Genomic DNA, 57,105 nt, shown 5'->3' with positions numbered 1-57,105 from the left:
CACCCCCGCCTCGACCAGGGGCCAGACGTGCTCGCGGACGGCCGCCACGATCGCCGCCTTCTCGGCCAGCGGGCGGCCGCGCAGGTTGGTCGCCGCCACGGCCGCGCGCTTGCGCAGCAGGGTGCCGAGGTCCAGCTCCGCCTTGACGCCGCCCTGGAGACCGATGATCACCAGACGGCCGTTGACGGCCAGGGCGTCCACGTTCCGCTGGAGGTACTTGGCACCCATGATGTCGAGGACGACATCCGCCCCGGCGCCCCCGGTGGCCTCCCGGACGGCCGCCACGAAGTCCTGCTCGCGGTAGTTGACCAGGACGTCGGCGCCCAGCTCCGCGCAGCGCGCCAGCTTCTCCGAACTGCCCGCCGTCACCACCACCCTGGCGCCCACCGCCTTGGCCAGCTGGATCGCCATCGTGCCGATGCCGCTGCCGCCACCGTGCAGCAGCACCGTCTCGGCGGGCCGCAGGTGGGCCACCATGAACACGTTCGACCAGACCGTCGCCGCGACCTCCGGCAGCGCGGCGGCCTGCTCCAGGGACAGCCCCTGCGGGACGGGCAGCAGCTGGCCGACCGGCACGGCGACCCGCTCGGCGTACCCGCCACCGGACAGCAGCGCACACACCTCGTCGCCGACGCCCCAGCCCGACACCCCGGGGCCGAGCGCGGCGATCCGCCCGGAACACTCCAGCCCCGGGTACGGGGACGAGCCCGGCGGCGGGTCGTAGAAGCCCTGCCGCTGCAGCAGGTCAGCCCGGTTGACGGCGGTCGCCGCCACCTCGACCAGCACCTCGCCCTCGCCGGGCACCGGCTCGGGCACCACGGCCCGGACGAGTGCTTCAGGGCCACCGGGCACGGGGATCGTCATCGCATACATGCCCCCGACGCTACTGCCAACGCCCCGCCGGGCGCGGGTCAACCCGCCTGGCGGCCGGCCGGGTCAGCCGCTGCGCGGCACCGCCCGCTGGATGGTGATCACCCGGTCGGTCAGCTGGAGCACGGCGGCCTCCGGCTCGGTGTACTTCAGCACCCGGTGCCCCCGGACCACCGCGACCACCAGGTCCTCGCACTCGCGCGGACTCCGCCCGGCCTCGTCCCGGGTGACCGGGCGCTCGACCACGTCCAGCCCCGTCCCGTACGTCAGCAGGTCCTCCATCACCGCACCCGCGTGCGGGCTGAGCATCGACATGCCGAGCAGCCGCCCGGCCGAGCTCGAACTCGTCACCACCACGTCCGCCCCGCTCTGCCGCAGCAGCGGCGCGTTCTCGTCCTCCCGGACGGCGGCGACGACGGTGGCCGACTTGTTCAGCTGGCGCGCCGTCAACGTCACCAGCACCGCCGTGTCGTCCCGCTCCGGGGCGACCACCACCCGTGCGGCGTTGGGGAGTTCGGCCCGCATCAGGGTGTCCGTCCGGGTCGCGTCGCCGAGCACCCCGACCAGGCCGTCCCGGGTCGCCTGGTCGATCACCTTGCGCTGCGGGTCGACCACCACGATCGACTCCTTCGGCACCCCCTGGCCGACCAGCGTGTCGACGGCGCTGCGCCCCTTGGTGCCGTACCCGACGACGACGGTGTGCTCCCGCACGGTGGACCTCCAGCGGTTGAGCCGCCACTGCTGGCGCGTGCGCTCGGTCAGCACCTCCAGGGTGGTGCCGACCAGGATGATCAGGAAGACCACGCGCAGCGGCGTGATCACCAGGATGTTGGTGAGCCGGGCACCGTCGCTGACCGGCGTGATGTCGCCGTAGCCGGTGGTGGAGAGCGTGACGGTCGCGTAGTACGCGGCGTCCAGGAAGCTCACCGAGTCGTCGGCGTTGTCGTGGTACCCGGCCCGGTCCAACCAGACGATCAGCGTCGTGACGGCCAGCACCAGCAGCGCCAGCGCCAACCGCAGCCCGACCTGCCGCAGCGGCGGGGCCGCCGGGCGGGCCGGCAGCAGCACGTCCGTCACGTCCGGCCCGGCCGGCGGGCGCAGCCGCAGCAGCGGGGGGCGGCCCCGGCCCGCGCTCACGGCACGGCCAGCAGCTCGACCGGCCCGCCCGCCGGTACGCCGCCGGGCGGCACCACGGCGAGGGTCTCGGCCAGCGCGAGACCGCGCAGCATCGCCGGGCCGTCGAAGGCGAGCGGCAGCACACCCCGCTCGGTCCGGACGGCCGGGAGCAGCCGGGTGTCGGTGGCGTGCCCGGGGAGGTCGGCGGCGGCCGTCGCGGGGCAGGCCGGTGTCGCGGGGCGGCCGGAGAGGCGGTGCAGCAGCGGCAGGGCGAGCGTGACGGTGCCCGCGACGGCCGCCAGCGGATTGCCCGGAAGGCCCACCAGATGCCGGCCCCCGGGCAGTTCGGCCAGCACCATCGGGTGCCCCGGCCGGACGGCCACGCCGTCGACCAGCAGCCGCCCACCGGCCGCCACCAGGGCGTCGTGCAGGAAGTCGACCGGCCCGGCCGCCGTACCGCCGGTGGTGAGCACCAGGTCGGCGGGCGAGTGCCGCACCGCGTCCCGGAGCATCCCGAAGTCGTCCCGGACGTACCGGCGGCCGATCACCTCGGCGCCCGCCGCGAGCAGCCACGGCGGCAGCATCGGGCCGAGCGCGTCCCGGACCAGGCCGGGCCCCGGCAGGCCCGCCGCGAGCAGCTCGTCGCCGAGCACCAGCAGCTCGACGGTCGGGCGGCGGTGCACGATGAGCCGGTCGTGCCCGCAGGCCGCCGCCAGGCCCAGCACCGCAGGGGTGACGGGCGTGCCCGCCGGGAGCAGCGGCTCCCCGAGGCGGCACTCCTGACCGCGCGGCCGCACGTCCTGCCCCGGCGGCACCGGCCCGCCGGCGTGCAGCAGGCCCTGCTCGGTGCGGCCGTGCTCGCGGCGCAGCACGCCCGTGGCGCCGGGCGGCAACTGCGCCCCGGTGGCGATCTCCACCGCCTCGCCGTCGGCCAGCGGCGGGGCCGCCTGCCCGGCCAGCACCCGGCCGGTGGTCCGCCAGGGCCCCGGCCCCGCGACCGCCCAGCCGTCCATCGCCGAGGTGTCGAAGGCGGGCAGGTCGGTGAGTGCGGCGAGCGGGGCGGCCAGCGTGTGGCCGAGCGCCGCCGCGAGCTCCAGCTCCGTCGCGGGCAGCGGTTGACGCACCGCCAGCCGCGCGGCCCGGCGGGCCTGCGGCCACGGGCAGCCGTTCAGCTGCCCGCCGAGCGGGCCGGTCTCCGTCACGTCTGCCGCTTTCCCCGTCAGGTCGGAGAGCACCGTCAGGGTGTCCGTCACGCCTCGGCCCAGCGCTCGGCGAGCCCCGCGGCCTTGGCCGAGGCGGCGGCGACGGCCTCCGCACCGCCGCCCTGCTGGGCCGCCGCGTAGCCGATCAGGAAGGTCGTGAGCGGCGCGGCCGGGCGGTCCACCCCGTGCGCAACCACCCGGGCGAGGTCGAGCAGCCCCCGGACATCGACGTCGAGGTCGATGCCCAGCTCGGTACAGGCCTCGGTGATCCAGTCATCCAGCGTGCGCTCCATGGCCCCATGCTGCCTGATCCGACGACCCCGGGACGGCTCCCACGGTGACGTTTCGCTCACCTGCCCGACGGCCCCCCGTGAGAACCCGCCGCAGTCGGCTTCAGCAGTGCTGTTCGGCCCGGTCGCGCTGTTCCGCCTGGGCGAGCTCCTCCCAGGTGTCGCAGTCGTACGCGACGCCTGCCGGGTCGGCGAGCCGGGTGGTGGTGAGTTGGGTGGTGAGGCGGCGGAGCGGGAGGCCGGCCGGCTCGCCGAGGGTGGCGAGGGCGGCGCGCAGGGGGGCCGTCCGGTAGGCGGCGGCGAGCGGCTGGTCGCGTCCGGCCGCGTCGACCAGCAGGGCGGCGTCCTGTTCCTCGTCGTCGAGGGCGGCGAGCAGGCGGGTGACGGTCGGCCGGTCCAGGAAGGGCAGGTCGGCCGCGAGCAGCAGCACCCGGTCGGCCGTCACCTGGGCGAGCCCGGCCGCGACGGCCGCGACCGGCCCGCCGCCGGGGGGCTCCTCGCGGGTCCACCGGACGCCGCCGTACGCGGTCTCCCGCTCGGGGCCGACCACCACCGTCCGGCCGGCGTCGGGGCAGACGGCGAGCACCCGGTCGAGCAGCCGCCGCCCACCGACCTGCAGCGCGGGCTTGTCCGCTCCGCCGAGCCTGCGGGCCCCGCCGCCCGCCAGCACCACCGCGTCGTACGTCATACCGCCAGTATCGGCCCGGCGGACGGGCTTCAGGGGTCCTCGACGATCTCCGCGTCGATGATCCCGTTCTCGTCCGGGACGGGGGAGCGGCGGGCGAGATCCTGCCGGGCGGCGTTCGCGGCGGTGTTGGCGGCCGCGCCGAGTTCGAGGATCGCCGGGAGGGTGAGACCGCCGTAGCGGCTGCCGAGGGCGGCGATCAGGGCCTCGGGGTCGTGCGGGTGGGCGGCGAGCGCGTGGTCGAAGTCCTGGAGGTACTCGCCGGTGAAGCCGAGGACGCGTACGGCGTCGTCGTCCGCCCCGGGTGCGCGGTGGCCCGCGATGACGCGGTCGACGTCGAGGTCGGCGATCCGGCCGAGGTTGTGGATCCACTGCTCGCGCTCGGCGGGGCCGGTGTCAGCCGTCCAGACGTGGGTGCCGTTGTAGGCGAAGTCCCCGGCGACGACGGTGCGGACGCTGGGGACGTGGACGAGCGTGGAGGAGGCGCAGTCGCCCTGGCCCAGGTACAGGACGCGGATCAGCTGGCGGTCGATCATCAGGGGCTGCGGCAGCAGCGCTGCGGGCAGCAGCGGCTGGTCGGGGATGTCGTCGCCGTAGACGGGCTTCCACTGGGCGACCTTGGCGGCGCCGGTGCGGGCGATCTCCGCGACGACCTGGGGTGCAGCCAGCAGCTGGGCCTTGGGGAAGAGCCGCAGCACCTCCTCCGCGCCGAAGTAGTGGTCGGGGTGCTGGTGGGTGACGACGATGGCCAGCAGGGTGCGGTCCTTGCCCGCGATCCACTCCGCGAGCTCGCGGCCCGCGCTGCGGGTGAGCTGGGCGTCGACCAGGATCGCGGTGCGCTCGCCCATGATCAGTGTGGAGGTGGCGAAGAACGCCGTCTCGGGGCCGGTGAACACCTCGACCCGCAGCGGCGCGGGGGCCGGGCCCGCCGCACCGCCCCCGGCCGGCTCCGCTCCGGCGGTCTGGTCGGGCGAGGACGGCGTCACATCGGCTCCCTGTTCGGCTGGACGGCTGGACGGGCCCGAGCGGGGTCCCGTACGGGACAAGCTTGGGAGCAGCGGCCCGGGATTGCCGGGTAGGCGCGCCCAGCCGGGTGAGTCGCGCCGGTCACCCGGAGGCGGGCGCGGCAGCCGCCCGCCGGGGGCCGACCCGCAGCAGGCCCTGGCCGATCGCCACCCCGAGCAGCACCACCAGCGCGCCCACGGGCTGGTTCCAGCTGAGGTGCTCACCGAGCAGCAGCACGCCCGCCGCGACGGAGACGATCGGCATCAGGTACGACACCATGGTGGCCGTGACGGCTCCGGCCCGGCGGATGACGCGGTAGTTGAGCAGGTAGGCGATCGCGGTGCAGAACACGCCGAGCGCCAGCACCGAGCCGGCCACCTGAGGGGTCCACCAGCGGCCGAGGCCGGTCGGCAGCCCGCCGGAGAGCAGCGGCGCGGCCACGGCGGCCTCGACGGTGGCGATCACGACCTGCACGGTGGAGAGTTCGAGCACCGTCTCCGGCCGCCCGACCAACGTCCGCTTCGCGTACGGGAAGCCGAGGGCGTAGCAGCCGGCCGCCGCCAGGCAGGCGAGCTGCCCGGCCAGGCTCTCGCCGTGGCCGCCGCGCCAGACGCCGAGCACCACCAGCACTCCGGCGAAGCCGATCGGCAGGCCGACCAGGCGGGCGCGGCCGGGCCGCTCCTCGGGCAGTGCGACGAGGGCGACGAGCATGGCCAGCACCGGGGTGGTGGCGTTGAAGATCCCCGCGAGGACGGAGGAGACGTGCTGCTCGCCCCAGGAGAAGAGCATGAACGGCGCGACGTTCACCAGCGCCGCCACCACCGCCGAGTGGCCCCAGACGGCGGGGTCGCGCGGCAGCCGCTGTCTCGTCACCGCCAGCACCACGAGCAGCGTGACCGCGCCGACGGCGATCCGTCCGAGGGCGACGTACGCGGGTGGTATCACCTGCACCGCGACCTTGACGAAGAGGAAGCTGCTGCCCCAGATCAGGGCCAGCAACAGCATCGCGTCCCACCAACGTGCCTTCGGTGCAGTCATACCGGCACCGTAGGGGTGGGACGCGACGAGGCCCAGCGAATATCGGGGCCGCGGTTGCCTGGTGCTGCTTGGTGCTACTTGGTGCCGAGTCGGCCGCCGGTGATCTTGTGGAGGCGGCTGGTGATGCCCCAGCCGGTGACGCGGAAGAGGGCTTCGACGAGGATGTTGCGGCTCATCTTGGAGGCGCCGAATTCGCGTTCGATGAAGGTGATGGGGACTTCGACGACCTTGTAGCCGGTCTTGACGGTGCGCCAGGCGAGGTCGACCTGGAAGCAGTAGCCGGCGGAGGCGACTTCGTCCATGCCGAGGCCGAGGAGGGTGTCCTTGCGGAAGGCGCGGTAGCCGCCGGTGACGTCCTTGATGGGGACGTTCAGCATGAGGCGGGAGTAGAGGGAGCCGCCGCGGGAGATGAGGAGGCGGGACTTGGGCCAGTTGACCACCTTGCCGCCGTCGACCCAGCGGGAGCCCTGGACGAGGTCGGCGGTGCGCAGGGCGGTGAGGAGGCGGTGGAGTTCCTCGGGCTGGTGGGAGCCGTCGGCGTCCATCTCGACGAGGACGTCGTAGCCGTTGTCGATGCCCCAGCGGAAACCCGCGAGGTAGGCGGCGCCGAGGCCTTCCTTGCCCTTGCGGTGCATGACCTGGACGTGATCGTCGTCGGCGGCGATCTTGTCGGCGAGGTCGCCGGTGCCGTCGGGGCTGTTGTCGTCGGCGACCAGGACGTGCACCTCGGGGACGGCCGCGCGCACCCGGGAGACGATCCGCTCGACGTTCTCCGCCTCGTTGTAGGTCGGGATGATCACCAGAACCTTGCCGAGATCGGCGAAGGTGGTCTCCTCAGGGGCAGTCACGTCTGAGCCTTTCGAAGCAGTCTGGGAAGAGGCACCGAGCCCACAGCCGAGGGTCAGGTCGGCGGTTCGCATCAGGCTGTACCCGCACAAGCCGGGCCCACGCGGTACGAAGATGTCAAGAATCCGCATGCTACAACGGGCGGACAGCCACGCCCGACCTGCCCCGGCCCACCAGGTAGTCTTCCTGCTCAACCTGAACACCAGCGGGTCGCGGAGCAGGGTCGCTCGCGTACCGGCCTCGCCACCAGCCGCGCCCTCGTACCCCATGAGGTCAGCCGGCCCGACGGACCCGGCGCCTCCCGCACCGGTGTCGACCGAGAGCGTGCGGCCCACCGGACCGCACCGAACAGGGTGGAGCTGGACAGTGCGGGACCTGAAGCAGTTGGTGAAGGCGTACGACGTCCGGGGTGTGGTGCCGGATCAGTGGGACGAGGGGTTGTCGCGGGCGTTCGGTGCGGCGTTCGTGCGGGTGGTGGGTGCGTCGTCGGTCGTGGTGGGGCATGACATGCGTCCGTCGTCGCCGTCGCTGTCGCGGGCGTTCGCCGAGGGTGCTGCGGCGTCGGGTGCGGATGTGGTGCTGATCGGGCTGTGCTCGACGGACCAGCTGTACTACGCGTCCGGTTCGCTGGATCTGCCGGGGGCGATGTTCACCGCCTCGCACAACCCCGCGCAGTACAACGGCATCAAGCTGTGCCGCTCGGGTGCCGCGCCCGTGGGTCAGGACACCGGCCTGGACGAGATCCGCGAACTCGTCGAATCCTGGACCGGCGCCGACGGCACCGTCACCGTCCCGCCGCTGGACGTGACGCCGGGGGCGCTGTCGGAGCAGGACACGCTGCGCGGCTACGCCGACCACCTGCTGGGGCTGGTCGACCTGACCGCGATCCGGCCGCTGAAGGTCGTCGTGGATGCGGGCAACGGGATGGGCGGCCACACCGTGCCGACCGTGCTGGCGGGGCTGCCGCTGGACGTCGACGCGCTGTACTTCGAACTCGACGGCACCTTCCCCAACCACGAGGCCAACCCCCTCGACCCGAAGAACCTCGTCGACCTGCAGGCGAGGGTCCGCGAGATTGGTGCGGACATCGGGCTGGCCTTCGACGGCGACGCCGACCGCTGCTTCGTCGTCGACGAGCGCGGCGAGCCCGTCTCCCCCTCCGCGATCACCGCCCTGGTCGCCGCCCGCGAGATCGCCCGCGCCCAAGCCGGCGGCGAGACCAACCCGGTGGTCATCCACAACCTGATCACCTCCTGGACCGTCCCCGAGGTCGTCCGCGAACTCGGCGCCACCCCCGTACGCACCCGCGTCGGCCACTCCTTCATCAAGCAGGAAATGGCCGAAACCGGCGCCGTCTTCGGCGGCGAACACTCCGCCCACTACTACTTCCGCGACTTCTGGCGCGCCGACACCGGCATGCTCGCCGCCCTCCACGTCCTCGCCGCCCTCGGCCACCAGGACGGCACCCTCTCCGCCCTCACCGCCGAATACGACCGCTACGCCGCCTCCGGCGAGATCAACTCCACCGTCACCGACCAGGCCGCCCGCCTCGCCGCCGTCCGCGCCGCCTACGACAACCGGCCCGACACCACCCTCGACACCCTCGACGGCCTCACCGTCACCGGCCCCGACTGGTGGTTCAACCTCCGCGCCTCCAACACCGAACCCCTGCTACGCCTCAACGTCGAAGCCAAGGACCCCGCAGTCATGACCGCCCTGCGCGACACCGTCCTCACCCTCGTCCGCACCTGACTGAGGCTGCCCCCCGACCGGGGCGGCCGACGTCGCACGGCCACCCCGGTGTCACTCGCCTGTTACGAACCGTCGGCTAGGGTCGTTCTCCTCCGCCGCACCAGCACCCCGCCCCGAAGGACCGCCCTCATGGACAGGCTCGCCAACACCGTCCGCCCCTACGCCTGGGGGTCGGCCACGGCCATTCCCGAGCTGCTGGGCCAGCAGGCGACCGGCGAGCCGCAGGCCGAGCTCTGGATGGGCGCCCACCCCGGCGCACCCTCCCGCGTCGACCGGGGCGACGGCCCGCAGTCGCTCGCCGAGCTGATCGCGGCGGACCCGCAGCGCGAGCTCGGCGCCGAAGCCGTCGGCAAGTTCGGCCCGGAGCTGCCCTTCCTGCTCAAGGTGCTCGCCGCCGGCAAGCCGCTCTCCATCCAGGCCCACCCCGACCTCGACCAGGCCCGCGCCGGCTACGCCGACGAGGAGGCCCGGGGCATCCCGGCCGACGCCCCGCACCGCAACTACAAGGACGCCAACCACAAGCCCGAACTCGTCTGCGCCCTGGACGAGTTCGAGGGCCTGTGCGGCTTCCGGCCGCCCGCCGAGTCGGCGGCCCTGCTGGAGTCGCTGGGCGTCCCCGCGCTCACCCCGCTGATCGAGCTGCTCCGCAACAAGCCCGAGGCGGAGGCCCTCGGCACGGCCCTCGCGACCGTGCTGTCGATGACCGGCGAGCAGGCCGCCGAGACCGTCGCCCGGACGGCCGCCGCCGTCGAACTGGCCGCCGCCGCCGACCCGGAGGGCCAGTTCGGCGGGTACGCCCGCGCAGCCCGCGAGTTCCCCGGCGACACCGGGCTGCTCGCCGCCCTGCTGCTCAACCACGTCCGGCTGCAGCCCGGCGAGGCGCTCTACCTGGGTGCGGGCGTGCCGCACGCCTATCTGCGCGGGGTCGGCATCGAGATCCTCGCCAACTCGGACAACGTGCTGCGCGGGGGCTTCACCCCCAAGCACGTGGACGTCCCCGAGCTGCTCCGGGTGGTCCGCCTCCAGGGCGGCCGTCCCGAGATCCTGCGCCCGCCGGTCTCCGACGACGGCGAGCAGCTCTACCCCGTCCCGATCGACGAGTTCCGCCTCTCCCGCTACCGCCTCGGCGCCGAGCCGCGCACCCTCGGCGGTGACGCCCCGCAGATCCTGCTCTGCACCGACGGCACCGCCGAGCTCACCGCCGCCGACGGCAGCACCCTCACCCTGGCTCGGGGTGAGTCCGCCTTCCTCCCCGCGACGGCCGGCCCGACCACCCTCACGGGTGACGGCGCGCTGCTCTTCCGAGCCACCGTCACGCTCTGAGCGACGTCGTACGAAGGACCCGACCGACGCATCGTCAGCCTTACTCCTCCTGCGCCAGACTGGGGATGTCGGCCCGGTAGAGGCTGATCAGCAGGCCGTACGCCTCCCCCCGGGAGCCGTCGGTGGGGGGCGGATCGGTGGCGAACACCTGCACCCGGGCGGTCAGCGCCTGCACCTCGTCGGGCGTGAGCCAGAGGTGGCGCAGCAGCGTCTCGGTGCCGCTCCGGTCGGGCAGCATCTCGCTCAGGGCCGCGTGGACCAGGAACTCCGGGCCCACCGCGGCGTCCCTGTGCAGCTTGAAACCCTTGCTGACCAGGGCGAAGTACTGCTCGGTGCCGCCGCGCACCTGCCGCGTCTCGGCGAGCTGCACGAGACCGGCCTCCCGGAGCACCCGTACGTGGTAACCGGCGGTTCCCTTGACCAGGCCCAGTGCGGTCGCCAGCTGGCGCAGCGTCGCGGGCCGCTGGCGCAGCACGTTGACCATGCGGTGGCGCACCGGGTGCCCGAGCGCCTTGAACTGCTCGGGTGACTGGAGCACCAGACCTTCGCCTTCGTCTTCCTCGTCCATGGCTTAAGTGTCCACTTCTCTCGACGCTTTGACAAACGTCGGCGTGGGACGGCAGACTCTGCCCCGTCGAAGTGTTCAATATTCTCGACGCTTGATTTTCCTACCTCTGGAGAACCCCGTGCCCGTCACCACCACCGAGCTCATCACCGACCGCCCCACCGCCTACATCGAGCAGCTCACCTCGCACCCCGCCCCCGACACAACCGCCGCAATGACCCTCGACGGTCGGGGCACCCTCACCTTCGACCGGGGCACCTGCGTGGTCCGGCGGGCCGGCCTGCGCCGACTGGAATTCGTCGTGTCGGCCGAGGACTTCGCCGCGCTGACCAGCATCCAGGACTCCGTCGCCCGCGAACTGCTGCGCCACGCCGACGACGAGGAGCTCGACCTCGCCTGGACGGAGCCCCTCACCGGCGACGACATCCAGACCCTCGACCCGGTCGTCAGCAACTACCTGCTCGCCCACTGCACGCCCGCCGACGAGCTGCTCCAGGAGCTGGTCGTCACGACCCGCGAGATCACCGGCCGGGCCGCCGGCATGCAGGTCTCGCACGACGAGGGCGTCTTCCTCTCCATGCTGACCAGCCTGGTCGGCGCCCGCTTCGCCGTCGAGGTCGGCGTCTTCACCGGGTACTCCTCGCTCTGCATCGCCCGCGCCCTCCCGGCCGACGGCCGCCTCCTCGCCCTCGACGTCAGCGAGGAGTGGACCTCCGTCGGCCAGGAGTTCTGGCAGCGTGCAGGCGTCGCCGACCGCATCGAGCTGAAGATCGGCCCCGCCCTCGACGCCCTCCGCGCGCTGCCCACCGACCAGACCATCGACATCGCCTTCATCGACGCCGACAAGACCGGCTACCCGGCCTACTACGAGGAGATCGTCACGCGCCTGCGCCCCGGCGGCCTCGTCGTCCTCGACAACGTCTTCCTCGGCGGCGGCACCCTCGACCCCGCCTGCCAGGAGAAGGAGTACGTCACCATGCGCGGCCTCAACGACCTCATCGCCGCCGACCCCCGGGTCGAATCCGTCATGCTCCCCGTCCGCGACGGCGTCACCCTCGCCCGCAAGCGCTGACCCTTCGCCCCGCCCCGAAAAACCCGAGGGAACCTCTGCCCCCCGCCGCCCCTCCTGACCGGACGACAGCACCACCGGCCGCCCGGCAGAGGAGCCCTCATGACCGTCAGCACCCGCCCCGTCCCACACCTCGAAGGCGCCGAACACCGCTGGATGACGGTCCGTGGAGCCCGGCTCCACCTGGCCGAGTTCGGCACCGGCGAACCCGTCCTGCTGCTGCACGGCTTCCCGCAGCACTGGTACGCCTGGCGACGGCTCGTCCCCCTGCTCGCCGCCGACCACCGGCTGATCTGCGTCGACCTGCGCGGCTTCGGCTGGTCCGAACAGACCCCGCGCGGCTACGACACCGAATCCCTCACCGCCGACGTGCTCGCGCTGCTGGACACCCTCGGGCTCGACCGGGTCACGCTGGTCACCCACAACTGGGCCGCCGGGGTGGGCTTCCGGCTCGGCCGCCAGGCCCCGGCCCGCATCCGGGCCTTCCTCGCCCTGAACGCCATGAACCCCTGGACACCGCACCGCCGCATCCTGCCGCAGCTGTGGCGGATGTGGTTCACGGCCTTCATCGAGTACCCCGTCGTCGGCCGGCTCGTACTCCGCCACTGGCCCGCCTTCACCCGGCACCTGCTGCGCCGGGCCGTCGCCGACCCGGCCGGGTGGCAGCCCGCCGAACTCACCGAGTTCACCGAGGCGACCCAGACCTCCGCCCACGCCGGCCAGGCGCTCATGTGGCAGTACGTGCTGCACGAGATCCCGGCGGGCCTTCGCGGCACCCACCGGCGCAGCCGCCTGACGGTGCCCACGCTCCTGCTCGGCGGCGAGCACGACCCGGTCTTCCCCCCGGCAGCCCCGACCGACACCGCCTCGTACGCCGACGACCTCACCGTCACGACGGTGCCGGGAGCCGGCCACCATCTGCATGAGGAACGCCCGGAGTTGGTCGCCGAGGCACTACGGAGCCTGCTCGCCCGGACGACCTGACTCAACGCAGCGCGGCCCGCCGCTCCACCTCCCGGAAGAACGCCCGGGTGCGGCGCTCCCCGAGCAGACGCCGGTAGGCGCTCTGCACCGGGCCGAGCACGGCGGGCCGCACCGCACCGCAGACCGCGAGCCGAGTCCCACCGCCCTCCGGGACGGCCGCCATGCCCATCGTCACCAGCCGGGACTGCATCAGACACCACCCCGGGCGCAGCCGCACCTCGAACGGACCGCGCAGGCCCAGCACGTCCACCGCACGGGCCTCCTTCCGCTCACTGTCCCCCGGCGCGACCCGGAACTCCCGGACGAACGAGATGAGATGGGGCAGCTCACCCTCCAGGTCGGCGACCACCGCCCACACCTGCTCGAACGGCAGACCGATCAACCGCTCCCCGTACAGCGGGTCGCGCAGCCCGGCCGCCAACACCCGCAGCCGACCCACCGGGTCCGGTGCACTCATCGCGTCCACGCCTTCCGGAAGGAGGAACGGGCCCTGCTCAGCCGTGACTTCACAGTCCCCTCCGGTATGTCGAGCACCTCGGCCGTCCCCCGCTCGTCCAACCCCTCCAACTCCCGCAGCACGAGCACCGCCCGGTGCCGCACCGGCATCCGCGCCAGCAGATCCCGTACCTCGGAGCCCAGTTCGGCACCCCCGACCGCCGCCATCCGGTCAGCCAGCCGGTCACCGATGCGGGCCATCTCCTCCGGGCCCGCCGCCACCTCCTGCGAAGTCCGCCGCGCCACCCGCACCGCCTCCCGCACCGTCACCGACCGCACCCACCCGTAGAACGCCACCGGCTCCCGCACGCCCTTCAGCCCACGGAAGACCGCCAACAGCGACTCCTGCACCGCATCAGCCGTGTCCCGAGGAGCAATCGGCGCACAGAGCCGCGTCACGTACGGAGTCACCAACCTCAACAGATCGTCCATCGCCAGCGCATCCCCCCGCTGCGCCGCCCGCACCAACGGCGCCGCCACCTCCCAGGGCCGCATCTCCTCACCCATCCGCCGCCACCCGGCCCTCCAGCACCAGCGCCCGGATGTGCGCCGCCTGCCCGCGCACGAACGACTCACCCACCGGCTCGCCGTGCCCCGGCACGAAGACCGCACCCGGCCCGGCGAAGGCCACCAACGCATCCAGCGTCGTCGCCCACTCCCCCGGGAAGCAGTCCGCCCCGAAGGCCGGAGGCCCCGACTCCTCGACCAGATCACCGACGAACACCACACCCGCGTCCGGCACCCGCACCACCAGATCACCGTCGGTGTGCCCACGCCCCAGATGACGCAGCTGGACCACCCGGCCGCCACCCAGATCGAGGGTGTGCTCCCGCTCGACCTCGCGATCGGGCGCCACCTCCACCAACTCGGCGATCCTGGCCGCCCACTCCGGCCCCCGCCCCGCCAGGTACGCCCGGAACTCCGCCGCCCTCGGGTCGTCCGCCGCCGCCCGCATCGCCGCGACCGCCGCCCGGTGCGCCCAGATCTCCGCCGCCGGCAGCTGCCTCGGCGCGGCGAACTCGGCGTTCCCCCAGACATGGTCGAAGTGCACATGCGTGTTGACCACCCACCGCACCGGTGCGCTCGACAACTCCCGCAGCTGCGCCCGCACCTCCCGCGCCTCGGCCAACCCGCACCGGGTGTCCACCAGCAGCAGCCCGCCCTCCCCTGCCACCACCCCCACCGTCACGTCACACGGCTCGTACCGCCGCCGGAACACCCCGTCCGCGACCTCGATCCACCCCATGGCCGCGATCCTCCCACGGCCCCCGGGGCGGGCTCCGTACAAAAGTGCTCCGCTGACGCGACATCCTGACGTCTCACGTAGTCATCAGGGGTATGCACGGGGATCACGTAACAAGGGAACAGGCGGGAACCGAGTGAAGTCAGCACAGGAGGATGAGTACCTGGAGTTCGTGGCCGCGAGGGGGAAGGCGCTGTACCGCTCGGCGTACGTCCTCGCGGTCGGCGACACGCATCTCGCCGAGGACCTGGTCCAGGAGACCCTCAGCCGGGTGTACGTGCACTGGAAGAAGGTGGCCCGTGCGGACAGCCCGGCGGCCTACGCCCAGACGGTCCTGGTCCGCACCTTCCTCAGCCTGCGGCGTCGGCGGAGCACCGGAGAACGCCCCACGGGGAGCCTGCCCGACGGTGCAGCAGCCGGCCCGGACACCGCGCTGCGGCTGACCCTGCTGGATGCGCTCGGCCAACTCCCGCCCCGCGACCGGGCGGTGCTCCTGCTGCGCTACTGGGAGGACCGCAGCATCGAGGAGACCGCCCAGATGCTCAAGCTGAGCAGCAGCGCGGTCCGCTCCCAGGGCACCCGTGCACTCGGCAGGGTGCGTGCACTGCTCGGCGACAGCCTGTCCGACCTGGTCCTGCACTGACACATCAGTGGGCCCAGGTCAGAACCGCCCCGAACACCCCATCAGTGACAGAAAAGGTGACACCAGCATGCCGTTCGAAGCAGACCTCGCACACGCCCTGGACCGCACGACCGACTCCATCGAACCCGATCTCACCCCGCTCCTGGGCGCAGCCGTCACGCAAGGGCGCAGCCGTCGGCGTCGGCGCAGCGCAGGCGTCGTCCTCGGGGTCAGCGCCTGCGCCGCACTCGCGGCAGCCGGCCTGGTGAGCCCCGGCGCACTCCCCGGGACACACTCCAGCTCCGAGTTCGAGACGGTCGCGCTGGCGATGCCCCGTTCGGCGATCAGCGGCAACCAGATGATCAAGACCCTGGAGACGACGTTCCCCGGCGGCCGGTTCACCCAGGAGACCGGGCAGAGCAACAACCCCTCGGACCCGAACAGCGGGTACGTCGCCAACGGTGGGCTGCTCCTCGACGACGGGCACGGCATCGCCTCGGTCGGCGTCTCGGCCGTCCGGCTCAAGCTGCCGCTCAAGGACGGCGACGGGCTGAGCTGCGAGCAGACCCCCGCGCGCCCCGCAGGTGACAGCTGCACCGTGACCGAGCTGCCGAGCAGCGCCACAGTTCCCGGCGGGGCCGTGGTGATGTCCGAGCAGGCCGCAGCCCGGCACCCAGCCGGCGTCGCCGACACCGGCACCCGCCGCTGGACGGTCACGGTGACCCTGAAGTCGACCGGCGCACAGGTCCAGCTGGTCCAGTGGAACAGCACCGGCGCCGGCACCGGCGCCGAGGTGCCGAAGCCGACCCGCACCGCACCCCCGCTCTCCGAGCAGCAGGCAATCGCCGTCCTCACCGGTCCCACCTGGGCCCCCATCCTCGGTGCCGTCGCCTGACCCGTTGAACCACCGATAGCGGGGGCAACCCCCCATGACCTGTTGCTCCGGCAGGTCCGAGAGAAGAAGAAACACAACCGGCCACCCCCGAGCCCGCCGGTCCCCGACCCCCGGAGCCTCTGCCCGTCGCGGGTCCCGAGCACACCCCCGGAAACGCCCACCTGGACCGCGCCGCCATTCAGCCGCCGCGCGCAGGTACGCAGCCACGCCTCGATCCGGGCCCGGCTCTGCTCGGCTTCCCCACTCAGCGCATCGTTTCTTCTTCTCCCGCGCCTGCCGGAGCAGCGGGCATCCCCCCTGAGACTGAATCAGCACTCAGTACCCGAGGCAGGGACTGCCACGGATCAGCGTCAGCTGTGCACCGGGTAGGACATCTGGAAGGCCAGCCGCTCATCGGATCCGTCCCCGACCCGGGTGAGGACCTCGTCCAGATTCATGAACTCCTCCCATGCAGCCCGGCCACTGCTCCGGGAGAGCTCAACCACCACGAGATCCTCCAGGTCGGGGACTCGCTTGTTCTTCCAAATCTTGTCGGCCAAGCTCACGAGCAGATCCTCGATCCCGACACCCTGGACGTCCCAGGAGGCATGGCTGCCGGCGAAGCGGGCCAGCTCGGCGCTAACCCCGTGCGCCAACAGGAGCTCTCGCCCGGCCTCTTCGTGTTCCGAACCAGGGCCGGACAGCTCAGCGGCATGCACGGTCTTGCCGATGTCGTGCGTCGCCGCCCCGAAGAGCACCGCCTCGCGGTCGAAGACCAGCGCAGGATACTGCGGCTCGACCCAGGCGATGAGTTGCGAGGCGACATCATGGACTGCTCGAAGGTGAGCAACGAGCCGAGGTGGGGCGTCAAGTCGCTGCAGCAGTTCGGCGATCCTCATCGGCAACGGCCGGAGCGGTGGCCCCTGAGTGTCGCCCACTGAAATCGACAGCACGGTAGTCGTCATCGCCTCAGGGTAATCACCGCGTTCCGAGGCATCAGAGTCTGCTGTTCCCTGCTGCGCTCACAGAGTTTCGAGGAACTTCCGCACGGTGGCTGCGAATCCCACGGGGTCGGGTCTCGTGGACGGTGTGGCCGGTCGGGAGCTCGACGAGCCGGGTGTTGGGGCGGCGGGCCGCCATGTCCTCCGCGTGCTTCGCTGCGAGAGTGTCGCTGAGGGTTCCGTGGATGAGCAAGGCAGGGCAGTCGCTGGCCAGCCGACCCAGCGGCGTTCAGCAGCCCCGGCCCAGCCGGGTCGAGGCTGCCCCAGCCACCCGCGTCACTCCCGCGTCATGTCGACGAAGCGGGAGTAGTGGCCCTGGAAGGCGACGGTGATGGTGGCGGTCGGGCCGTTACGGTGCTTGGCGACGATCAGGTCGGCCTCGCCGGCTCGGGGGGACTCCTTCTCGTAGGCGTCCTCGCGGTGGAGCAGGATGACCATGTCGGCGTCCTGCTCGATGGAGCCGGATTCGCGGAGGTCGGAGACCATCGGCTTCTTGTCGGTGCGCTGTTCAGGGCCACGGTTCAGCTGGGAGAGGGCGATGACCGGGACTTCCAGCTCCTTGGCCAGCAGCTTCAGGTTTCGCGACATGTCGGAGACCTCCTGCTGCCGGCTCTCGGCGCGCCGCGAGCCGCCGGACTGCATCAGCTGGAGGTAGTCGATGACCACCAGCTTGAGGTCGGCCCGCTGCTTCAGCCGCCGGCACTTGGCGCGGATCTCCATCATCGACAGGTTCGGCGAGTCGTCGATGTACAGCGGCGCCGCCGTGACGTCCGGCATCCGCCGGGCGACGCGCGTCCAGTCGTCGTCCGTCATGTTGCCCGAACGCATGTGGTGCAGCGCGACCCGGGCCTCGGCGGAGAGCAGACGCATGGCGATCTCGTTGCGCCCCATTTCGAGCGAGAAGATCACGCTCGGCAGGCCGTTGGTGATCGAGCAGGCCCGCGAGAAGTCCAGGGCGAGCGTGGAGTTGTGGACGACGATGTCGTCGGCGACGAAGTTGTGCGTGCCGTCGACGGTGAGGTCGTACACCTGCGCCTCGCCCGCCGGCACGATCGACTCGATCCTGTCCCACTGGACATCGGAGGAGGCGATGTCCAGCAGCGGGCGGGAGTCCAGCGCCTTGGCGAGCTCCATCAACCGGTGCCTGCTCAGTTGCTGCCCGACATGCCAGTTGTGCTTCCGCGGACGGCCGGTCCGGGCACTCACCTCGGCCCAGCTCAGCTCGCCCTTCTCGGCCTTGACCAGCTCCCAGATCTCAGCGGGGATCAGATCGAGATTCGGCTGACCGACCCGCTCGCCGACGCTCACCAGCACCTCGGCGAGCTGCCGCTCCCTGGAGAAGATGCCGACCCGGGCGGCAAAGGTACGGATCTGGTCGATGTCGTGGATCAGCACCTGGAACGCCGGACGCCGCTCACCCTGGTACTCCACCGTGCGGCGGACCACCTTGGCGACGATGCCCAGCCGCAGCAGCAGGTGCGCGACATCGCGCGCGAGCCGCTCGCTCACCGAGCAGTAGCCGACCTGCGGCTGGTTGCCGGGCTTCGACACCGAGGCCCAGCCGTCGGTGGCGTAGAGGCGGGAGAGGAAGAGCGCGATCTGCTGCTCGGGCAGCCGGAAGAAGACCTCGGGGACGAACTCGGTGTGGCTCCCCGCCCCCATCAGACCCCACTGCTCAAGGCGCTCGGTGAGCTGGTTCCCGCCCGGGACGGCGCTGGGGAAGGAGACCCGCGAAGGGTGCTGATGTCCTTCGTCCGCCTCCTCGGAGCACTCCACGTCGCCACAGTCACGGAGCACCGAGTGGTGCGGACGCAACATCAGCTGACGCGCCCAACCGTCGGCGTCGCCCCGGATCTCGGGCGAGCAGGCCGTGAGGTGAGGTGTGGCCCCCCGCAGCGAGCCATCACCGAGCAGGTAGCCCGTGAGGGCCACCAGCGCACTGGGCAGCTCCGCCGATGCCCTGGCCGGGAGATCCCGTGCCACGGCGATCCGGTCCCCCGGGCGCAGCTCTTCCAGCGGCACCCATCCCCGCAGCGTGCGGAAGGGATGGTTCGGGGTGGCGGTGATCGAGCGTCCGAGCTGGGTCGTCAGCGTCAGGACGGACCGGCGGCCGTTGTCGATGAAGTCCGAGGGATGGATGCTGCGCAGCTTCCAGTCGTCCCCGAGCGTGTGGACTTCGAGCTTCTCTCCGGCCTGACCTCGGCGTACGAAGTCCGCGACGGTGACGCGCTCCCCGGTGGTCGACTCCACCAGCATTGTCGTGTCCGCGACACACTTACCCATGGCGGGTCGTGCCGCGATGACGATCATCTGGCCCGGGTGCAGGCCGTTGGTCAGCGCGTCGAGGTCGGCGAAGCCGGTGGGGACGCCGGACATCTGGCCCTGGCGGGAGCCGATGGCCTCGATCTCGTCGAGGGCGCCCTCCATGATGTCGGCGAGGGGGGCGTAGTCCTCGCTGGTGCGCTGCTCGGTGACGGCGTAGATCTCGGCCTGGGCAGCGTTGACGATCTCGTCGACGTCGCCCTCGGCGGCGTATCCCATGCCGGCGATCCGGGTGCCCGCCTCGACCAGGCGGCGCAGGACGGCGCGCTCGTGGACGATCTCGGCGTAGTACTCGGCGTTGGCCGCGGTCGGGACGGAGTTGACCAGGGTGTGCAGGTAGCCGGGGCCGCCGACCCGGGTCAGCTCGCCGCGCTTGGTGAGCTCGCTGGCGACGGTGATCGGGTCGGCGGGCTCGCCCCGGGCGTAGAGGTCGAGGATCGCGCTGTGGATCAGCTCGTGGGCCGGGCGGTAGTAGTCGAGCGGCTTGAGCACCTCGACGACGTCCGCGATGGCGTCCTTGGAGAGCAGCATGCCACCCAGGACGGACTGCTCGGCGGCGAGATCCTGCGGGGGCACCCGCTCGAAGCCGTCGGCGGGCTGGCGGTCGGCGCCGGAGTCCTCGTCCCGCTTGCGCTTCCCGCCGTAGCCCGACCCGGAGCCGGAGCCGGACCCGCCGGACCCGCCGGATCCACCGCCGCCGCCGAAGCCCTTGCCGCCCCCCTTGCCGCCGTCGCCGCCCTTGCGCGACACGGGCAGCCGGTCGCCCGGCCCGTCCGGGAAGGGCCCCGGGGGGAAGGCGTCGTCGGACGGCTGCCAGTCGTCCTCCGGCGGCGGAGGTACGTCGTGGTCGTCGTACTGGGGGCCGGTCACGCGTGTTCCCCGATCAGCGAGCGGTGCGAGTGGAGCGAGTGGAGCGAGTGGAGCAGGACGTACAGGAGGTGCGGGAAGTGCTGGTGGAACAGATGGAGCAGGTGGAACAGGGTGCCGCGACCGTGCCGGTGGCGCACCTTCCTTCATACGCCACCGTGCGGACAAATCCGGCACCGGGTGGCAGGTGTCGCCCGGACCGAACCGCGGGCAGGCGTCCACGCTAAGGGGCCGGACGTCGATCGGCCAAGATGGTTATCCACAGGGCATGTGGATGACGGGCCCCCAGCTGTGGGTAACTGCCTCGAACCTGTGCACAACTCTGTGGACATCACTGTGGATAACCACACCATCTACTCGGCGTCAACGCTCTGACCTGCAACTACTCCTTCCACCGGCTGTGCATGAGAAATACTTCACACAGCTTGGCCGCCACTCCGACGACCCACCCGGGTCACAGCCCTATCCCCCTTTCAGGTAAGCATCAACAAGGCATTGCACCTCTTACCTGTGGATGAGTACGCTGGCCCGATGACCACCGCCCCAGCCCGCCGGCAGCCGGAGCCCCGCCGCCACGACCGCGAGATCCTCGCCCTGGCCCTCCCGGCCTTCGGCGCGCTCGTCGCCGAGCCGCTCTTCCTGATGGCCGACTCCGCGATCGTCGGCCACCTCGGCACCGCCCAGCTGGCCGGCTTCGGCGTCGCCGCCGCCGTGCTCTCCACCGTCACCGGGGTGTTCGTCTTCCTCGCGTACGCCACCACCGCCGCCGTCGCCCGCCGGATCGGCGCCGGCGACCGGCAGGCCGCCGTCCAGCAGGGCATGGACGGCATCTGGCTCGCCCTGCTGCTCTCCGGCGCGGTGGTCGCGCTCACCCTGCTGCTCGCCCCGCAGGCCGCCGCCGCCCTCGGCGCCTCCCCCACCGCCACGCCGTACGCCGTCACCTACCTGCGTATCAGCGCGCTGGGCATCCCGGCGATGCTCATGGTGATGGCGGCGACCGGCGTGCTGCGCGGCTTCCAGGACACCCGTACGCCGCTGCTGGTCGCGATCGGCGGCTTCGGCGCCAACATCCTGCTGAACCTCGGCCTGGTCTACGGCGCCGGGCTCGGGGTCGCCGGGTCCGCCTGGGGCACCGTGCTCGCCCAGACCGGGATGGCCGCCGCCTACCTGCTGGTGGTCGTCCGGGGTGCGCGGCGCGAGGGCGCGAGCCTGCGCCCGGACACCGCCGGGATACGGGCCTGCGCCAGGGCGGGCGGGCCGCTGCTGATCCGTACGCTGAGCCTGCGGGCCGTGCTGATGATCGCCACCGCCGTCGCCGCCGGGCTCGGGGACGTGCAGATCGCCGCGCACCAGATCACCATGACGATCTGGGTCTTCCTGTCCTTCGCCCTGGACGCCATCGCGATCGCCGGCCAGGCCATCGTCGGCCGGTACCTGGGGGCCGCGGACGTGCCCGGCACCCGGGCCGCCGCGCGGCGGATGGTGCAGTGGGGCATCGGCGCGGGGGTGGTGCTCGGGCTGCTGATGCTGCTGGCGCGGCCGCTCTACGTGCCGCTGTTCACCGGCGACCCCGCCGTCCGGCACCAGCTGTCGGTGGCCCTGCTGCTGGCCGCGCTGACCCAGCCGGTGGGCGGGCTGGTGTTCGTGCTGGACGGGGTGCTGATGGGTGCCGGGGACAGCAGCTACCTGGCCTGGGCGATGCTCGGCACCCTCGCGGTCTTCGCCCCGGTGGCGCTCTGCGTCCCGGCCTTCGGCGGCGGGCTGGCGGCGCTCTGGGGGGCGATGAACCTCTTCATGCTGACCCGGGGCGTCCTGCTCTGGCGCCGCTTCCGCACCGGTGCCTGGCTGGTCACCGGCGCCGTCCGGGCCTGAGCGGCTGCGGGAACAAGCAGCGAAACGAACGACCGAGGGCCGGACTCCCCGTGGGGAGTCCGGCCCTCAGACGTACAGCGAGCAGCTAGCGCTCGGTTCAGGCGGAGACGACGACAACGTCGAGGTTGGCCTGGACATCGGCGAGCAGCTTGACGGAGACACGGTGGGTGCCCACGGTCTTGATCGGCGAGCCGATCGCGACAGCGCGCTTGTCCACGGCCGGGCCGTTGGCGGCCTTGATGGCCTCCACGACGTCAGCCTGGGTCACCGAGCCGAACAGGCGGCCGGCGTCGCCGGAGCGAACGGCCAGCTTGACCTGGAGGCCCTCGAGCTTGCCCTTGATCTCGTTGGCAGCCTCAAGGGTCTGGATCTCGTGGATCTTGCGGGCGCGACGGATCGCGTCGACGTCCTTCTGGCCGCCCCGGGTCCAGCGAATGGCGAAGCCACGCGGGACCAGGTAGTTGCGGGCGTAGCCGTCCTTGACCTCGACGACCTCGCCGGCCGAGCCGAGACCGGGAACCTCGTGCGTGAGGATGATCTTCATGTTTCGGTCACCCTCTCTTAGCGCGTGGTGGAGGTGTAGGGCAGCAGCGCCATCTCACGGCTGTTCTTCACGGCCGTGGCGACGTCACGCTGGTGCTGGGTGCAGTTGCCGGTGACCCGGCGAGCGCGGATCTTCCCGCGGTCGGAGATGAACTTGCGGAGCAAGTTCGTGTCCTTGTAGTCAACGTAGTTGACCTTGTCCTTGCAGAAGACGCAAACCTTCTTCTTCGGCTTGCGAGCAGGCGGCTTCGCCATTGTGTGCTCCATTTGGGGTTCACGACCCGCAGGGTGCCAGGCACCCAACAGGTCGCACGAAATCTCTCAGCATGCCTGAGCCTGTGCTCCGGCGACCCGAAGGGTCACGCGAAGCAGGCTCGGCGCGCACCGCTCTAGAACGGAGGCTCTTCCGAGTAGCCGCCACCGGCCGGGGCACCCCAGCCGCCGCCACCCTGGTTTCCACCAGAGGGGGGAGTGCTGGACGCCCACGGGTCGTCGGAGGGGCCGGACTGGCCGCCGCCGGAGTTGCCCTGGTTCGGGCCTCCCCAGCTGCCGCCGCCCTGCTGGCCGCCGCCGAAGCCGCCGCCACTGGCGCCACCGAAACCACCGCCGGGGCCGCCCTGCTGCCCACCGGACCGGTTGGCCCGGGTGACCTTGGCGGTCGCCGAACGCAGGCTCGGACCGACCTCGTCGACCTCGACCTCGAAGACCGTGCGCTTCTCGCCTTCCTTGGTCTCGTAAGACCGCTGGCGCAGTCGGCCCTGCACGATGACGCGCATGCCGCGCTGCAGCGATTCGGCGACGTTCTCCGCGGGCTGACGCCAGACGTTGCACGTGAGGAAGAGGCTCTCGCCGTCCTTCCACTCGTTGGTCTGACGGTCGAAGGTCCGCGGCGTCGAAGCGATGCGGAACTTGGCGACCGCGGCACCCGAAGGGGTGAAGCGCAGCTCGGGGTCGTCGACGAGATTGCCGACGAGGGTGATGACGGTCTCGCCTGCCATGGTGGTGATGACCTCTCGGAAAGAAGTTCTGCGGTGCTCGTCCTCTGTTTCACGTGAAACAGCGGACGTGAACCACCCGACGCCTAGGGCGTCAGGAAGTGGCTCAGTGGGTGTCCGGGCGCAGGACCTTGGTCCGCAGAACCGACTCGCTCAGGCCAAGCTGGCGGTCGAGCTCCTTGACGACCGCAGGCGTGGCCTGCAGGTCGATGACCGAGTAGATGCCCTCGGACTGCTTGTTGATCTCGTAAGCCAGACGGCGGCGACCCCAGGTGTCGACCTTCTCGACCTTGCCGCCGCCGTTGCGGACGACAGCGAGGAAGTTCTCGATCAGGGGGGAGACAGCGCGCTCCTCGACCGAGGGGTCGAGGATGACCATCAGCTCGTAGTGACGCATGAGAAACCCACCTCCTTTGGACTCAGCGGCCACGGTCTCTCCGTGGCAGGAGGGTTGTGCAGCGTCGACACTGGTGCAGTGACGACCTCCTCCCACCGTAGTGAGGAGGACTGACATCTGGCCTCCGACGCCCTGAGGGCAGACGGGGGCACAACTACACCAGTGCAGACCGCACAGCCTACCTGCACCCGTACGGCCGAACAAAATGCATAGGGGTTGTGATCCACGCCCCAACCGCCGCAATCTGTACAGAACGGCGCCCGAGCGTCAGGGCGTGAGACCACCCAGGAGGTGGGTTCCATGGCACAGACCATCCGTCGATTCCCGTCGGTCACGCTCAACACCGACGGCCATCCGCACCCTCGCGAGAACACGCTCGTCGGCCTGACCGTGGTGTTCGGCCTGCTGGCGTTCATCACCTCGTTCTTCCACGGGCTGCACATGCTGAGCTCGTGGACCGGCCTGGCCGGGATCGTCACCGGCCTCTGGGGCCAGTTCATCTCGGTCACCACGGCGGAGCGGTTCGTCGTGGTCATCGCGCTCGGCGCGTCGCTGTTCGGCTTCGGCATCGGCCTCGCGCACGGTGGGCTGTTCGGCGGGCTCTAGCGGCGGGGGCGTGCGATGACCGGCTCGCGCCGAGCGGAGCCTCACTCACCCTGACCGGCCCGGACCAAGCCCCCCTGATGGCGTAACTTACGGCGTCCTCCTCGCGTAGATACCTGTGCACAGGTCTGCGAGGAGGGCGCCGTCGCGTTGGCGCCACCCGCCCGAAACGGACCATTCGGGCGATAGGGTCACCCCTGGACCAGCCGACCGAGGAGGAAAACCCCAGCATGAGCTTGCGCCTGAGGACGATCACCCGCGAGGAACACCTGGCTTTCGTCAGTAGCCGCCCGTCGGCCAGTCACATGCAGGTGCCCTCGTGGGGCGACGTGAAGGCCGAGTGGCGCTCGGAGAGCATCGGCTGGTTCGAGCCCTCCGGCGAGCAGGTCGGCGCGGGTCTGGTGCTCTACCGGCAGCTGCCCAAGGTGAAGCGGTACCTGGCGTACCTGCCCGAGGGCCCGGTGATCGACTGGTTCGACCGGGATCTGGAGCAGTGGCTGGAGCCGATGCTGGCGCACCTGAAGAAGCAGGGCGCGTTCTCGGTGAAGATGGGCCCGCCGGTGGTGATCCGCCGCTGGGAGGCCCCCACCATCAAGGAGGCGATCGCCGGCAAGGAGGCCAAGCGCCTGCGCGACGTCGAGCCCGACTGGTACGAGCCGAGGGCCTTCGAGGTCGCCGACCGCCTGCGCAAGTCCGGCTGGCTCCAGGGCGAGGACGGCGGCGCCGGCTTCGGCGACGTCCAACCCCGATACGTCTTCCAGGTGCCGCTGGCCAACCGCTCACTGGACGACGTCCAGCGCGGCTTCAACCAGCTCTGGCGCCGCAACATCAAGAAGGCCGAGAAGAGCGGCGTCGAGGTCGTCCAGGGCGGCTACGAGGACCTCGGGGTCTTCCACCAGCTCTACCTGGTGACCGCTGCCCGGGACCACTTCACCCCGCGCCCGCTGGCCTACTTCCAGCGGATGTGGAAGGCACTGGCCGCCGAGGGGCCGGACCGGATGCGGCTCTACGTCGCGTACCACGAGGGCGAACCGCTGGCCGCGACCACGATGCTGACGGTCGGTGAGCACGTCTGGTACTCCTACGGCGCCTCCGCCAACCACAAGCGCGAGGTCAAGCCGTCGAACGCGATCCAGTGGCGGATGATGCGCGACGCGTACGCGCTCGGCGCCGGGATCTACGACCTGCGCGGCATCAGCGACACCCTGGAGGAGGACGACCACCTCTTCGGGCTGATCCAGTTCAAGGTGGGCACCGGCGGGCAGGCCGCCGAGTACCTCGGGGAGTGGGACTTCCCGCTCAACAAGCTCCTGCACAAGGCGCTCGACCTCTACATGTCGCGCCGCTGAGACTGCACCTACTTTTTTCTCTCGGGGAGTACCGATGACCCTCTCGCTGTCCGTGGAAACCGCCCGCTGGCGGGCCCACCAGCAGGCCGTGCTGGCCGAGTTCCCCGGGCTGGTGCCGGTCGCCAAGGGCAACGGGTACGGCCTGGGGAACGACCGGCTGGCGGCGGAGGCGCGGCGGCTGGGGACGGGGATGCTCGCCGTGGGGACGGCCGCCGAGGCGCACGCCGCGCTCGTCCACTACCCGGACGACCTACTGGTGCTCACCCCGTACCGGGTCGGCGAGGAGCCGCTCGACCTCCCGGCCCGGGTGGTCCGGACGGTCGCGCACGTGGAGTCGCTGCGGGCGCTGCCGTACGGCACCCGGGTGGTGGTGGAGTGCATGACGAGCATGCGGCGGCACGGGATCGGCCGGGCCGATCTGGCCCGGCTGCCGGTGGACGGCGTCGTCTTTGAGGGCTTCGCCCTGCACCTGCCGCTGGACCGGCCGGACGGCTCGGACCCGGTGGCCGAGGTCGCCGAGTGGGTCTCGGCGATCGCGGCGGTCGGCCTGCCGACCGGCACGGTCTTCCTCAGCCACCTCGGCGCGGCCGATCTCGCCCGGCTCGCCGGGCAGTTCCCGGCGACGGTCTTCCGCTCCCGGATCGGCACCCGGCTCTGGCTCGGTGACACCGGTGCGCTGACGGCCCGCGCCACCGTCCTGGACGTCACCCCGATCGCCAGGGGCGAGCGGTACGGCTACCGCCAGCACAAGGCGCCCTCGGACGGGCACCTGCTGGTGGTGACCGGCGGCACGGCGCACGGCGTCGGCCTGGAGGCGCCGAAGTACCTGCACGGCATGGTGCCGCGGGCCAAAGGCCTGGCCCGAGCCGGCCTGGCGACCGTCAACCGGACGCTCTCGCCGTACTCCTGGTCCGGCCGTCAGCTCTGGTTCGCCGAGCCCCCGCACATGCAGGTCAGCATCCTCTTCCTGCCCGCCGACGCGAAGCCGCCGGCGATCGGCGACGAGCTGCCGCTCAACACCCGCCACACCACGACCCACTTCGACCGGGTCGTCGACCGCTAGGCCGTCCCGTCGGGCTTCCGGTCGTCGGACTTCCCGTCATCGGACTGGCGGTCGCCCCCGGCCGAGACCCAGTCGAGGTCGTCCAGGCGGAACTCCTCGTACGTCCGCTCCTCGCCCAGCCGGCGGGCGGCGCCGAGCACGAAGACGTCGGGCGCGTGGTCGAGCACACCGCCCGACGGGTCGTCACTGCCGTCCCAGCGGACGGGGTCGCGCTCGGGGAGCAGGATGTCGCGGACGATCATCCCGCACAGGTAGAGCGTCCCGGCCAGGTGCAGGACGACGGCGAAGTGGTACCAGTCCTGGCCGATGCCGTGCTGCTTGGAGTCGCTGACGAAGCCCAGGTACGACCAGATGCCGAGGAAGTACAGCGCCTCGCAGGCCTGCCAGATCAGGAAGTCCCGCCAGCGCGGGCGGGCCAGCGCGGCGAGCGGGATCAGCCAGAGCACGTACTGCGGTGAGTAGACCTTGTTGGTGAGGATGAAGGCCGCGACCACCAGGAAGGCCAGCTGGGCGAAGCGCGGGCGCCGGGGGGCGGACAGCGCGAGCCAGCCGATCGCGAGGCAGCAGACCACGAGCAGGATGGCGATCCAGGTGTTGAGGGTGTCCAACTGCTGGTTGCGGTCCTGCATGAGGATCAGCCAGAACGAGCCGTAGTCCTCCTTGCGGGTCTGGCTGAAGGTGTAGAAGGTCGCCCAGCCCTGCCAGTTGGCCAGCATAATCGGGAGGTCGACGATCAGCCAGGCCGCGGCGGCGGCACCGGCCGCCTGGCCGAAGGCCCGCCACCGGCCGGCCCGCCAGCAGAGCACCAGCAGCGGGCCGAGCAGCAGCACGGGGTAGAGCTTCGCGGCGGTGGCCAGGCCGATGAAGACCCCGGCCCAGACCGGGCGGCTGCCGGACCAGTAGGCCATCGCGACGGCGGCCAGCGCGACGGCGAGCAGGTCCCAGTTGATGGTGGCGTCGAGGGCCAGGCAGGGCGCGAGGGCGAAGAGCAGCGCGTCCCAGGGGCGGCGGCGGTGGGTGCGGGTGAGCGCGACGACGATCACCACGGCGCAGACCAGCAGCATCCCGGCGTTGATCATCCAGAACCACTGCTCGCGGCTCTCCCCGGTGCCGCCGAGCGGCGTCAGCCAGCCGGCGATCTGCATGAAGAGCCCGGTCAGCACCGGGTACTCCAGGTACTGCATGTCCGGGCTGGGCTGCGGCAGCTTGTCGAGGTAGGGGTGCAGCCCGACCGAGAAGCCGCGCCCGGTGAAGAGGTGCGGGATGTCGCTGTAACAGGCGTGGGTGTACTGGGCGGTGGCGCCGTGGAACCAGCCGCCGTCGTAGCAGGGCAGCTTCTGCACCATGCCGAGCACGCACGTGACGATCACCGCGAGCGCCAGGAAGCGGGCCGGCACCCACCAGGAGACCCCGAGCAGGGCCCGTCGGCCGGGCGGCCCGCCGAGCACCTCGCTGCCCGCCTCGGCGACCGGGTCCTCGTCCGCCGGGACGACCACGGTGCCGGGCAGCGGTCCGACCGTGGTCACGGCCGGGCCGGGGTTCTCGTCAGGTTCGCTCGACGTCATGGCGGACATGATGCCGCACCGGCCCCGGCCGGACGAGGAGGCCCTGGTAAATACCACTGCCCCGGGCCTCCTGGGCAGGTGGCGCACCGGCCGGGCACCGCCCCCGGGCCCCGGGAACGCCGACGGCGGCCCTCCCGAGGGGAGAGCCGCCGTCCGGTGCGGGGCCCGGTCAACCGGGCGGGCTGCCGGTCAGCCCGGTGAGTTGCCGCTCAGCCCCGGGCCGGTCGAGCTGGGTGAGGCGGGTGGTGAGGAGGGCGGGCCCGGCCTCGTCCGGCTCGGCGAGGGCGAGGGCACCGGCGGGGGCGAGTCGCACAGGCCGAGCAGACAGGTCGAGGAGGCGCTCGGCGAGCTGCTCGGGCTGGCCGACCGGCTGGCGCTGGGGCTCGGCGTGGTGACCGGCGGCAGGCTGGCCGGCGCGCTGGCCGTCGACGGCGAGTCGGACGGCGAGGGCGACGGCGAGTCGGTCGACGGGGCGCCCGAGGAGTTGACGGTCTCGCCGACCGGCTGTGCGGTCGGGAAGTCCAGCTTCTCCTGGCCGTTCAGCGCGACCTTCATGTAGCGGGTGAAGATGTCGGTCGGGAAGTCACCACCGTGCACCGAGGGGTGACCGGCGGTGCCGTCCAGCGAGAGCAGACCGGGCTTGCCCGGCTCCTCGCGCCACATGCCGACCGAGGTGGCCAGCTGCGGGGTGTAGCCGACCCACCAGGCCGAGGTGCCGGCGTCGGTGGTACCGGTCTTGCCCGCGACCGGGCGGCCCAGCTCGTTGGTCTTCTTGCCGGTGCCGTTCTCCGCCACGTTCTGCAGCACGTCCGTGATGCTGTTCGCGACGGCCTGGTCCAGCGCCGTCCTCGCCTTCGGCTTGTCGAAGTTCGGCTGCTGAACGCCGTCCTGGACGAGCTTGAGCACCGAGTACGGGTCGGTCTGCTGGCCCTGGGCCGCGAAGACCGAGTACGCCGAGGCCATCCGGATCGCGCTGGGCGTCGAGGTGCCGAGCGGGAAGGTCAGGGTGGAGGGCGGCGCGAGCGGGTCCGGCTTCTGGTCCTGCTTGACCAAGCCGAGCTTGATCAGCATGTCCTTGACGTTGTTGCCGCCGACGTCCTGGCCGAGCTGCACGAACGGGACGTTGTACGAGTACTGCATGGCGGTCTTCAGCGTGACGTAGCCCTTGTCGCCCGTGCTGTCGTTCTTCTGGTGGTAGGGCTTGCCGTTCTCCATGGCCGGCGAGCCGTCGGCCCGGTAGATCTGGGCCATGTCGTCGGCCAGGTAGCGGCTGTCCGGGCTGATCTTGGCGGGCCCGCCGTCCGGGCCCTTCTTGGTGAGCACACCCGTCTGCATCGCGGTGGCCAGCACGAAGGGCTTGAAGGTCGAGCCGACCGGCACACCGAAACCGTCGGCGTTGTTGGTGTAGTGCTTGTTCTCCACGCCGTCACCGCCGTAGATGGCGACGATCGCGCCGTCGTTCGGCACCACCGAGGCCGCACCCACCTGGACGAAGGTGTCCGTCGTCGGGCGCTTCTGCGCGTTGAGCGTCTCCGACTTCACGTCGTCGACGGCCTTCTTGAGCGCGTCGACCTTGCCCTTGTCGAAGGTCGTGTAGATCTGGAAGCCACCGCGGTCCAGGATGGCCTGGGTGAGCTTCGGGTCCTTGCCCAGCACGTACTTGTTCGCGGTGTCGACCAGGTAGCTGATCTCACCGTTCATGTTGGCCGCGGCCTTCTTCGGGATCGGCTCCGGGAAGGTCGCACACTTGGCCTTCTCCTCCGGGGTGATCGCCTTGGTGATCACCATCCGGCCCAGGATCCAGTTCCACCGCTCGACCATGCGCGGCTTGTTGGCCGCGATGGTCGGGTCGTAGAGGGCCGCGCCCTTGAGCAGGCCGGCCAGCATCGCGCTCTGGCAGACGTCGAGGTTCTTCGCGTCCACGCCGTAGTACGCCTGCGCGGCGGCCTGGATGCCCGTCGCGTTGCGGCCGAACCAGCTGGTGTTCAGGTAGTCCGTCAGGATCTCGTCCTTGGACTTCTCCTGATTGACCTTCAGCGTGATGAAGAGCTCGTCCACCTTGCGGCTGAGCGTCTGCTCCTGGCTCAGGTAGGTGTTCTTCACGTACTGCTGGGTGATGGTCGAACCACCCTGGGTCTGACCACCCGTCGCCATGTTGTAGATGGCGCGCGCGATGCCCTTGGGGTCGATGCCGCTGTCCGTCTCGAAGGTCTCGTTCTCGGCGGCGATCACGGCCTTGCGGGCGTTCGGGCTGATCTCCCCCAGCTGGACGATCTGACGGTTGGTCGACCCCTGGCGGGTCATCTCCGTCCCGTCCTGCCAGTAGTAGATGTTGTTCTGGTCCTTGACCACGGCCTTCGGGTCCGGGACGTCGGTGTTCGCGTACGCGATGCCGATCGCCGCGACGCAGCTGCCGAAGAAGACCAGGACGGCCGTCAGGATCTGCTTCCAGGAGGGCATCCAGCGCCAGACCCCCTGCTTGCCGAAGCGGGGGTAGTCGATGAACCGCTTCTTCCCCGGCCCGCCGCTGCCGCCCTTGCCGCCGTCGGCCCGGCCGATCTGGCCGGAGGCGGCCGTGCTCGTCTGCTTGCCCCGGCCCGCCTTCCCGGACTGCTTGCGCATCTCGGCCCTGGTCATCCGGGGCTGCTGCGCCGTCTGCCGGGCAGCCGGACGCGGCCGGTCGTACCTGGGTGCGCCCTCGGGCGGCGACCCGTAGGCGTACGGGTGCCCGTCCGGTGCTCCACGGCCCGGGGGCTGCTCACCGCCGCCCGGGTTGGACGACCTCCGCCGATGTTCGCTCATCTTCCAGCAACTCCTCGGTCAGGCCACTCAGGCCTGAGGGCAGGGTTCACTTCCGATGCCCGCAACCGCCTTGTCCCCGGGAGGAGGTCCTCGTGCACACGCGACAGCGTACGCACCTGTAATTCGGTACTAAACGGTCATCAGATGCATAACCCCGCAAACCGTCGCCAGATCATTACCTCCCCGTTGCGATCCGGGGCACCCTAGTGCCGCTGAACCGCCCGCAGACCCGCTCCGGCGGCGACCTGACGAAGCTTCCGGCGTCTGTGATCACATTCACCCGCGTCCCCCTTGCCCGTTTCGTGACCCAGGTTTACTGTTCTCGATATATCGAGCCGATACATCGAGACGGCATACGATGACGGCAGCACCGGCGGCACCACCGCCGGACCGACGGCAGGGCGGGAGGGCAGGACGGCATGACCAGACGCTCCGGAGTACTGGAATTCGCCGTACTCGGCCTGCTCCACGACGCCCCGATGCACGGCTACGAGCTGCGCAAGCGCCTCAACGTCCTGCTCGGTTCGTTCCGGGCGTTCTCGTACGGCACGCTGTACCCCTGCCTGAAGAGCCTGGTGGCCCAGGGCTTCCTGGTCGAGGACAACCCGGACACCGAGTACGTCCCGGCCACCGCGCTCAACGGCAAGCGGTCGAAGATCGTCTACCGGCTCGCGGCCGACGGCAAGCAGCGCTTCGAGGAGTTGCTCGCCGACTCCGGCCCGGACGCCTGGGAGGACGAGCACTTCGGGGTGCGCTTCGCGTTCTTCGGCCAGACCGACCGAGCCGTGCGGATGCGCGTCCTGGAAGGACGCCGCAGCCGGCTGGAGGAGCGGCTGGAGCGGATGCGCAGCTCGATCGCCCGCACCCGCGAGCGGTTCGACGACTACACCCTCGAACTCCAGCGGCACGGCCTTGAGTCGGTGGAGCGCGAGGTCCGCTGGCTCGGCGAGCTGATCGAGACCGAGCGGGCCAACCGCACCGGCCGCACCGGCGCTGCTGAAACCACTACTTCGGACGGCCGTGGCCAGGAGGCCGGGTCCTCGGACCCGCCGAGGCCACCGCACGACCGCCCGGGGCGCTCCGCCTAGGAGCGCTGACATCCCGTTCGCTCCGCGCGTGCGGCGGGACTGGGCGCATCGCGCCCGTCGAACATCATGACCAGAAGTTGAAGCGAGGAGCGCCGGTTCTCCGGCGGGCCTCATGAACACAGGGAGCAACCGGAATGGGTTCGGTTCGCGTAGCCATCGTGGGCGTCGGCAACTGCGCCGCGTCGCTGGTGCAGGGTGTCGAGTTCTACAAGGACGCCGACCCGGCCGGTAAGGTCCCCGGCCTGATGCACGTCCAGTTCGGCGACTACCACGTGAAGGACGTCGAGTTCGTCGCCGCCTTCGACGTCGACGCCAAGAAGGTCGGCTTCGACCTCGCCGACGCCATCGGCGCCAGCGAGAACAACACCATCAAGATCTGCGACGTGCCGCCGACCGGCGTCACCGTGCAGCGTGGCCACACCCTCGACGGCCTCGGCAAGTACTACCTCGAGACCATCGAGCAGTCCTCCGAGGAGCCCGTCGACGTCGTCCAGGTCCTGAAGGACCGCCAGGTCGACGTCCTCGTCTGCTACCTGCCCGTCGGCTCCGAGGACGCTGCGAAGTTCTACGCGCAGTGCGCCATCGACGCCAAGGTCGGCTTCGTCAACGCCCTCCCGGTGTTCATCGCCGGCACCAAGGAGTGGGCTGACAAGTTCACCGAGGCCGGCGTGCCGATCGTCGGCGACGACATCAAGTCGCAGGTCGGCGCGACCATCACGCACCGCGTGATGGCGAAGCTCTTCGAGGACCGCGGTGTCCTGCTCGAGCGCACCATGCAGCTGAACGTCGGCGGCAACATGGACTTCAAGAACATGCTCGAGCGTGACCGCCTCGAGTCGAAGAAGATCTCGAAGACCCAGGCCGTCACCTCCCAGGTCCGCGACCGCGACCTGGGCGCCAAGAACGTCCACATCGGCCCGTCCGACTACGTCGCGTGGCTCGACGACCGCAAGTGGGCGTACGTCCGCCTCGAGGGTCGCGCCTTCGGCAACGTGCCGCTGAACCTGGAGTACAAGCTCGAGGTCTGGGACTCCCCGAACTCGGCCGGTGTCATCATCGACGCCGTCCGTGCCGCGAAGATCGCGCTGGACCGGGGCATCGGTGGCCCGATCCTCTCCGCGTCCTCGTACTTCATGAAGTCCCCGCCGGTGCAGTACTTCGACGACGAGGCCCGCGACAACGTCGAGAAGTTCATCAAGGGTGAGATCGAGCGCTGAGCGCTTTAGTTCTCCCTTCGAAGGGTCCAGGTGACATGTCACCTGGACCCTTCGGGCATTTCCGGCTCTGCTCCGTCATGTTTCACGTGAAACAGCGCCACCCGGCATGGCACCCTGGGCGGGTGGCTCTCACGGAGAACAGCAGCACCGCGCACGGCAGCGACCCGCGTCCAGGGCGCGCCACCGTCGGCGGGCTGCTCCGTGGGCGCGACTTCCGGCGGCTGCTGACGGCCCGGGTGCTCTCGCAGCTCTCCGACGGTGTCTTCCAGGTCTCGCTGGCCTCGTACGTGATCTTCTCGCCGGAGCGGCAGGCGAGCCCCGCGGACATCGCCTCGATGCTCGCGGTGCTGCTGCTGCCGTTCTCGGTGATCGGGCCGTTCGCCGGGGTGCTGCTGGACCGTTGGCGCCGCCGCCAGGTGCTCTACCTCGGCAACCTGGCCCGGTTCGGCCTCGGGCTGGTCACCGGCGGGCTGCTGCTCGCCCGCGCCCCCGAGTGGCTGTTCTTCGGTGCCGCGCTGCTGGTCACGGCCCTCAACCGGTTCATCCTGGCCGGGCTGTCCGCAGCACTCCCCCGGGTCGTCGACCAGGGGCAGCTGGTCACCGCCAACTCGCTCTCCCCCACCCTGGGCACCGTCGCGGCGGCCAGCGGCGGCGGCATCGGCTTCCTCGTCCACCAGGTCCTGCCGCCCGGCCCGGCGGCCGACGCCATTTTGGTCACCCTCGCCGCCCTGCTCTACCTCTCCGCCTCGCTGGCCGCCGCCCGGATGGCCCCCGACCTGCTCGGCCCCGACATCCGCACCGACCACCTCCCGCTGCACCGGGCCCTGCGGCAGACCGCCCACGAGCTGACCGGCGGTGTCCGGCACCTCGTCCGCGACTGCCGCCCCGCCGTGCACGCACTGGCCGCCGTCACCGTCTCCCGGTTCTGCTACGGCGTCCTGGTCGTCACCGTCCTGATGCTCTCCCGCTACACCTTCAACGACCCCGCCGACAGCACCGCCGGGATGGCCACCCTCGGCAAGACCGTCGCCGTCTCGGCCGTCGGCTTCTTCCTCGCCGCCGTCATCAGCCCCTGGTGCACCCGCCGGCTCGGCGTCCCCGGCTGGCTCACGGCCTGCTCGGCACTGGCCGCCGTCTTCGTCCCCGCCCTCGGCCTGCTCTTCGCCGTCGGGCCGACCATGCTCACCGCCCTGCTGCTCGGCGTGGTCACCCAGGGCACCAAGATCTGCGCCGACACCCTCGTCCAGGAGTCCGTCGAGGACGAGTTCCGAGGCCGGGTCTTCGCCATCTACGACGTCCTCTTCAACCTGGCGTTCGTCGCCGCAGCCGCCGTCACCGCCCTGGTCCTCCCCCTGGACGGCCGCTCCCCCGCCGTCCTGATCGGCGTGGCCCTGGTCTACGCCCTCACCGCCGCCCTCTACGGCCGCGCCGCCCGCCGGACGCCCCCGAGTTGTTGAGGGTTGTCTGACTTCCTCCAAGGAAGTCAGACAACCCTCAACTAATTCAGCGGAGCAGCTGCTCCGGCGCCCCCTCCACCCCCTCGTCCAGCGCGCGCAGGAGCCGCATCCTCCGCCGGGCGATCGCCTTCTCCTCGTCGTCCAGCACGATCCGCTCCAGCCGGTCGACGCGGTCCACGACGGCGTCCAGCTTTCGGCTGTTGCTGCCGACCTCCAGCACCAACGCATTCAGCAGCGGGGTCACCGACCTGGTGATGACGTTCTGCACCACCCGCTCCGCGAGCCGCGAGACCGCCTCGTCGACGCTTCCGGGGACCAGCGGCGGGTTGTCCACAGCCCCTCCGACGTGGTTTTCCACAGGCTGGACTCGCATGCTCTCCTCGGCGTCCAGCAGGTAGAACCGCACCTGACGCGCGATCTCGCTGTCCCTCAGCAACATCGCGACGTTCAGCACCGTGCGCCGGTTGAACAGCGCGAGAGCCCGTGCGCGGGTGTGCAGCTCACTGAGCGCCTTGAAGGCGCTCAGTCGGCCGCCCGTGATGACCGTGTACCCGTTGGCGGTCAGCTCCGCCCTGTGGTCGATGACCATCGAGCGGATCGCCTTTTCCTCCACCTCGAAGTAGGAGGCGACCCCCTCCGACGTCACGTGCACCCCGTCCGGCAGCAGCGTCAGCGCCCGGACGCGGTCGAGGACCTCGACCCGGTCGGCGACGGTGGCTCGCATGGTCGGGGACTCCAACAGCACCGCTTCGATGGCCATGGCCATGTCTCCTTCCGAGGGAGGGGACCGTCCCTTCCCTCGGATGGAGCAACGAGGCCGCTGATCGGGCAGTACGACCTACCGATCGGTACCGCTCGTTCGAGCGCAAGTGCTAACCCGCGGCTAAAGCAACTCACGTTCGATCGATTTTCCGTCGAAAAAACGGCGCCCTTCGAACTACTGCTGCTCCGCCCACCACTCGCGCAGCGCCGCGACGGCTGCCTCGTGCTCCAGCGGCCCGTGCTCCAGCCGGAGTTCGAGCATGTGCTTGTAGGCCTTGCCGACCAGCGGCCCCGGCTTCAGGTCGAGGAGGGTCATGATCTCGTTGCCGTCCAGGGCCGGCCGGATCGCGTCGAGCTCCTCCCGCTCCTTGAGTTCGGCGATCCGGATCTCCAGCGAGTCGTACGTGCGGGAGAGCGCGGCGGCCTTCTTGCGGTTGCGGGTGGTGCAGTCGGAGCGGGTCAGCTTGTGGAGGCGCTCCAGCAGCGGGCCCGCGTCGGTGACGTAGCGGCGGACGGCGGAGTCCGTCCACTCGCCGCCGCCGTAGCCGTGGAAGCGCAGGTGCAGCTCGACCAGCTGGGAGACCTCGTCGACCAGCTCCTTGGAGTACTTGAGGTCGCGCATCCGCTTGCGGGTCATCTTCGCGCCGACCACCTCGTGGTGGTGGAAGGAGACCCGGCCGTCGGACTCGAAGCGGCGGGTGCGCGGCTTGCCGATGTCGTGCAGCAGGGCGGCCAGCCGCAGCACGAGGTCGGGCCCGTCCTGCTCCAGGTCGACGGCCTGCTCCAGGACGGTCAGCGAGTGCTCGTAGACGTCCTTGTGCCGGTGGTGCTCGTCGGCCTCCAGGCGCAGTGCCGGGAGCTCGGGCAGCACGTGGTCGGCGAGGCCGGTGTCGACCAGCAGCCGCAGGCCCTTGACCGGGTGCTCGGCCAGCAGCAGCTTGTTGAGCTCGGCCTGCACCCGCTCGGCGGAGACGATGGTGATCCGCTCGGCCATCGCGGTCATCGCGGCGACGACCTCGGGGGCGGGGGTGAAGTCCAGCTGGGCGGCGAAGCGGGCGGCCCGCATCATCCGCAGCGGGTCGTCCGAGAAGGACTCCTCCGGCGTCGCGGGCGTCCGCAGGACGCGGGCCTCCAGGTCGTCCAGGCCGTGGTGCGGGTCGACGAAGCCCCGACCGGGCAGGTCGACGGCCATCGCGTTGACGGTGAAGTCGCGGCGGACGAGATCCTGCTCGATGGTGTCGCCGTACGTGACCTCGGGCTTGCGCGAGGTGCGGTCGTACGCCTCCGAGCGGTAGGTGGTGATCTCGATCAGGAAGCTGCCGTCGGAGGTGTCCTTGCGGGCGCCCACGGTGCCGAACGCGATGCCGACGTCCCAGACCGCGTCCGCCCAGCCCCGGACGAGCTTCAGCACCTGCTCGGGCCGGGCGTCGGTGGTGAAGTCGAGGTCGTTGCCGAGCCTGCCCAGCAGCGCGTCCCGGACGGAGCCTCCGACCAGGGCCAGCCGGTGGCCCGCCGCGTGGAAGCGACGGGCGATCTCGTCGGCGACCGGGGAGACCCGGAGCAGCTCCTGCAGGCCGAGGGCCTGGGCCTCGCTCAGGCCCGGGACGGCCACGGAGGCGGCGACGGAGCCCGCGACGGGCGTGGCGGTACCGGCACGATCAGCGCTGGAATGGGCAGTGGACTCATTGGCAGTGGACACGGCACACAAGGGTACGTGGCTCAGCTCCCCGCCCGCCCGCCGGTTTTCCCGCGGGCCGGGCCGGGCCGCGTGCCCCTTCAGCTCAGGGCCCGCAACACTGCGGGCCTCGTGACGTCGTTACCATGCCGGTGGGACAGCTCCGGCTCTGTTCGGTTCAGAAGACACCGAAGATGCTGTTGACCCACCCACGGACCAGATCGAGAAACGGCGAGGGCTGAGCGCGTGAGCGAGCGGAGCGAGCGAACCGTCGGAGGGGACTCGCTGCGCGATGCGGCCCCCCTGCGCACCGAGCGCGCAGGGCAGGCCCGACGGACCGTCAGGCGGCTCGCCGCGCTGCTCACCACCGGCGCCGCGCTGCTCACCACGACCGTCCCGGCGCTGGCGGCCGGCACGGACCGGCACGCCTTCGCCACCGCCTCCCCGCAGTACCCGGCGACGGTGGTGATCGACACCGTCACCCCGAGGATCGCCGACCAGGCCACCGGCAGCGTGATCATCACCGGCAAGGTCACCAACTCCGGCGGCGCCGAGGTCAAGGCCGCGCACGCGGCGATCCGCGTCCCGCTCAGCAGGAAGCCGCTGCACACCCGCAGCGATCTCAGCCTGGTCGCCACCCGCACCGACCCGACCAGCACCGACGGCAACGACCTGCCCTCGACGGACTTCCAGCTCGGCGACCTCCCGGCCGGTCAGACCCGCGACTTCAGCGTCCACATCTCGCCGTCGGATCTGCGGATCACCGACGCGGGGGTGTACGAGCTGGCCGTCGACGTCTGGGGCACCACCGAGGACAAGGAGGTGTCGCACCCCGTCGGCATCGCCCGGACCTTCCTCCCGTACAACACTCCGGCCGCACCGCAGAAGACCCAGATCGCCGCGCTCTGGCCGCTCACACACACGCCGGAGCTGGTCGCCCAGACCATGCAGGACAACGAGCAGACGCCCGTCCTGCGCGACGACACCCTGGCCAAGGACCTCGCCAAGGGCGGGCGGCTCTACGGGCTGGTGGAGACGGGCGCCAAACTGCCCGGCCTGACCTGGGTGGTCGATCCGGACCTGCTGGACGCCGTCTACGCGATGACCAAGCCGTACCGGGTGCAGAAGCCCGGCACCGGCAAGGACTCCGCGCTGGACGAGAACACCGTCGCGGGCACCGGCAAGGACGTGGCCGCCGCCTGGCTGGCGATGCTCCGCACGGCGGTCGCCGCGCCGGGCAACGAGGTCGTCGCCCTGCCGTACGCGGACCCGGATCTCGCCTCGCTCGCCCACAACGGCGCCGGGCTCAGCGGGGTGGACACCGCCCTGCAGAAGGCCGGCACGGTCGGTCGGCTGACCGCCGAGGGCCGGCTCTCGGTGGATGTCCGGGGCAATGTCGCCTGGCCGTACGACGGCTACCTGGACCAGCCGACCACCGCCGTCGCCCGCACCGCCGGGGACGACCTGGTGCTGGTCAACGGCGCGAGCCTGCCCGACCCGAGCTCGCTCAACTACACGCCGAACGCCGCCCGCCCGCTCGGCAACGGGCTGACGGCGGTGGCCGCCGACCAGACCGTCTCGGAGCTGTTCCAGCGCGACCTGAACACCGACCAGGCCCGGACGGCCGCCACCCAGCGGTTCCTGGCCGAGACGCTGATGATCACCCAGCAGCAGCCGCAGGACCAGCGCAGCCTGCTGCTGATGCCGCCGCGCGAGCTCACCCTCGACACCGCCAGGACGCTCGCCGACGCGATCACCACCGCGCAGAGCGGCAACTGGCTCGCCCTCGCCAAGCTGAGCACCGTCGCCACGGCCGCGGCGAACCCCGAGGCCAACACGACGGTGCCGGGCCTGGGCGAGTACCCCGCCGGGGTCCGCTCCTCGGAGCTCCCCGCCTCGGCGCTCGGCGACGTGATGTCGATGCAGAGCGGCCTCGACCAGCTGATGCGGATCCTGACCCAGCCGCAGCGGGTGCGCAGCCCGTTCAGCGCGGCGATGCTCCGCTCGCTGTCCACCGCCTGGCGGGACGCCGCGAACTCCGGCGACACGTACCGGTCGGGTGTGCAGGGCTACCTGGCCAACCTGATCTCGGCGGTCAAGGTCCCGGCGAAGAGCGTGACCACTCTCCCGGGTGACTCCGGCACCCTGCTGGTCAGCGTCAAGAACGGGCTGACCCAGGCCGTCGGCAACCTCCAGCTGCGGCTCACCTCCGTCCAGCCGAACCGCCTCAACGTCGGCCCGCCGGAGGACGTCGTCCTCGACGCCACCACCGTCCGCACCCTGCGCTTCCCGGCCGAGGCACAGGTCAACGGCACCGTGCAGATAACCGCTCAGCTCTACACCACCGGCCCGGGGGGCGGGGAGTACGGCGACCCGGTGACGTTCACCGTCGACGTCACCTCCGTGACGCAGGGCGTCCTGTACGTCATCGGCGGCGGCGTGGTGCTGATGCTGCTCGCCGCCGGCCGGTTCTACCTCCAGCGCAAGAAGCGCGCCGACGAGCCCGTCGAGGACCCGGACGCGCCGCTGGACACCACCGGGGCGGGCGACGACGACGGCGATGACTCGGAGCCGGAGTCGGCCGCAGATGCCGCAGATCCGGCTGCCGGTGATGAGAAGGTGGGTCACTGAGGCAGCCCCGCCGGGGCGGCCCACCCCGAGCAGCGAAGAGGTGGCATGAGCGAGCGGAGCGAGCAGCGGCCGCAGGCCCGCGGGCGTGACCAGTCGGCGGGCGCCGCCCCGGCGGGTGCCCCGCAGCCCGCCGAGCCCGCCCCCGCCGACTGGTACCTGACGGACACCTACGCGCAGGACCCGTTCGCCGCCGACGCCTACGGCACCGCCGCGCCGGACGACGACCCGTACGGCCTGCGGGCGGCCGCCCCACCCACGCCGCTGCCGCCCCTCCCCCCGCTTCCCCCGCTTCCCCCGCAGCAGAACGGCCACCCGGAGCCCGACCTGACCGCTCCGGCCACCCACTGGACCTCCCTCGCCCCGGTGACCGCCCCCGCGGCTCCCGCCGAGCCCCCCGAGGTCGCCGAGCCCGTGAGCACCGGCGGCTCCCCCTGGAACACCGAGACCACCGAGTACGTCGGCGTGGACGCCCTGCTCGGAGCCCGCGCAGCGGATGAGCCGCCCCGGGAGCAGCCCGAGGAGAAGCCCGCCGGGCCGGCCTTCGTGCCGCCCATCGAGTTCGACCCGCCGCTCTCCGAGGAGGAGGCCAACCTCCAGGTCGCCGCCGTCCAGCTGCCCCCGGCCGTCGTGGTGCCGGACGAGCCGCAGGCCCCCGCCGAGGAGGGCAGCCCCAGCAGCAGCAACGGCGGCGGCGGCAACCGCGTCGCCAGCCTACTGAACTCCAGCGCGATCATGGCGGCGGGCACCCTGGTCTCCCGGGGCACCGGCTTCCTGCGCACCATGGTCATCGCCGCCGCGATCGGCGTCGGCACCATGGGCGACTCCTACAACGCCGCCAACACCCTGCCGACCCTGCTCTACATCCTGATCGGCGGCGGCGCGCTGAACGCCGTCTTCGTGCCGCAGCTGGTCCGCAGCATGAAGCACGACGAGGACGGCGGCACCGCCTACGCTAACCGGCTGCTCACCCTGGTGATGACCGGCCTGGCCGGGGTCGCGTTCGTCGCCGTCGTCGCCGCCCCGCTGCTCGTCCAGCTCATCTCGCACTCCCTGATGAAGGACCCGGCCAGCGCCGACACCACCGTCGCGCTCGCCCGGTACTGCCTGCCGACCATCTTCTTCATGGGCGTGCACGTGGTGATGGGTCAGATCCTCAACGCCCGGGGACGCTTCGGCGCGATGATGTGGACACCCGTCCTCAACAACGTCGTGGTGATCTTCACCTTCGGGATGTACCTCTGGGTCTTCGGCACCTTCGAGCACAGCGAGGTCACCCCCGCGAGCGTCTCCCCCGAGGGCATCCGGCTGCTGGGCATCGGCACCCTGCTCGGCCTCGCCGTGCAGGCCCTGGCGATGGTCCCGTACCTGCGCGCCGCCGACTTCCGCTTCCGGCCCCGCTTCGACTGGCGCGGCCACGGCCTGGGCAAGGCCGCCCGGCTCGCCAAGTGGACCTTCCTCTTCGTGCTCGCCAACCAGGCGGGCTACCTCGTCGTCACCCAACTGGCCACCGCCGCCGGGGCCGACGCCGAGAAGGCCGGGTACCTCGGCGTCGGCCTGGCCGCGTACTCCAACGCCCTGCTGATCTGGCAGCTGCCGATGGCCGTCGTCACCGTCTCGGTGATGAGCGCCGTGCTGCCCCGGCTCTCCCGCGCCGCCGCCGACGAGGACCCGGGCGCCGTCCGCGACGACCTCAGCTACGGCCTGCGCACCTCGGCCGTCGCGATCGTGCCCGCCGCGTTCCTCTTCCTCGCCCTCGGCCCCGCCATCGGCGGCACGATCTACGGCCTCGGCAACGGCGGCTCCGTCGCCCACGGCTCCACCGCCGTCGGCTTCATGCTCTCCGCCTTCGCCCTCGGCCTGATCCCGTACTCCGTGCAGTACGTGCTGCTGCGCGGCTTCTACGCGTACGAGGACACCCGCACCCCGTTCTCCAACACCGTCTGGGTGGCCGGCTGCCAGGCCGTCACCGCCGTCCTCTGCTACCTGGTGCTGCCCGCCCAGTGGGCCGTCACCGGCATGGCCCTCGGCTACGGCGCCGCCTACGCGGTCGGCGTCGCCGTCGCCGTGCCCAAGCTCAAGGCGAAGATCGGCGGGCTCGACACCGGGCGGATCGCCAAGACGTACGTCCGGCTCGCGATCGCCTCGCTGCCCGCGGCCGCCCTCGGGGTGGCCGCCGGGCTGCTGCTCGGCGGGCTGATCCACGGCTGGCTGGGCAGTGTCGTCACCCTCGTCGTCGCGGGCGGGCTCCAGCTGGCCGTCTTCACGATCGTCGCCAAGCGGATGCGGATCGAGGAACTCAACGCGATGATCGGCATGGTGCGCAGCCGCCTCGGCCGCTGACCGGTTGACCGGTCGTCAGTACGGCCGCCCCGACGGCCCTGTGCTCCCTCAGGCGGCGGACACCGGGCCGGATTCGGCGAGATTCGTCGAATCCGGCCCGTTCGCAGGTGAGGACCCCTGTTGGTCACCCTGACGCAACCAACAGGCCCTCCATGCGGTCGTAGCAGGGGAGGAAGAGTGGGCACAATTGTCCTGGCACGCGACGGCTCCCCTGGCGGGGGTGCGTCGGCTGCCGACGTTCTCGGACCGGGGCGATACAAGGGGAGGCAGGACCACGGTGGCTGATGGCACCAAGGCAGTCGTCGACACGTCCGAGGCGGACGAGGCGGCGCTCGCCGTGGCGATCGGGGACACCCCCGACGCCGCGCCCCAGAACGCTCGAACCCAGCCCAGCCAACCCCCGGCCGTCGACACGGAGCCGGACAGCCCGACCGAGGCCACCGCCCCGCTCTCCACCGCCGAGATCGCCGCCGAACTGGCGGTCGGTGCCGAGCCGCTCGCCGACCCGGACGCCGATCACGACACCGACGCCGACACCGACGCCGACACTGGCACCGACACCGACGCGGACACCGGCTCGCTCCCGGTGCTCCTCCCCGCCCCGCTGCGCCACAGCGGCGACAAGGTCGGCGGCCGCTACCGGCTGGAGGAGTGCATCACCCAGTCGGAGGCGTTCAGCAGCTGGCGGGCCGTCGACGAGAAGCTCCGCCGCGCCGTCGGCGTCCACCTGCTCGCCGCCGGGCACCAGCGCGCCGGCGCCGTGCTCGCCGCCGCCAAGGCCGCCGCCCTGCTCGGCGACCCGCGCTTCGTCCAGGTGCTCGACGCCGTGCAGGAGGGCGAGCTCGTCTACGTCGTCCGCGAGTGGCTCCCGGAGGCCGCCGACCTCGCCCAGCTGCTCGCCGACGGGCCGCTGGAGCCGTACGACGCGTACCAGATGGTCCGTCAGGTCACCGAGGCGATCGCCGCCACCCACCGACGCGGGCAGGCCCACCTGCGCCTCACCCCGAGGTGCGTGCTGCGCACCGACTCGGGCCAGTACCGGATCAACGGCATCGCCGTCGACGCCGCCCTGCGCGGCCTCCCGACCGACGACTCCGAGCTGACCGACACCCGTGCCGTCGGCGCCCTGCTGTACGCCGCGCTGACCCACCGCTGGCCCTACCCCGAGGACCGGTACGACCTCCAGGGCCTGCCCAAGGACCTCGGCTGCGTACCGCCCGACCAGGTCAAGGCGGGCGTCCACAAGGGCCTCTCCGAGCTCTGCGCACGGGCACTCTGCGAGCAGCCGCCGCACCACCTGGAGCCGATCACCAGCCCCGAGCAGCTGGCCAAGGCGATCGCCCTGATGCCCAAGGTCCGTCAGCCCGAGCCGCCCCCGCCGCCCGCCTTCACCCCGCCCGCCTTCAGCGCTCCCCGGTACCCCGAGGCGACCACCGTCCTCCCGAAGCACCTGAGCCACCCGGGGCACCAGGGCCGGCCCGGTCACCCCGGTCAGCCGGGCCGACCCGATCAGGCGGCCCCGCCGCGCCCCCGGCGGCGCGGGCGTCGGCGCCGCCTGATCAGGATCGCCAAGTGGGCGGGCTCGGCCGTCGCACTGGCGGCCATCGGCATCGGCTCCTGGCAGCTCGTCACGCACCTCAGCAACTCCACCCAGGACAGCGGCACCACCCACACCGGCACCGTGCAGAGCTCCTCGCCGCTGCCCGTCGTCCCCAGCGGAGCCCCGCTGAAGATCGCCGGCGTCCAGGGGTTCAACGCCCTGGGTGACCTGCCTGAGCACGCCGACACCGTCGGCAACACCGTCGACGGCAACCCGGACACGCTCTGGCAGACCGCCGGATACCAGGACCCGTTCTCCTCGAAGTGGAAGGAGGGCACCGGTCTGCTGGTCGACCTCGGCTCGGCGCACAACGTCTCCTCGGTCCACGTCCAGCTGAGCGGCGCCACCACGGTCGAACTCCGGGCCACCCCTGCCTCGACCGGCAGTGCCCCCGCCGCCAGTCCTTCGGGGCTCGCCGTCTTCGGCAGCAGCGTCGCCAAGGCGACCGGCACCGAGGTCGATCTCAGGCCTGCCCACGCAGTCAACACCCGCTACCTCTTGATCTGGCTGACCGCCCTGCCCAAGGATGTGGAGGGCAAGTACCAGGGCCGGGTGGCCGAGATCAAGGTCACCGGCTGATCCGCCGGACGTGAGGGGAGGCAGCGCAATGGAGGCAGCCTCCCCGGACGCGAGCTCGCACGACGCGCACCACCTGAACGACCCGCACGACCTCGACAGCCTCGGCGACGCCGATCTGCTCGCCCGGCACGCGGCAGGCGACCCGGATGCCTTCGGAGTCATCGTCCGCCGCCACCGGGACCGCCTCTGGGCCGTCGCCCTCCGCACCCTCGGTGACCGCGAGGAGGCCGCTGACGCCCTCCAGGACGCCCTGGTCTCCGCCTTCCGCGCCGCCCACACCTTCGAGGGCCGGTCCGCCGTCACCACCTGGCTGCACCGCATCGTCGTCAACGCCTGCCTGGACCGTGCCCGCCGCTCGGCCGCCCGCCCCACCCGCTCGCTGGACGAGAGCCCCGGCAGCCCGGAGACCCTCCTCGGCACCACCGAAGGTGCCGACGCGCCGGTCGTCCGCGCCGAGCTCCGCCACGAGGTGACCACCGCGCTGGCGGCCTTGCCGGTCGAGCAGCGCGCCGCGCTCGTCCTGGTCGACATGCAGGGCTACCCCGTCGCCGAGGCCGCCGAGCTGCTCGGTGTGCCCGTCGGCACCGTCAAGAGCCGCTGCGCCCGAGGCCGGGCGAGGCTGCTGCCGCTGGTGCGCCACCTGCGCTCGGTTTCACGTGAAACCAACGCTGTTTCACGTGAAACCGACCCGGCAGGGAACCCGACCGGCCCCGGCTCCGTCCCAGCAGCGGCCGCCCCGAGCCCCGCCCAGGTACTGGAAGGAGACGTGACCTCACGATGACGTCCACCCAGCACCCGGACACCCAGCACCCGGACATCGAAGTCCTCGCGGACCTCACCGAGGACCTCCTCCCCCCGGACGAGGCAGCGGCCGTCCGCACCCACCTCGACGGCTGCGCCGACTGCGCCGACACCGTCGCCGCCCTCGTCGAGGTGCAGGAGCTGCTCGGCAACGCCCCCGCTCCCCCGCTGCCCGCCGAGATCGCCACCCGGATCGACGCCGCCCTGGCCGCCGAGACGGAAGCCCGCGTCGCAGCCCCGAGGCCGACACCCACGACCGCACCGAAGCCAGGACCGAAGCCCGTACCGAAGCCCGCCATCGCCCCGCCCGGCGCCCGGACCGACAGCAGCGGCCCCGGTCGGCCCCGGCGGCGGCGCCGTGCCCTGCTGGGCCTGGGCGCCGTCGGCCTGGCCGCCACCCTCGGGCTCGGCCTGTTCCTGCTGCAGCAGCCCCAGCACCCCACTGGCGGCACGGCCGCCGCCAGCGCCGCCGTCGCCAAGCCCGCCGCCGGCGGCCTGCCCAGCTACACCGACGCCGGTCTGGCCGGGCAGATCCACCAGCTGCTGGAGGGCAGGGACGCCCGGACGTCACTCGCCCCGAATTCCGGGCAGAGCGAGCACAGCACTGCCAGCACTCCCAAGCTCGCGAACGGGGCCCAGCCCGACTGCTCCGCCGAGGCCACCGGCCACTCCGAGGCACCGCTCGCCGAGGCCCCGGGCAGCTACGCGGGCAGCGCGGTGACCGTCCTGGTGTACCCGCTGGCCGGCCACAGCGACCAACTGGACGTCTACCTCGTCACACCGTCCTGCCCGGGGGCGACCCTGGTGCTCCACCGCGCCGTCCCCGCGCCCTGACGCCCGCCGTCAGCTCGCCCCGGCCCGCCGAGCTCCTGACATTGTCGGAGCCACTCGGCGGGCCGTACGGCCGTCGGTACGCCGCGTTGGCCTGCACGCTCGGGTGACCGGGCGGTGGGACGTCACAGCCCACCCCTCGGGCGGCTGCTGCGAGGACCCCTGGGAATGAGCGACACTGGTGAGTCGTTGTCCCGGGCGGCGGAGCAGGAGCGCCCTCCCCGTAGAAGCGCCCATACCGCGGTCCAGGCCGTGTGATGCGAACCAGGAGATGCAGTGAGCGACGTCCGTAACGTGATCATCATCGGCTCCGGCCCCGCCGGATACACCGCCGCGCTCTACACCGCCCGAGCCTCCCTCCAGCCGCTGGTCTTCGAGGGTGCCGTCACCGCCGGCGGTGCGCTGATGAACACCACGGAGGTCGAGAACTTCCCCGGCTTCCGGGACGGCATCATGGGCCCCGAGCTGATGGACAACATGCGGGCCCAGGCCGAGCGCTTCGGCGCCGAGCTCATCCCGGACGACATCGTCGAGGTCGACCTCACCGGCGACATCAAGACCGTCACCGACTCCGAGGGCAACGTGCACCGCGCCCGCGCGATCATCGTCACCACCGGCTCCCAGCACCGCAAGCTCGGCCTGCCCCGCGAGGACGTGCTCTCGGGCCGCGGCGTCTCCTGGTGCGCGACCTGCGACGGCTTCTTCTTCCGCGACCAGGACATCGCCGTCGTCGGCGGCGGTGACACCGCACTGGAGGAGGCCACCTTCCTCTCCCGCTTCGCCCGCAGCGTGACCGTCATCCACCGCCGTGACAGCCTGCGCGCCTCCAAGGCCATGCAGGAGCGCGCCTTCGCCGACCCGAAGATCAGCTTCGCCTGGGACAGCGCCGTCGAGGCCATCCACGGCGACCCCAAGCTGACCGGTGTCACCCTCCGCGACACCACCACCGGCGAGCTGCGCGAGCTGCCCGTCACCGGCCTCTTCATCGCGATCGGCCACGACCCGCGCACCGAGCTCTTCAAGGGCCAGCTGGAGCTCGACGCCGAGGGCTACCTCAAGGTCGAGGCCCCCTCCACCCGGACGAACATCCCCGGCGTCTTCGGTGCCGGTGACGTCGTCGACCACACCTACCGCCAGGCGATCACCGCCTCCGGCACCGGCTGCTCCGCGGCCCTGGACGCCGAGCGCTACCTCGCCTCGCTGGCCGACCTGGAGGCCCAGGCCGCCACCGTCGCGGTCTGAGCCACCGCCCCGCACACCCGGCCCCCGCGAGGGGGCTGAAACAGAACAGCAGCCTTGGTTGTTGTCCACCCCATAGGTGCCCATCGGCAGTCCAGCCCGAGCAGCACTCGTCCGCAACCATTTAGGAGTTCCCGTGGCCGGCGCCACCCTTACCGTGACCGACGAGACCTTCGACGCCGAGGTCCTCAAGAGCGACAAGCCCGTCCTGGTCGACTTCTGGGCCACCTGGTGCGGCCCGTGCCGCCAGGTCGCCCCGATCCTCGAGGAGATCGCGGACGAGCACGGCGACAAGCTGCGGATCGTCAAGATCGACGTCGACGCCAACCAGGAGACGGCGGCGGCCTACCAGGTCATCTCCATCCCGACGCTGAACGTCTACCAGGGCGGCCAGCTGGTGAAGAGCATCACCGGTGCCCGCCCGAAGGCCGCCCTGCTGCGCGAGCTGGCCGAGTACCTCTAAGCACCACCCACGAACAGGCACCACCCACGGAGGCGGTCCCCCCGGAGTTCCGGGAGGACCGCCTCCGTGCTTCCCCGACAGGATCAGAACGGCCGCAGCGCGGGCTCCTTCCGAGCCCCGCCGAGCAGCCGCTCCAACGCCGTCTCCACATCGCCCTTCCAGGAGAGCGCCGTCCTCGCCTCCAACCGCAGCCGGGGGTACCGGTGGTGCGGGCGTACGGTCTTGAAGCCCACCGCCAGCAGATGATCGGCCGGTAGCACACAGCTCGGCGTCTGGCGGCCGACCGCCCCGAACGCCTCCACCGCCTTGAAGCCCCGGCCGACCAGATCCTTCACCACCGTCTGCACCAACACCCGCCCCAGCCCCTGCCGCTGGTAGCCCGGCAGCACCCGGCTCACCATCAGCTGCACCGCGTCGGGCGACACCGGACTGGTCGGGAAGGCCAGTGAGCGCGGTACGTAGGCGGGCGGCGCGTACAGCACGTACCCCGCCGGGACGTCGTCCACATAGACGATCCGACCGCAGGAGCCCCACTCCAGCAGCACGGCGGAGATCCAACTCTCCTTCTCCGCCTCCGCCTTCCCCGATTCGACGGCCGCCTTGGCACTGACCGGGTCCAGCTCCCAGAACACACAGGACCGACAGGTCGTCGGGAGATCCGCAAAGTTGTCCAGCGTCAGCGGAGCGATCCTGCGTCCCACGCCCGCACCTCCTCCTCGGCCCCGGACGGGGCGCCACACCACCGAGCTTCCTCCCAAAACGGAGCGGGTGCAGGTTTCACGTGAAACAACCACGTGGAACCCGCACCCGCTCGCGCCGAGGAGAAGATCAGCTCTGCGACAGCCGCAGACCTTCCTCACCCGGCGCCAGACTGTCCAGGATCCGGTTCAGGTCCTCCACCGAGGCGAACTCCAGGACGACCTTGCCCTTGCCGAGCTTGCCGCCCCGCTGCGAGACCTCGACCTTCACCCGGGTGTCGAACCGGTCCGAGAGCCGCCCGGCCAGGTCGTTGAAGGCCGGCGAGATCAACCGGCCCGCCTTCGGCCCGGCGCCGCGCTGCGGCTTCTCGTCCTGGTCCATCACCGCGACGATCTCCTCGGTGGTCCGCACCGAGAGCCCCTCCGCGATGATCCGCCGCGCCAGCTGGTCCTGCCGCTCGCCGTCCGGCACCCCCAGCAGCGCCCGCGCGTGCCCCGCCGTCAGCACCCCGGCCGCCACCCGCCGCTGCACGGCCGGAGAGAGCCGCAGCAGCCGCAGCGTGTTGGAGACGTGCGAGCGCGAACGCCCGATCCGGTCCGCCAGCTCGTCGTGCGTGCAGGAGAAGTCCTGGAGCAGCTGGTCGTACGCGGCAGCCTCCTCCAGCGGGTTCAGCTCCGCCCGGTGCAGGTTCTCCAGCAGCGCGTCCAGCAGCAGCTTGTCGTCGTCCGTCGCCCGGACGATCGCGGGGATCAGCTCCAGACCGGCCTCCCGGGAGGCCCGCCAGCGCCGCTCGCCCATGATCAGCTCGAACCGGTCGGCGGAGACCTGACGCACCACCACCGGCTGGAGCAGACCCACCTCCTTGATCGAGGCGACCAGCTCGGCCAGCTTGTCCTCGTCGAAGACCTCACGCGGCTGACGCGGGTTCGGCGTGATCGAGTCCAGCGGCAGCTCCGCGAAGCGTGCCCCCTCGACCGGGCTCAGCGCCGTCTCCTGCGCACCCCGGCCGTGCACCTCCCGCCGCTGCACCCCGGCCAGCTGCTCCCGGGTGCTCTCGGCCGCCACCTTCGCCGCGACGGTGCCCCGCTCGGTCGGCAGCACCGGCACCGCGGCCGGGGACACCGCACCGGCACCCACAGCCGTCGGCCCGCCCGACCGCGCGGGGGCGACCGTCGGCGCGGTCGCCGCCGGGGCAGCCGCCGGGATCAGTGCCCCGAGCCCTCGTCCGAGTCCCCTGCGCCCACCACTCACCGGTTGTCCTCCATCGTGCCGTGCTGTGCCATCGGGGCGCCGCCCCGCTGCTGCCCCACCGAAGCCGCGCCCTGCTGCGCCCCGGCCGCCCGGAGCCCGAGCTCGCGGGCCGCCTCCAGGTAGGAGAGCGCACCGGTGGAACCCGGATCATAGGTCAGCACGGTCTGCCCGTAGCTCGGCGCCTCGGAGATCCGGACGGAGCGAGGGATGGCCGTCCGCAGCACCTCCTCGGGGAAGTGCGTCCGGACCTCCTCCGCCACCTGGGCCGCGAGCCGGGTACGGGCGTCGTACATGGTGAGCAGGATGGTGGAGACGTGCAGCTGCTGGTTGAGGTGCTGCCGGACGAGTTCGACGTTCTTCAGCAGCTGGCCGAGCCCCTCCAGCGCGTAGTACTCGCACTGGATCGGGATCAGCACCTCCCGGCCGGCGACCAGGGCGTTGACCGTGAGCAGCCCGAGCGAGGGCGGGCAGTCGATCAGGATGTAGTCGAGCGGCTGCTCGTAGGCGGCGATCGCCCGCTGGAGCCGGCTCTCGCGGGCCACCAGCGAGACCAGCTCGATCTCGGCGCCCGCCAGGTCGATCGTCGCGGGGACGCAGAACAGCCCCTCGACCTCGACCACCGGCTGCACCACGTCGGCGAGCGGCTTGCCCTCGACCAGTACGTCGTAGATCGACGGCACCTCGGCGTGGTGGTCGATGCCGAGCGCGGTGGAGGCGTTGCCCTGCGGGTCGAGGTCGACCACCAGGACGCGCAACCCGTGCATCGCCAGCGAGGCCGCCAGGTTGACGGTGGTGGTGGTCTTCCCCACCCCGCCCTTCTGGTTGGCCACCACGATCACCCGGGTCGCAGCGGGCCTGGGCAGCCCCTCGCCGGCCCGCCCGATGGCCTGCACCGCAGCCCGCGCGGCGCGCTCGATGGGCGTGTCATCGATCTGGTCGATGGTCTCCGAGTCCTGCATGGGGGTCAGTGTTTCACGTGAAACCGGAGCGGCAACAGTCACCGCCCGGCTGCGATGGAGGATGCCGGAAAGCAGGGAGCGACGTTTCACAGGAAACACCATGCCCACAATGTCGCAAATCTGACGGTGCGACACTCCGACCACCCCGGGTGACCAGCCCGGACGCCCCAGCGCCTGCGGCGTACTCTCACCCAGCGCCTGAGCCGACCCTCTGAGTCAGCGCCTGCGGCGTACCGTGACTCAGCGCCTACGGCGTCCGGCGCCGCGCCCTGCCTCGCCGGGCTTGGCGGCCCGCCCCGCCCGAGCCGCCTTGGCCCGCCGGGTGGCGGCCTTCACCCCGCCGGGGCTCTCCCCCGCCTCGACCCGGACGACCTTGGTCGAGGTCTCCAACGTGCCCTCGCCGACGGCGATCACCGACCACTTCACGGCGCCCAGCTTCGTCAGCGCGGAGCGCGACTCGGCGAGCTCCTGCTCGGCGGTGTCACCCTTGAGCGCGAGCATCTGCCCGTACGGGCGCAGCAGCGGAAGGCCCCAGCCCGCCAGCCGCTCCATCGGCGCCACCGCACGGGCCGTCACCACGTCCACCGCGAGCTTGCCGACCATCTCCTCGGCCCGGCCGCGCAGCACCGTCACGTTGTCGAGGCCGAGCTCGCGGACGACCTCCTCCAGGAAGGTCGTCCGGCGCAGCAGCGGCTCCAGCAGCGTCACCGAGACGTCCGGACGGGCCATCGCCACCGGGATGCCCGGCAGCCCGGCGCCCGAGCCGACGTCGCAGAGCGAGGCGCCCTTGGGCAGCAGCTCGGCCAGCACCGCGCAGTTGAGCACGTGGCGGTCCCAGAGTCGGGGCACCTCACGGGGGCCGATCAGGCCGCGCTGCACCCCCGCCGTCGCCAGCAGCTCCGTGTAGCGGGCGGCGACCGGGTACCGGTCACCGAAGATCTCCCTCGCCACGGCCGGCGCCTCGGGCAGACCCTGGGGGCCGCCTTCCGCCGGGGTGCCCTCGGTCGCCACGCCGTCCGTGCTCATCTCAGCCTCTCCGCTCACCGAATCCACCCACCGCACTCGCCCACTGTTTCACGTACGCCTTGTTTCACGTGAAACAGCGCACGCGAAACACTGCTCCCAACTGCTCCCAACGGCTCCGCCCGGACCGGTACAGGGTCCGGACCGGTACCAGGCTCCGTACGGACGACGACCCCGCCCGCAGAGCGCGGGCGGGGTCGGTCGACAGAACCTCAGACCGGCAGGACGACCACACAGCGCTGGGGCTCCTCGCCCTCCGACTCGCTGCGCAGACCGGCTGCCGCCACCGCGTCGTGGACGACCTTGCGCTCGAACGGCGTCATCGGGCGGAGCTTGACCTGCTCGCCCGTGCTCTTCGCCTGCTCGGCCGCCTTGCTGCCGAGCTCCGCCAGCTCCGACCGCTTGCGCGCCCGGAAGCCCGCGATGTCCAGCATGAGGCGGCTGCGCTCGCCGGTCTCGCGGTGCACCGCCAGGCGGGTCAGCTCCTGGAGTGCCTCCAGCACCTCACCGTCCTGGCCGACCAGGCGCTGCAGGGTCCGGTCGTTGCCGTCACCGACGATGGACACCAGAGCGCGGTCGCCCTCGACGTCCATGTCGATGTCACCGTCGAGGTCGGCGATGTCGAGCAGACCCTCCAGGTAGTCGGCCGCGATGTCGCCCTCCTGCTCCAGGCGGGAGACGAGGCTGTCCTCACCGGTCGAGGTCTCGACGGTCACGGTCTCGTCGGTCGCAGCCTCGGCCTCGGCCGGACGGGCGGAGGTGGTGCCTTCCGTCACTGATGGACTCCTTCAGGGATGGGCCCTTGGGTGGGGCCGAGAACGAAGATCGAGGAGAAGTCGCTCAGGACTTCTTCTTCGGCCGCTGGCCGCCCTGCTGCCCGCTGCCCTGCTGCCCGCCGCGCTTCGGCTGCTGGCGCGCACCCGGCTTGGCGGCGCCGCCGCCCGCCTTGCCCGCACCGGCCTTCGGAGCCTCGACCGGGGTCTCCTCCGGCGCCTCGTCCTGCGGGGCCGCGTCCTCGGTCTCCTTGACCAGGTGGACGGCACCCTGCTGACGCTGGGCCTTGGTCTGCTTGCGCGGCTGCTGCCGGCGCACCTGCACCGCCGACTCGACGGCGTCCTCGGCCGTCGCCTGGGCGCTCTTGGTGGTGCCACCGCCGCCGGAGATCTTCGCCAGCAGGCTGACCTTCTTGATCGAGCCGTCCGGGTTCAGCCGGCCCTGCTTCTTCAGGCGGGCCTGCCGCTCGGCGAAGGCCTGGCTGCCGGGCGTCGGGTTGTTGCGGATGACGATCAGCTGCTGGCCCATCGACCAGACGTTGGTGGTGAGCCAGTAGACCAGCACACCGACCGGGAAGTTGATGCCCATCACGGCGAACATGACCGGGAAGACGTACATCAGCATCTTCTGCTGCTGCATGAACGGCGTCTTGACCGTGAGGTCCATGTTCTTGGTCATCAGCTGGCGCTGCGTGATGAACTGCGAGGCCGACATCATGATGATCATCACCGCGGTGACGATCTTGACGCTGGTCTCGCTGGTGTGGACGAAGGTGGCCGACAGCGGCGCACCGAAGATGTGCGCCTGCTGGGCGCTCGCCAGCAGATCGCCCTTGATGACGCCGATCGGCTTGTTGTTGGCGACCGAGCTCAGCACCCCGTAGAGGGCGGTGAAGAACGGCATCTGCACCAGGATCGGAAGGCAGCTCGAGAAGGGGTTGGTACCCGCCTCCTTGTAGAGCTTCATCATCTCTTCGGACTGGCGCTGCTTGTCGTTCTTGTAGCGCTCCTGGATGGCCTTCATCTTCGGCTGGATAGCCTGCATGGCCCGGGTCGACTTGATCTGCTTCACGAAGAGCGGAATCAGGCAGATCCGGATGACGACCACCATGGAGGCGATCGCGAGGCCCCAGGCCCAACCACCGTTCGGGTCGAAGACGTGGCTGTACAGCGAGTGGAACTGGACAATGATCCAGGACACCGCGGTGTACAGAGGGTTGAGGAAGGACCAGGTCACCGGTCAGACTCCTTGGACATCGGGCTTGGCCACCGGCTCAGGCCCGGCGGTCCCGCTCTTCGGGCTCAGCAGATCGCGCAGCCGACGGTGCCAGACCGGGTGCTTGCGCGGCGGAACATGATCGACCCCGCCGGGTGACCACGGGTTGCAGCGCAGGATGCGCCACGCGGTCAGGCCACTGCCCTTGACCGCGCCGTGCACCCGCACCGCTTCGTACCCGTAATGCGAGCACGAGGGGTAGTACCGGCAGACCGGGCCGAGCAGTGGACTGATCGTCCACTGGTAGAGCCTGATCAGCCCCATCAGCAGGTACTTCATCGCCCTGCTCCCGTCGGCGCACTGCCGGTCGGATCGACCTTGAGCAGCCGCCGCAGCGCCGCCTCCAGGTCGTGCTCAAGTTCCGGATACGTGGCTGTCCCGGCCGGGGGCAACGCGCGTACCACTATCAGGCTACCTGCGGGCAACCTCGCCAGATGATCCCGGACGAGGTGACGCAGACGGCGCTTCACCAGGTTGCGGACGACCGCAGGGCCGACGGCCTTGCTCACGACGAAACCCGCACGCGCCGAAGGTAGCCCCTCGGCGACGTGCGGGCGGGAGTCGCTGGTCCGGTCCGTCTGCCCCTGGCTCTCGCCACCTCTGCTGAGGTGGACGACCAGCAGCGGCCGGCCGGCTCGACGACCACGTTTCACCGCGGTCGCGAAGTCCTGGCGCCGCCGCAGCCGATTCTCGGAGGGCAGCACTGCAGACCCCTGACGCAGATTTACGCGGAGATCTCGGTGCGGCCCTTGCCACGGCGAGCCGCCAGGATGGCGCGGCCGGCGCGGGTACGCATCCGCAGCCGGAAGCCGTGGGTCTTGGCGCGACGACGGTTGTTCGGCTGGAAGGTGCGCTTGCTCACTCGGGGGCTCCTGGGGTGAATCGAAGGATGACGGGCTTATCGCTTGGCCGTCACCGTGCGTCCGCGTGATCCCCTCCCACTGGGCTTCCAGAGAGAGGCGGCCCGGCCCCAACGACCCAGGTCGGCTGGGGTTTGAGGCAATCCACGGCGCCCGTGCTGCGCGCCTTATGGAAGCGGGTGGACCCGCGGACATGCGGCAGCGGCCATCGACAACTCGACCTGGTCACGGTACGCGGGCAGAGGCCGGAGGGTCAAACCGGCCGGCTTCACGGAAGCCGCCGGAGGCTCCCCGGGGCACTGCCGATCATGATAGTGGCCAAGCCCCACAAGGCCGACGCCCGGCTCGAACGGCCGTACCCTGGCCTTGAGCCCGCTCGCCCACAGCCTGTGGACAACAACTTGAATCAGCTCTGTCCGCTGACTACCGTTGCAGGACTTGTCTGGTTTGTTCATCCACACCGGACCCATCGACCCCCAGCAAGAGTCCTTTGACACCCCCCTGCCGGGGAACGAGAAAGCGTGCACCAGTGGCTGATGTCAACAGCGATCTCGTCGTGGTCTGGGCGAGGGTCGTCGAGCGGCTGGTCAACGACACGAGCGTCGGGGACAAGGACAAGGCCTGGGTGCGGCGGACCCAGCCGATGTGGATGATGCACGACACCGCCCTGCTCGCGGCGCCCAACGAGTTCGCCAAGCAGGTGCTCGAGGGCCGCCTGATGCCGCAGCTGAGTGAGACGCTGAGCCGTGAGTTCGGCCGCCCCGTCCGGATCGCCGTGATGGTGGACGCCAACGCGGTGCCGCCCGCCGCCGCTCCGGCCCCGGCCGAGGCGCCCGCGCCGGAGCCTCCGCAGGAGGAGTGGCCGCAGCAGCAGTACCGCGAGGAGCCCGGCTACGGCGCCCGCGAGACCGGCCGCTGGCCGACCGCCGAGAGCTACCAGGAGCGGGACTACGGCCGCGCCTACGACCAGTCCCGCGAGCCGGAGTACGGCCGCGGCCGCTACGACACGGCCGGCTACGACCAGCGGCCCGACCCGTACGCGAGCGAGCAGCCCGGCTCCGAGCGGCCGGACCCCTACCGCAGCGAGCCGTCGGGCTCCGAGCGGCCGGACCCGTACCGGAGCGAGCAGCCCGGCCCGGAGCAGGCGGACCCGTACCGCAGCGAGCAAGCCGGCTGGGCCGAGCCCGGCTCCCGGGAGGGGAACGGGCAGGGGGATCTCTTCGGCGGTGCCTACGGCGCCCCCGGCGGCGACCGGCCCCGGCCGGGCCCGGCGGGGCGGCGGCCGGTCATGCTGCCGCGCACCCCGGTGGCCCAGCCCGGCCCCGGCTCGCTGCTGCCCGACACCCGGCCCCAGGGCGAGCCCCCGGCCCGGACCGGCGGCGGCCCGCCGGAGCGCACCCCGAGCCCGGGGGTGCCCGCACCGCCCGGTGCTCCCCCGGCCGGCGGCTCCCGCAAGGACGAGCCCGCCGCCCGCCTCAACCCGAAGTACCTCTTCGACACCTTCGTGATCGGCGCGAGCAACCGCTTCGCGCACGCGGCGGCCGTCGCCGTCGCCGAGGCCCCGGCCAAGGCGTACAACCCGCTCTTCATCTACGGCGAGTCCGGGCTCGGCAAGACCCACCTGCTGCACGCCATCGGGCACTACTCGCGCAGCCTCTACCCGGGCACCCGGGTGCGGTACGTGAGCTCGGAGGAGTTCACCAACGAGTTCATCAACTCGATCCGGGACGGCAAGGCGGACGCGTTCCGCAAGCGGTACCGGGACATGGACATCCTGCTCGTGGACGACATCCAGTTCCTGGCGAGCAAGGAGTCGACGCAGGAGGAGTTCTTCCACACCTTCAACACGCTGCACAACGCCAACAAGCAGATCGTGCTCTCCTCCGACCGGCCGCCCAAGCAGCTGATCACGCTGGAGGACCGGCTCCGCAACCGCTTCGAGTGGGGGCTGATCACCGACGTCACCCCGCCGGAGCTGGAGACCCGGATCGCGATCCTGCGAAAGAAGGCGATCCAGGAGCAACTCAACGCTCCGGCCGACGTGTTGGAGTTCATCGCGTCCCGGATCACCCGGAACATCCGGGAGCTGGAGGGCGCGCTGATCCGCGTCACGGCCTTCGCCAACCTGAACCGGGCGCCGGTCGACCTGGAGCTCGCCGGGATCGTCCTGAAGGACCTCATCCCCGGCGGGGACGAGGACGCCGGGCCGGAGATCACGGCGCA

Annotated in this window: 51 protein-coding genes and 1 pseudogene (2 of these 52 running past the window's edge); 21 read left to right on the top strand and 31 right to left on the bottom strand. The window is 71.5% G+C overall.

The genetic code is table 11. The features are described 5' to 3' along the window. The 7 genes and pseudogenes from ACR68M_RS16525 to ACR68M_RS16495 form a co-directional block, all read right to left on the bottom strand. Positions 1 to 873: the 5' portion of an NAD(P)H-quinone oxidoreductase gene (locus ACR68M_RS16525; RefSeq protein WP_441251270.1), read on the bottom strand. The gene continues 105 nt to the left of window position 1, outside the view; only the first 873 of its 978 coding nucleotides appear in the window; its start codon is at positions 871 to 873; its stop codon lies beyond the left edge, outside the window. Positions 874 to 936: 63 nt separating this feature from the next. Next, positions 937 to 1,947 (bottom strand): potassium channel family protein, encoded by a 1,011-nt coding sequence (locus ACR68M_RS16520; protein WP_441251630.1) that lies wholly within the window; start codon positions 1,945 to 1,947, stop codon positions 937 to 939. A gap of 56 nt (positions 1,948 to 2,003) precedes the next feature. Further along, positions 2,004 to 3,188, bottom strand: a complete 1,185-nt coding sequence (locus ACR68M_RS16515) for a molybdopterin molybdotransferase MoeA (RefSeq protein ID WP_441251629.1) — start codon at positions 3,186 to 3,188, stop codon at positions 2,004 to 2,006. Between the two features lie 47 nt (positions 3,189 to 3,235). Next, a pseudogene (locus ACR68M_RS16510) lies at positions 3,236 to 4,166 on the bottom strand (NTP transferase domain-containing protein). Between the two features lie 29 nt (positions 4,167 to 4,195). Beyond that, the gene (locus ACR68M_RS16505; protein WP_441251269.1) at positions 4,196 to 5,149 is read right to left on the bottom strand and encodes an MBL fold metallo-hydrolase; all 954 of its coding nucleotides are present in this window, start codon (positions 5,147 to 5,149) and stop codon (positions 4,196 to 4,198) included. A 121-nt stretch (positions 5,150 to 5,270) separates the two neighbouring features. After that, a complete protein-coding gene (locus tag ACR68M_RS16500) occupies positions 5,271 to 6,206 on the bottom strand; it encodes a DMT family transporter (protein ID WP_441251268.1) in 936 nt (311 codons plus the stop codon). Between the two features lie 74 nt (positions 6,207 to 6,280). Beyond that, complete coding sequence (locus tag ACR68M_RS16495) at positions 6,281 to 7,054, bottom strand: polyprenol monophosphomannose synthase (protein ID WP_441250662.1); 774 nt, start codon at positions 7,052 to 7,054, stop codon at positions 6,281 to 6,283. Between the two features lie 364 nt (positions 7,055 to 7,418). On the opposite strand from ACR68M_RS16495, the gene ACR68M_RS16490 reads away from it, so the two are divergent. Continuing rightward, positions 7,419 to 8,804 (top strand): phosphomannomutase/phosphoglucomutase, encoded by a 1,386-nt coding sequence (locus tag ACR68M_RS16490; protein WP_441251267.1) that lies wholly within the window; start codon positions 7,419 to 7,421, stop codon positions 8,802 to 8,804. Positions 8,805 to 8,933: 129 nt separating this feature from the next. Further along, the gene (gene manA / locus ACR68M_RS16485) at positions 8,934 to 10,127 is read left to right on the top strand and encodes a mannose-6-phosphate isomerase, class I (protein ID WP_441251266.1); all 1,194 of its coding nucleotides are present in this window, start codon (positions 8,934 to 8,936) and stop codon (positions 10,125 to 10,127) included. 40 nt (positions 10,128 to 10,167) lie between these two features. Here manA and ACR68M_RS16480 read toward each other — a convergent pair whose 3' ends face one another. Then, complete coding sequence (locus ACR68M_RS16480) at positions 10,168 to 10,695, bottom strand: ArsR/SmtB family transcription factor (RefSeq protein ID WP_441251265.1); 528 nt, start codon at positions 10,693 to 10,695, stop codon at positions 10,168 to 10,170. Positions 10,696 to 10,786: 91 nt separating this feature from the next. Between ACR68M_RS16480 and ACR68M_RS16475 the strand changes: the two genes are divergently transcribed. Then, positions 10,787 to 11,764, top strand: a complete 978-nt coding sequence (locus ACR68M_RS16475) for a DUF2218 domain-containing protein (RefSeq protein ID WP_441251264.1) — start codon at positions 10,787 to 10,789, stop codon at positions 11,762 to 11,764. 99 nt (positions 11,765 to 11,863) lie between these two features. Then, complete coding sequence (locus ACR68M_RS16470; RefSeq protein WP_441251263.1) at positions 11,864 to 12,745, top strand: alpha/beta fold hydrolase; 882 nt, start codon at positions 11,864 to 11,866, stop codon at positions 12,743 to 12,745. A 1-nt stretch (position 12,746) separates the two neighbouring features. Here ACR68M_RS16470 and ACR68M_RS16465 read toward each other — a convergent pair whose 3' ends face one another. From ACR68M_RS16465 to ACR68M_RS16455, 3 genes are read right to left on the bottom strand one after another with little or no spacing between them, the layout of a single operon-like run. Continuing rightward, positions 12,747 to 13,202 (bottom strand): hypothetical protein, encoded by a 456-nt coding sequence (locus ACR68M_RS16465; RefSeq protein ID WP_441251262.1) that lies wholly within the window; start codon positions 13,200 to 13,202, stop codon positions 12,747 to 12,749. Then, on the bottom strand, positions 13,199 to 13,747 hold the full coding sequence (locus ACR68M_RS16460; RefSeq protein ID WP_441251261.1) for an RNA polymerase sigma factor: 549 nt from the start codon (positions 13,745 to 13,747) through the stop codon (positions 13,199 to 13,201). The genes ACR68M_RS16465 and ACR68M_RS16460 overlap by 4 nt, the downstream gene beginning before the upstream one ends. After that, on the bottom strand, positions 13,740 to 14,486 hold the full coding sequence (locus ACR68M_RS16455) for an MBL fold metallo-hydrolase (protein ID WP_441251260.1): 747 nt from the start codon (positions 14,484 to 14,486) through the stop codon (positions 13,740 to 13,742). The genes ACR68M_RS16460 and ACR68M_RS16455 overlap by 8 nt, the downstream gene beginning before the upstream one ends. A gap of 133 nt (positions 14,487 to 14,619) precedes the next feature. On the opposite strand from ACR68M_RS16455, the gene ACR68M_RS16450 reads away from it, so the two are divergent. Together ACR68M_RS16450 and ACR68M_RS16445 are read left to right on the top strand one after the other, a co-directional pair. Next, positions 14,620 to 15,126, top strand: a complete 507-nt coding sequence (locus tag ACR68M_RS16450) for a SigE family RNA polymerase sigma factor (RefSeq protein WP_441251259.1) — start codon at positions 14,620 to 14,622, stop codon at positions 15,124 to 15,126. A 67-nt stretch (positions 15,127 to 15,193) separates the two neighbouring features. Next, positions 15,194 to 16,000, top strand: a complete 807-nt coding sequence (locus tag ACR68M_RS16445) for a hypothetical protein (RefSeq protein WP_441251258.1) — start codon at positions 15,194 to 15,196, stop codon at positions 15,998 to 16,000. A 350-nt stretch (positions 16,001 to 16,350) separates the two neighbouring features. Here ACR68M_RS16445 and ACR68M_RS16440 read toward each other — a convergent pair whose 3' ends face one another. From ACR68M_RS16440 to ACR68M_RS16430, 3 genes are all read right to left on the bottom strand, one after another. Then, positions 16,351 to 16,944, bottom strand: coding sequence for an HD domain-containing protein (locus tag ACR68M_RS16440; protein ID WP_441251257.1), 594 nt, complete (start codon positions 16,942 to 16,944; stop codon positions 16,351 to 16,353). A gap of 312 nt (positions 16,945 to 17,256) precedes the next feature. Further along, positions 17,257 to 20,172: a replicative DNA helicase gene (gene dnaB / locus ACR68M_RS16435; RefSeq protein WP_441251256.1), complete on the bottom strand. Its 2,916-nt coding sequence runs from the start codon at positions 20,170 to 20,172 to the stop codon at positions 17,257 to 17,259. Beyond that, entirely contained in the window at positions 20,169 to 20,309 is a 141-nt protein-coding gene (locus ACR68M_RS16430) for a hypothetical protein (protein ID WP_441251255.1), read from the bottom strand. The genes dnaB and ACR68M_RS16430 overlap by 4 nt, the downstream gene beginning before the upstream one ends. A gap of 391 nt (positions 20,310 to 20,700) precedes the next feature. Between ACR68M_RS16430 and ACR68M_RS16425 the strand changes: the two genes are divergently transcribed. Beyond that, complete coding sequence (locus tag ACR68M_RS16425; RefSeq protein WP_441251254.1) at positions 20,701 to 22,041, top strand: MATE family efflux transporter; 1,341 nt, start codon at positions 20,701 to 20,703, stop codon at positions 22,039 to 22,041. A 97-nt stretch (positions 22,042 to 22,138) separates the two neighbouring features. Here ACR68M_RS16425 and rplI read toward each other — a convergent pair whose 3' ends face one another. From rplI to rpsF, 4 genes are all read right to left on the bottom strand, one after another. Continuing rightward, the gene (gene rplI / locus ACR68M_RS16420) at positions 22,139 to 22,585 is read right to left on the bottom strand and encodes a 50S ribosomal protein L9 (RefSeq protein ID WP_441251253.1); all 447 of its coding nucleotides are present in this window, start codon (positions 22,583 to 22,585) and stop codon (positions 22,139 to 22,141) included. A gap of 17 nt (positions 22,586 to 22,602) precedes the next feature. Further along, the gene (gene rpsR / locus ACR68M_RS16415) at positions 22,603 to 22,839 is read right to left on the bottom strand and encodes a 30S ribosomal protein S18 (protein ID WP_030270170.1); all 237 of its coding nucleotides are present in this window, start codon (positions 22,837 to 22,839) and stop codon (positions 22,603 to 22,605) included. A gap of 134 nt (positions 22,840 to 22,973) precedes the next feature. Further along, a complete protein-coding gene (locus ACR68M_RS16410; RefSeq protein WP_441251252.1) occupies positions 22,974 to 23,582 on the bottom strand; it encodes a single-stranded DNA-binding protein in 609 nt (202 codons plus the stop codon). Between the two features lie 103 nt (positions 23,583 to 23,685). After that, a complete protein-coding gene (rpsF, locus tag ACR68M_RS16405) occupies positions 23,686 to 23,976 on the bottom strand; it encodes a 30S ribosomal protein S6 (protein WP_441251251.1) in 291 nt (96 codons plus the stop codon). Between the two features lie 300 nt (positions 23,977 to 24,276). Here rpsF and ACR68M_RS16400 point away from each other — a divergent pair, with 300 nt between their 5' ends. From ACR68M_RS16400 to ACR68M_RS16390, 3 genes are all read left to right on the top strand, one after another. Beyond that, positions 24,277 to 24,582, top strand: a complete 306-nt coding sequence (locus ACR68M_RS16400) for a hypothetical protein (protein ID WP_441251250.1) — start codon at positions 24,277 to 24,279, stop codon at positions 24,580 to 24,582. 227 nt (positions 24,583 to 24,809) lie between these two features. Continuing rightward, positions 24,810 to 25,928: a lipid II:glycine glycyltransferase FemX gene (locus ACR68M_RS16395; RefSeq protein WP_441251249.1), complete on the top strand. Its 1,119-nt coding sequence runs from the start codon at positions 24,810 to 24,812 to the stop codon at positions 25,926 to 25,928. A gap of 34 nt (positions 25,929 to 25,962) precedes the next feature. Next, positions 25,963 to 26,991: an alanine racemase gene (locus ACR68M_RS16390; RefSeq protein WP_441251248.1), complete on the top strand. Its 1,029-nt coding sequence runs from the start codon at positions 25,963 to 25,965 to the stop codon at positions 26,989 to 26,991. Here the strand turns inward: ACR68M_RS16390 and ACR68M_RS16385 are convergent. Together ACR68M_RS16385 and ACR68M_RS16380 are read right to left on the bottom strand one after the other, a co-directional pair. Beyond that, positions 26,988 to 28,556: a glycosyltransferase family 87 protein gene (locus ACR68M_RS16385; RefSeq protein WP_441251247.1), complete on the bottom strand. Its 1,569-nt coding sequence runs from the start codon at positions 28,554 to 28,556 to the stop codon at positions 26,988 to 26,990. The genes ACR68M_RS16390 and ACR68M_RS16385 overlap by 4 nt on opposite strands. A 189-nt stretch (positions 28,557 to 28,745) precedes the next feature. Further along, positions 28,746 to 31,358: a transglycosylase domain-containing protein gene (locus tag ACR68M_RS16380; RefSeq protein WP_441251246.1), complete on the bottom strand. Its 2,613-nt coding sequence runs from the start codon at positions 31,356 to 31,358 to the stop codon at positions 28,746 to 28,748. Positions 31,359 to 31,777: 419 nt separating this feature from the next. Here ACR68M_RS16380 and ACR68M_RS16375 point away from each other — a divergent pair, with 419 nt between their 5' ends. The 3 genes from ACR68M_RS16375 to ACR68M_RS16365 all read left to right on the top strand — a co-directional run bounded on the left by ACR68M_RS16375 (position 31,778) and on the right by ACR68M_RS16365 (position 35,120). Further along, positions 31,778 to 32,446: a PadR family transcriptional regulator gene (locus ACR68M_RS16375; protein ID WP_441251245.1), complete on the top strand. Its 669-nt coding sequence runs from the start codon at positions 31,778 to 31,780 to the stop codon at positions 32,444 to 32,446. Positions 32,447 to 32,580: 134 nt separating this feature from the next. Further along, complete coding sequence (locus ACR68M_RS16370; RefSeq protein WP_441251244.1) at positions 32,581 to 33,663, top strand: inositol-3-phosphate synthase; 1,083 nt, start codon at positions 32,581 to 32,583, stop codon at positions 33,661 to 33,663. 194 nt (positions 33,664 to 33,857) lie between these two features. Continuing rightward, entirely contained in the window at positions 33,858 to 35,120 is a 1,263-nt protein-coding gene (locus tag ACR68M_RS16365) for an MFS transporter (protein ID WP_441251628.1), read from the top strand. 46 nt (positions 35,121 to 35,166) lie between these two features. Here ACR68M_RS16365 and ACR68M_RS16360 read toward each other — a convergent pair whose 3' ends face one another. Then, positions 35,167 to 35,880 carry a restriction endonuclease gene (locus tag ACR68M_RS16360; protein WP_441251243.1) on the bottom strand — a complete coding sequence of 238 codons (714 nt, stop codon included), beginning with the start codon at positions 35,878 to 35,880 and terminating at the stop codon, positions 35,167 to 35,169. A 177-nt stretch (positions 35,881 to 36,057) separates the two neighbouring features. Then, positions 36,058 to 37,494, bottom strand: coding sequence for a CCA tRNA nucleotidyltransferase (locus ACR68M_RS16355; RefSeq protein ID WP_441251627.1), 1,437 nt, complete (start codon positions 37,492 to 37,494; stop codon positions 36,058 to 36,060). A 309-nt stretch (positions 37,495 to 37,803) separates the two neighbouring features. Here ACR68M_RS16355 and ACR68M_RS16350 point away from each other — a divergent pair, with 309 nt between their 5' ends. From ACR68M_RS16350 to trxA, 7 genes are all read left to right on the top strand, one after another. Then, a complete protein-coding gene (locus ACR68M_RS16350; RefSeq protein WP_441251242.1) occupies positions 37,804 to 40,188 on the top strand; it encodes a DUF6049 family protein in 2,385 nt (794 codons plus the stop codon). Between the two features lie 45 nt (positions 40,189 to 40,233). Beyond that, positions 40,234 to 42,528 carry a murein biosynthesis integral membrane protein MurJ gene (gene murJ, locus ACR68M_RS16345; protein ID WP_441251241.1) on the top strand — a complete coding sequence of 765 codons (2,295 nt, stop codon included), beginning with the start codon at positions 40,234 to 40,236 and terminating at the stop codon, positions 42,526 to 42,528. Positions 42,529 to 42,805: 277 nt separating this feature from the next. Next, the gene (locus ACR68M_RS16340; RefSeq protein ID WP_441251240.1) at positions 42,806 to 44,707 is read left to right on the top strand and encodes a protein kinase family protein; all 1,902 of its coding nucleotides are present in this window, start codon (positions 42,806 to 42,808) and stop codon (positions 44,705 to 44,707) included. 28 nt (positions 44,708 to 44,735) lie between these two features. Continuing rightward, positions 44,736 to 45,488, top strand: coding sequence for an RNA polymerase sigma factor SigM (gene sigM, locus ACR68M_RS16335; protein ID WP_441251239.1), 753 nt, complete (start codon positions 44,736 to 44,738; stop codon positions 45,486 to 45,488). After that, a complete protein-coding gene (locus ACR68M_RS16330) occupies positions 45,485 to 46,342 on the top strand; it encodes an anti-sigma factor family protein (RefSeq protein WP_441251238.1) in 858 nt (285 codons plus the stop codon). Before sigM ends, ACR68M_RS16330 begins: the two co-directional genes overlap by 4 nt. 273 nt (positions 46,343 to 46,615) lie before the next feature. Further along, positions 46,616 to 47,581, top strand: coding sequence for a thioredoxin-disulfide reductase (gene trxB / locus ACR68M_RS16325; RefSeq protein WP_441251237.1), 966 nt, complete (start codon positions 46,616 to 46,618; stop codon positions 47,579 to 47,581). Between the two features lie 133 nt (positions 47,582 to 47,714). Further along, positions 47,715 to 48,041, top strand: a complete 327-nt coding sequence (gene trxA, locus ACR68M_RS16320) for a thioredoxin (protein ID WP_441251236.1) — start codon at positions 47,715 to 47,717, stop codon at positions 48,039 to 48,041. Between the two features lie 83 nt (positions 48,042 to 48,124). Here trxA and ACR68M_RS16315 read toward each other — a convergent pair whose 3' ends face one another. The 9 genes from ACR68M_RS16315 to rpmH all read right to left on the bottom strand — a co-directional run bounded on the left by ACR68M_RS16315 (position 48,125) and on the right by rpmH (position 54,884). Then, a complete protein-coding gene (locus tag ACR68M_RS16315; protein WP_441251235.1) occupies positions 48,125 to 48,742 on the bottom strand; it encodes a GNAT family N-acetyltransferase in 618 nt (205 codons plus the stop codon). A gap of 127 nt (positions 48,743 to 48,869) precedes the next feature. After that, complete coding sequence (locus tag ACR68M_RS16310) at positions 48,870 to 49,991, bottom strand: ParB/RepB/Spo0J family partition protein (RefSeq protein ID WP_441251234.1); 1,122 nt, start codon at positions 49,989 to 49,991, stop codon at positions 48,870 to 48,872. Continuing rightward, complete coding sequence (locus ACR68M_RS16305) at positions 49,988 to 51,052, bottom strand: ParA family protein (protein WP_441251233.1); 1,065 nt, start codon at positions 51,050 to 51,052, stop codon at positions 49,988 to 49,990. The genes ACR68M_RS16310 and ACR68M_RS16305 overlap by 4 nt, the downstream gene beginning before the upstream one ends. A 138-nt stretch (positions 51,053 to 51,190) precedes the next feature. Continuing rightward, positions 51,191 to 51,976, bottom strand: coding sequence for a 16S rRNA (guanine(527)-N(7))-methyltransferase RsmG (gene rsmG, locus ACR68M_RS16300; RefSeq protein WP_441251232.1), 786 nt, complete (start codon positions 51,974 to 51,976; stop codon positions 51,191 to 51,193). A gap of 209 nt (positions 51,977 to 52,185) precedes the next feature. Then, positions 52,186 to 52,749: a Jag family protein gene (locus tag ACR68M_RS16295; protein WP_441251231.1), complete on the bottom strand. Its 564-nt coding sequence runs from the start codon at positions 52,747 to 52,749 to the stop codon at positions 52,186 to 52,188. A gap of 64 nt (positions 52,750 to 52,813) precedes the next feature. After that, entirely contained in the window at positions 52,814 to 53,983 is a 1,170-nt protein-coding gene (gene yidC, locus ACR68M_RS16290; RefSeq protein ID WP_441251230.1) for a membrane protein insertase YidC, read from the bottom strand. 3 nt (positions 53,984 to 53,986) lie between these two features. Beyond that, on the bottom strand, positions 53,987 to 54,301 hold the full coding sequence (gene yidD / locus ACR68M_RS16285; protein ID WP_045303235.1) for a membrane protein insertion efficiency factor YidD: 315 nt from the start codon (positions 54,299 to 54,301) through the stop codon (positions 53,987 to 53,989). Then, positions 54,298 to 54,726: a ribonuclease P protein component gene (rnpA, locus tag ACR68M_RS16280; RefSeq protein WP_441251229.1), complete on the bottom strand. Its 429-nt coding sequence runs from the start codon at positions 54,724 to 54,726 to the stop codon at positions 54,298 to 54,300. Before rnpA ends, yidD begins: the two co-directional genes overlap by 4 nt. A 20-nt stretch (positions 54,727 to 54,746) precedes the next feature. After that, positions 54,747 to 54,884: a 50S ribosomal protein L34 gene (gene rpmH, locus ACR68M_RS16275; RefSeq protein ID WP_441251228.1), complete on the bottom strand. Its 138-nt coding sequence runs from the start codon at positions 54,882 to 54,884 to the stop codon at positions 54,747 to 54,749. 527 nt (positions 54,885 to 55,411) lie between these two features. On the opposite strand from rpmH, the gene dnaA reads away from it, so the two are divergent. Next, positions 55,412 to 57,105 carry the 5' portion of a chromosomal replication initiator protein DnaA gene (gene dnaA, locus ACR68M_RS16270; RefSeq protein WP_441251227.1) on the top strand. Its footprint extends 274 nt past the window's final position, so the window shows 1,694 of its 1,968 coding nt (coding positions 1-1,694); the start codon lies at positions 55,412 to 55,414; its stop codon lies off the right edge, out of view.

The organism is Kitasatospora sp. McL0602, from assembly GCF_052076145.1.
GTDB lineage: Bacteria > Actinomycetota > Actinomycetes > Streptomycetales > Streptomycetaceae > Kitasatospora.
The sequence above is the reverse complement of the archived record's forward strand: the minus strand, read 5'-3'. Positions and strand labels throughout refer to the sequence as shown.

Bases quoted from the DNA above. Each gene is read 5' to 3' on its own strand.
- ACR68M_RS16500 (WP_441251268.1), bottom strand. From the start codon at position 6,206: ATGACTGCACCGAAGGCACGTTGGTGGGACGCGATGCTGTTGCTGGCC.
- manA (WP_441251266.1), top strand. From the start codon at position 8,934: ATGGACAGGCTCGCCAACACCGTCCGCCCCTACGCCTGGGGGTCGGCC.
- ACR68M_RS16480 (WP_441251265.1), bottom strand. From the start codon at position 10,695: ATGGACGAGGAAGACGAAGGCGAAGGTCTGGTGCTCCAGTCACCCGAG.
- ACR68M_RS16470 (WP_441251263.1), top strand. From the start codon at position 11,864: ATGACCGTCAGCACCCGCCCCGTCCCACACCTCGAAGGCGCCGAACAC.
- ACR68M_RS16465 (WP_441251262.1), bottom strand. From the start codon at position 13,202: ATGAGTGCACCGGACCCGGTGGGTCGGCTGCGGGTGTTGGCGGCCGGG.
- ACR68M_RS16460 (WP_441251261.1), bottom strand. From the start codon at position 13,747: ATGGGTGAGGAGATGCGGCCCTGGGAGGTGGCGGCGCCGTTGGTGCGG.
- ACR68M_RS16455 (WP_441251260.1), bottom strand. From the start codon at position 14,486: ATGGGGTGGATCGAGGTCGCGGACGGGGTGTTCCGGCGGCGGTACGAG.
- ACR68M_RS16445 (WP_441251258.1), top strand. From the start codon at position 15,194: ATGCCGTTCGAAGCAGACCTCGCACACGCCCTGGACCGCACGACCGAC.
- ACR68M_RS16440 (WP_441251257.1), bottom strand. From the start codon at position 16,944: ATGACGACTACCGTGCTGTCGATTTCAGTGGGCGACACTCAGGGGCCA.
- ACR68M_RS16425 (WP_441251254.1), top strand. From the start codon at position 20,701: ATGACCACCGCCCCAGCCCGCCGGCAGCCGGAGCCCCGCCGCCACGAC.
- rplI (WP_441251253.1), bottom strand. From the start codon at position 22,585: ATGAAGATCATCCTCACGCACGAGGTTCCCGGTCTCGGCTCGGCCGGC.
- rpsR (WP_030270170.1), bottom strand. From the start codon at position 22,839: ATGGCGAAGCCGCCTGCTCGCAAGCCGAAGAAGAAGGTTTGCGTCTTC.
- ACR68M_RS16410 (WP_441251252.1), bottom strand. From the start codon at position 23,582: ATGGCAGGCGAGACCGTCATCACCCTCGTCGGCAATCTCGTCGACGAC.
- rpsF (WP_441251251.1), bottom strand. From the start codon at position 23,976: ATGCGTCACTACGAGCTGATGGTCATCCTCGACCCCTCGGTCGAGGAG.
- ACR68M_RS16400 (WP_441251250.1), top strand. From the start codon at position 24,277: ATGGCACAGACCATCCGTCGATTCCCGTCGGTCACGCTCAACACCGAC.
- ACR68M_RS16395 (WP_441251249.1), top strand. From the start codon at position 24,810: ATGAGCTTGCGCCTGAGGACGATCACCCGCGAGGAACACCTGGCTTTC.
- ACR68M_RS16390 (WP_441251248.1), top strand. From the start codon at position 25,963: ATGACCCTCTCGCTGTCCGTGGAAACCGCCCGCTGGCGGGCCCACCAG.
- ACR68M_RS16385 (WP_441251247.1), bottom strand. From the start codon at position 28,556: ATGACGTCGAGCGAACCTGACGAGAACCCCGGCCCGGCCGTGACCACG.
- ACR68M_RS16380 (WP_441251246.1), bottom strand. From the start codon at position 31,358: ATGAGCGAACATCGGCGGAGGTCGTCCAACCCGGGCGGCGGTGAGCAG.
- ACR68M_RS16375 (WP_441251245.1), top strand. From the start codon at position 31,778: ATGACCAGACGCTCCGGAGTACTGGAATTCGCCGTACTCGGCCTGCTC.
- ACR68M_RS16370 (WP_441251244.1), top strand. From the start codon at position 32,581: ATGGGTTCGGTTCGCGTAGCCATCGTGGGCGTCGGCAACTGCGCCGCG.
- ACR68M_RS16360 (WP_441251243.1), bottom strand. From the start codon at position 35,880: ATGGCCATCGAAGCGGTGCTGTTGGAGTCCCCGACCATGCGAGCCACC.
- murJ (WP_441251241.1), top strand. From the start codon at position 40,234: ATGAGCGAGCGGAGCGAGCAGCGGCCGCAGGCCCGCGGGCGTGACCAG.
- sigM (WP_441251239.1), top strand. From the start codon at position 44,736: ATGGAGGCAGCCTCCCCGGACGCGAGCTCGCACGACGCGCACCACCTG.
- ACR68M_RS16330 (WP_441251238.1), top strand. From the start codon at position 45,485: ATGACGTCCACCCAGCACCCGGACACCCAGCACCCGGACATCGAAGTC.
- ACR68M_RS16305 (WP_441251233.1), bottom strand. From the start codon at position 51,052: ATGGTGTTTCCTGTGAAACGTCGCTCCCTGCTTTCCGGCATCCTCCAT.
- rsmG (WP_441251232.1), bottom strand. From the start codon at position 51,976: ATGAGCACGGACGGCGTGGCGACCGAGGGCACCCCGGCGGAAGGCGGC.
- yidD (WP_045303235.1), bottom strand. From the start codon at position 54,301: ATGAAGTACCTGCTGATGGGGCTGATCAGGCTCTACCAGTGGACGATC.